The organism is Methylomicrobium sp. Wu6 (assembly GCF_035916875.1).
Lineage (GTDB): Bacteria > Pseudomonadota > Gammaproteobacteria > Methylococcales > Methylomonadaceae > Methylomicrobium.
In genome coordinates, this window is record NZ_JAXUHN010000089.1 from 1 (window position 1) to 57,181 (window position 57,181).

Sequence of the window (57,181 nt, forward strand, 5' to 3'; positions counted from 1 at the left end):
CAAACATGCGTCATCGTTTTCTGATAGTTCTAATCGGGCAACCCTTGCCAACTCTGTTTCCTGCTGGTTCTAAAAAGCTTTTAGTTTAACGCCAATCAACTTTCTGCGAGACACTTATAGGTTTCAAATTCTCGGCTCCTTAATGCCATCGATTGCAATAAAACAACATGATTATCTTTGATACCGTAATATAGAATAGATTCAAGGAATTCCCGTCGACGCCCATCTGGAGTTTGTGGAGGAGCTATTTGCTCAACATCTACCTCGTCGGCTTTATCATCTATAGTTAATGTTTGTTTATTGACACCGTCCGCATATAAAACCAAATTGCCGAACTCCATTCCCATTCGGCTTCGATGAGTATTGATGAATCGGCGATAACCGCTATCCTCATTTTCATCCTTGGTCTTTTCCTCAACCGTATTGAAGCGGTCTCCTACACTTTTGAGTTTTCTTAACGCTTCTTCAACTAATTTTTGCAATGAAGCATTTTCAACTGGTCTGAAAAATTGGGCTTTTCGGTAGTGTAATAATTTCCTTCTGGTCTCCATTTTCTTGCCTTATTCAATCATGAGTATAGTTTTTTTTAAAATTTAACCTTCGCTCTTCTAACAGTTCTACCCTCAAAAACATTTAAAAACGCTGTAGGCAGTGCGGGCGTGATTTTTTTCGGGTCGTTACAGCCGGGTCGGGCAACAGCTTCAGTGTTACCCAACGTTTGAGCATTGAAAAGTCGGGCACAAAAAAGCACGTCCTACCTACAAACCTCACGCGACAAGGATCGGCAACTCGACTTCTTCCGAGCGCCAGGCGGCGTAGGCCAAGGCCGCCCGGATATCCTCCGGTTCAAGATAGGGATAGAGCACAAGAATTTGTTGATCCGTGTACCTTGACGCGACTAAACCAACGAGGGTTCCTACAGTCACACGCATGCCCCGAATACAAGGCTTACCGCCCATGACTTGTGAATTACAAGTAATTCGGGACAAGATTTTCATGTGATTCAGCTCCAACAGTTTATCAGCCGGGTAGATCGGGCAACAGCTTCATCGTTGACCAACGTTTAGGCATCAAAATGTCGGGCACAAAAAGCGTGCCCGACCTACAAAGCTACAATTTAACCAATACCTCGCCACGCCCCATTTCCGCCATATCCCCCGCATAACGCCGCACACGGTTAAACCCAACCGCCGCATCCGCAAAGCGCGAATTCAGGCTTTTGAACGAAGCAAACAACAGCGGCAAGAATCCCAATGTATGCGCGCCGCAATCGTTAAAACTGGCCGGAAGCTGCGGTTGATTCCACAATAGCAATGTGCCTCGGCGCATCGCGTAGCCGGCATAGCGGCCGGTTTGGCCCATCACCGCGATCGTGCCGGCGGTCATCCGGGAGCCGCAGTAGTCGCCGACGTTGCCTTCGATCAGGATCGTGCCGCGGCGCATGTGGTCGCCGGCGCGTTCGCCGACGTTGCCTTTGACCAGGATCAGGCCGCCTTTCATGCCCATTTTGTTGCCGGGCAGCGCGCCGCCGAGAAAGTCGCCGGCGTTGCCGTCGATTTCGAGCGTGCCTTTTTTCATTTCGCAGGCGGCATAGAGGCCGGCATTGCCGGTGACCCGGATGCTGCCGGACTTCATGCCCAGGCCGAGATAAGCGCCGGCGTCACCTTCGACGCGGATGCTGCCGCCGTGAAGGTCCTTGCCGATGAAATCGAGCTTGCCGAAGCTATTCTTGATCACGATGTTATGCGGATCGTTGCCGGAAAGGGTGAACAGCGCATCGACGCGCAGTTTCGCCTTGCCGGATTGCAGTTCGAGCGCGGCGATCTCGCGATGTTCCTTGCCTTCAAGGTTATGGCTGACGAGCGGCGACAGGTCGACGCTCTGGTCGGGGCGGTGTTTCAGCGTAAAGGTGAGCGCGCTCATGCCATGATCTCCTGCAAATGAAAGTGAAACGGTCCGAGTTTGCCGCCGTAGTTGCCGGCGCTGATGCGTTTGATGCCGTTGGCGGCGCCGAGGCCGCAGACGGCCTGGATGCCGGCGCGCATCGCCTTGTCGATGTCTCCCTTGGTCAGCCCGTCAATCACGATTTCCATCACCGACTCGATTTCCGGCGACAGTTCGGTCTTCGTCATGCCTTTCAAGGTAGGGCAGAACGCATCGTTGGTCGAAGCCCCCAGGGCTTTGTATTTGGAGCCGACTTTCGAGCCGGAGCGCACGACGCCGCCGGGGAACGGCATGATCACATTCGGCACCTTGCGCATCGCCTCGATCGCGGCTTCGCAGGCGACCAGCGCCTGTGGCTGCGATTCGGCCAACACCAGGAAGTTGCCGCCGCCGACCGCATCGACTTGCGAGGTGGTCGCTTCGGTCAGAAACTCGCCGTCCATCACCGGAATACGCCAGTAACGCTTGCCGCCGATCACTTTCGCGACTTGAAAGCCGTCGCCGAAATAGCGCAGGTTTTTGCCGAGCGGAATCGGCTTGCCGCCGTCGATGCCGGCGAACAAGGCCGAAGTCGGCGAGGTCAGCACACACTGGCCGGCTCGGGTTTCGAGTTGTTTCGCCAGGCCCTTGCCGCCCATCGCGAAAATCATGATCGAGACGCCAGGGCGGCCGTCCGGTGTTTCGGACGGATCGAGCACCCGCTCGATGCCCGCCTCGCAGCCGCAGGCAATCACCGAAGTCGCGAAACCGGTCATCGCCTGCGCGGAAATCATCGCCCATTTTTCGTTCTGCGCGGTGATGATCGCCCGCGTCGCCTTCATCGGAAATGCTTCGGCGAAGGTTGCGTCTATCGTTACGCCGTTGATAATCATGCCTTTCCTCCTTGCAGCGGATGCACGGTGATACTGCCGCGTCCGTCTTCGGTTATTTCATCGTCGCTGATTTTAAAGTTGCCGAGTTTCATCGTCAGATAGCGGTCGAAATAGTCCTTCAGGCCTTTTTCGACCGACGGATCGAAATCGGGCTTCACGACATGGGTGGTGCCCCATTTGCTGTGGATCACCTTGCCGTCCTGCACGACCAGATCGCCGTCCTTGAACACATAGTCTGGTTTCTCGAACATCTTTTCGCGGTCCGCGTTGTCGGTATAGACCGTAACGTCGGCCCAGTTGCCGGGGCTCAGGCCGCCACGGCCTTGCAAACCGATCAGCTTGGCCGCGCCGGCACGGGTCATGATCGCGATTTCCTGCAGGGAATATTCGCGGTCGATCGAGGCCAGCGTGGTCATTTTTTGCGCCTCGGGATGGATCGTCGCCAGCATGTCATTCCGGAAACTCTTGTCCATCAGCAGCCGGATCAGATGCGGATAGCTGGTGAACGGCGCGCCGTTCGGATGGTCGGTGGTCAGGAAGATCCGCCACGGATCGTCGACCAGCAGGAAGGTTTCGAGGCCGATCGCCCATTGCAGCGCATTCACGAAATTCTGGTCACGATATTTGAACGGCACGATGCCGCAGCCGGCGTCGCACTCGATGTCCATCGTGACCCATTTGTTAGGGTTCGCGAACTTGTGGTTCGCGTGCTGGCGCATGTTGTCGCCGGACGCGGTGACGGTCTGCCCGAACAGGATCTGGCCGACGTCGATCGTGATGTTCTTGTGCTTGTTGACCGCTTCGGCGATCTTCGCCGCGCCGGAGGAAAACTTGAAGTCGCCTTCGGTGCCGTAGCTGTGGAACTGGATGTGCGTCAAATGCATCGGCAGGCCGCCGATCCCTTCGATCGTATCGAGCGTGGTTTGCACATTGCCGGGCACGCCGAGATTGCAGCCGTGCACGTGCAGAGGATGCTTGACGCCGAGTTCCTTGACCGCGGTCGCCAGCGCTTGCAGAATCTGCCGCGGAGTGACGCCGTAATGACTGTTTTGTTCGTCAAGGTCGAGCTTGCGCTGGTTGAACTTGAACGCATTGATGCCGCCCGGATTGACCACCTTGACGCCAATCGCCTTGGCGGCCTGTATGGTCCAGGCGACGTAGTCATTGATCGCTTTCTGATCTTTCTTGGCGGTCAAGAGGCGCAGCAGATAATCGTCGCTGCCGAGCATCGCATAGCCGCCCTTGTCCAGAATCGGAATGTCGGCCATTTCCATATGCGCCTGGCGCGCGTTAACCGGCAGCACCGCAGGCTCGAAGCCGGCCGTGTAGCCCATCTCGGCATAGCGGTAACCGGTCACGAAGGTGCTCGGCATCGCATGGCCACAGCCGGAGCGTGTACATTCGGTGCGTGCGACCGGGTCCTGACGGTGATCTTCCGGCAGCAGTGTCCGCGCGATGTTGCCCTTGCCGCCGCCGATATGCGTATGCATGTCGATCGCGCCGGACATCACGACCTTGCCTTTCAGGTCATATTCCTTTTCGGGCTTCACATCATTGGCCGGTTTCTTGACGATACGCCCGTCCTGAATGTAAATGTCCTGCTTCTTGCCGTCGACGCCGGCGGCAGGATCATAGACGGTTCCACCAGTGAGTTTTATTAGCATACAGTCATCTCGCGTAGGGCGTTTTCAATCGCATGGAGCGCGTCGGCCGTGCTCGGCAGGCCGGAGTCGCGCAATTTTTTCAGCCGGATCGCAACTACGTTGTCCATCCGGTAGGCATGGCCCGCATGATCGATACCGGGCGTACCTACCGGGATGAACACGTCGGGTTCTTTGGCAAACGTCATACCGGCGCGGCCGATCACGATCGTCGGAACATGGTTCGTAGGCAGCACCGCTTTCGCGTTGAATGCCTGCACCCAGACCAGCGCGTCGGCCTCGCCGTTCGCGATCAGCGCATTCGCGTCGTTCAAGAAAGGGTCGTATTCGGGATAGCCGCGCGAGAAACGGGTGCGCGCCGGGAAGCCGGTGGTCCAGCCGCAGACCTGGTTGGCGGTCTGGTCGCCTTCCTTGCCGCCGAGTGGCAGGCCGGAGCAGCGGGTATTCATGTCGTTGATGTCCTTGATCATTTCGGACAAGGTCTGCACGGTCAGTTCGGCCTGACGGAACGCCAACGCACCTGCTGCCCAGGTCACGACGCTGTAACGCGCGACCTTCAATTGCTCGGCGATGGCTTGCAGATCGGCGATCGCGATGCCGGCGACCGCTTCGGCCTGAATGACATTGCCCTTGACCAGCGCGCGCAGGACCGCGATCACTTCCGGCAAATCCGCATCGGCGCAGGTCAAAACCTTTGCGGCCCGGCCGTTCGGCGAAGTCGAGGCGCTGCCCGACGGCGCCTTGCCGAGATAGATGACCTGACGGCTCGCGGTGTCGTCGACGAACATCGCTTCCTTGTTCCAAATATAACGCTCGAAGAAACGCGGCGCGAAGGCTTCCAGGTCGGTGCCGACGACCAGCAGCAGATCGCAGCGGTTTTTGACTTCGGCCAAGGTGGTGTTGATCCAGCCCGAGTCCTGCAAGGTCAAAAAGTTATTGCGGGCAAAACCGAAGTTCATGTTGTCGATGACCGCGCCAACACGATCGGCCAGCGCCAACAGCGCGCGCATGCCGTTTACGTCGGTCGCGCAGCCGCCGATCACCGGCAGCTTGGTATCCTTCAGCAAGGCCGCCGCCTTTTTCGCGGCCACCTCCAGACTGACCTCCTTGCCTTCAACCCGAGGAGAAGTATCGGTGATAGCCTGTTCGAACGCGGGCGTGTTCACCGCGCAACCGTTCGCTGTCACTTTCAGCGCCAGGCCGTCCACCTGAACCGTCAGGTCATCCGTGCCGATGCCGCAAAAAGGACTCGGTACTTCAGTTATTTCAGTCATCAAGCTGTCCTTCTGATTATGTATGAGATGGCCGGGTTCGACTACATACCCGATACCCGTGATTTTGCCGCTATTTTAACCCTAATTCGCCGTGACTGTCTCGATAATGGCATGCGTGACCAGTGTAAGTTGTTCATGTAACTGAACTTGATATGCGCTATAATCAATGGTTTTCATCAATTTATCCGCGCAGGTTTACCGCAAACCATCGCGGAACGACGGTCTTTCTGTTTCAGCCCATGCAAGAAATCAATCCGATCAAATACAAAATCGCCGACCTCAGAGAGCGCACCGAGTCGCTTAGGGGGTATCTTTGACTTCGACATCAAGAGCGAACGCCTGGTCGAGGTCCTGAGAGAACTCGAAAACCCAAAGATCTGGGATAACCCGGAACTGGCGCAAGGCCTCGGCAAGGAGCGCGGCCAACTCGAATTGGTCGTCAATACGATCAACGAAATGACCTCAGGACTCAGCGACGCCGAAGAACTGCTCGCGATGGCGGTCGATGAAGACGACGAGGATACGGTCTGCACGGTCGCGAGCGATCTCGAACACCTGGAGAGCCAGGTGGCGAAGCTCGAATTCCGGCGCATGTTCTCGGGTGAAATGGACGCGAGCAATGCGTTTTTGGACATTCAGTCCGGTTCCGGCGGCACCGAGGCGCAGGACTGGGCGTCGATGATCGAACGGATGTATCTGCGCTGGGGCGAAAGCAAGGGCTTCAAGGTCGAGCTGATCGAAGAATCGCCGGGCGATGTGGCCGGCATCAAGAGCGCGACGATCAAGTTCGAAGGCGAATATGCCTTCGGATGGCTGCGCACCGAGACGGGCGTACACCGCCTGGTGCGGAAGTCTCCGTTCGACTCCGGCAACCGCCGCCACACCTCGTTTGCGTCTGTCTTCGTCTCCCCCGAAGTCGACGACAACATCGCGATCGACATCAATCCGGCCGATTTGCGTATCGACGTTTACCGCGCTTCGGGCGCCGGCGGTCAACACATCAACCGGACCGAATCGGCGGTGCGGATCACGCACAACCCGACCGGCACCGTCGTGCAATGCCAGAGCGACCGCTCGCAGCACAAAAACAAGGATACCGCGATGAAGCAACTGAAGGCCAAGCTGTACGAACTCGAAATGATGAAGCGCAGCGAAACCCAACAGGCGCTCGAGGACAGCAAATCGGACATCGGCTGGGGCAGCCAGATTCGCTCCTATGTGCTCGATCAATCGCGCATCAAGGATCTCCGCACCGGCGTCGAAACCGGCAATCCGCAGGCGGTGCTCGACGGAGGGCTCGACATGTTTATCGAGGCGAGCCTGAAGAGCGGTTTGTAAGCAGTCGTCATGAATAAAACTGAACTTGAAAATATAGCCGCCATCAGAGTTAAAGAGGCAGAAATCCTTTTAACTGCGGATTGTTATGAAGGCGCCTACTATCTGGCAGGCTACGCGCTGGAATGCACATTGAAAGCGTGTATTGCCAAACAAGTTAAAGAATTTGATTTTCCAGATAAAAAACTTGCCACTGATAGTTACACGCACAATCTTGCTAATTTGGTTATTACGGCTGGTTTAAAGCAAGAATTATCCGAGCAAGAAAAACAAAATAAAGAGTTTAAATTAAACTGGGCAATTTCTATTGAATGGTCAGAAGAATCTCGCTATAAATTTGCCATTTTAAAGCAACAAGCTCATGATCTTTTTACTGCAATTACCGACAACGAATCAGGAATACTGCCGTGGCTAAAGAGATATTTATAACCCAATGGTTTTCTGAACAGATGCTTTTAGCAGGTGAAGCTTTAATAGAACGATTAGATGAAACTGATTCAAAAGTGCAAGCCGCTTTTTGGATATTGGATGCAGAAGATAAGACATGGAAACTTACGATAGTTTCACCGCTCGTTGAAAGTGAAGGCCCTAGAAACTATTACAGGCGTATTGACGATATCAATGAATCTGCAAAGCCTGATGAAGACGTGATTGCACTACACGATATTAGTGTAAGCGATACCCATAACCGCATTGTTGAGGCAATAAAAAGCAGTCCATTAGGAAACGCTACGCTTGGAAACAATAGACTTGGCAAGAATAATCTAGGAGGGGTTTATATTGAAGATATGTATCTTTATCGAATGGACTGGAAGTTGTTTGGAGATGTTACACCCAACAAAGCAACGGAGAATACGATCCTTCCGCTAAGCCCATAATAAACAAAATACCATAATAGCCATGGCAGAAATTGAACAAGACGAACAAGAATTAATTCGCCTCCGCCGCGCCAAATTGAACGCGCTGCGCGAAAGCGGCATCGCGTTTCCGACCGATTTTCGGCGCAACGTGGTGGCCGGCGAAGTGCTGGCCGAATACGGCGAAAAATCGAAGGAAGAACTCGAAGAAAGTCCGCTGCGCGTGAAGGTCGCAGGAAGGATCATGACCCGGCGGATCATGGGCAAGGCAAGCTTTTGCCACATTCAGGACATGTCCGGTCAAATCCAGCTGTATGTGACCCGCGATGCGCTACCCGGCGATTTCTACAACGAGCAGTTCAAGAAATGGGACATCGGCGACATCGTCGGCGCGGAAGGCGCGCTGTTCAAGACCAATGCGGGCGAGCTCAGCGTGAAGGTCGACGACATTCGCCTATTGACCAAATCACTGCGCCCTCTGCCGGAAAAATTCCACGGCATCGCCGATCAGGAAATCAAGTACCGCCAGCGTTATCTGGACCTGATCATGAGCGAATCGTCGCGCAATACGTTTTTGCTGCGCTCGCGCGTCGTCGCCTATATCCGCGATTTTTTGATCAAACGCGAGTTCCTCGAAGTCGAGACGCCGATGATGCAGGCGATTCCGGGCGGCGCGACCGCGCGGCCGTTCGTGACCCATCACAATGCGCTGGACATGCAGCTGTTCCTCAGGATCGCGCCGGAACTGTATTTGAAACGCCTGGTCGTCGGCGGCTTCGAGCGGGTTTTCGAGATCAACCGCAATTTCCGTAACGAAGGTCTCTCGACCCGGCACAATCCGGAATTCACGATGCTCGAATTCTATCAGGCCTATGCCGAGTACGGCGATCTGATGGATCTGACCGAAGCGATGCTGCGCGGCCTGGCCGAGGAAGTCGTCGGTCGGACGGTGATCACCTATCAGGGCGAAGACTACGATTTCGGCAAGCCGTTCGAAAGGATGACCGTGTTCGAATCGATCCTGCGCTTCAATCCGGATCTGGCCGCGGCCGACATCGACAACCGCGACGGCGCGATCGCTGTCTGTAAAAAGCTGAATTTGCCGGTCAAGGACGGTTACGGCCTCGGCAAATTGCAGATCGAGATTTTCGAAAAAACGGTCGAAAGCCGGCTGATGAACCCGACCTTCATCACCGCTTATCCGGTCGAGGTGTCGCCGCTCGCGCGCCGAAACGACCAGGATCCGTTCATTACCGATCGTTTCGAATTCTTCGTCGGCGGGCGCGAAATCGCGAACGGCTTTACCGAGTTGAACGATGCGGAAGATCAGGCCGCGCGCTTCCAGAAACAGGTCGAGGAAAAGGAAGCGGGCGATGACGAAGCGATGCATTTCGATGCGGACTACATCGTCGCGCTCGAACACGGCATGCCGCCGACCGCGGGCGAAGGCATCGGCATCGACCGGCTGGTGATGCTGTTCGCGGATGCGCCGTCGATCCGCGACGTGTTGCTGTTTCCGCACCTACGCGCGAAGCATCAGTAGGTACGCATTATGCCCTTCAGGGTATTGCGCGCCTTTCCTTTACGTAATTAGAGTGGTGCGCGGTAACCCTCATGGGGTATAAATGCGCACCCTACGGCGGACATAAAAAAGGAGCTATTAAGCTCCTTTTTTATACTCAAACTTCCGAGGAAGCCTTTTTTTGATCCGACTTGTAGACCAGGATCGGTTCGGATTCGCCGCGAATCACGTTTTCGTCGATCACGACTTTGCAAATATCTTCTTCCGAAGGCAAATCGTACATTGTGTTCAACAACACATTTTCGACGATCGTTCTGAGCCCACGCGCGCCGGTTTTGCGCTCCATCGATTTACGCGCGATCGCACGTAGCGATTCGGGGCGGAATTCGAGTTCGGCGCCTTCCATCTCGAACAGGTGTTGATATTGCTTGACCAAGGCATTTTTCGGCTCGGTCAAAATCTGCACCAACGCATCCTCGTCGAGTTCTTCGAGCGTCGCGACGACCGGCAGACGGCCGACAAATTCCGGAATCAGACCGTATTTGATCAAATCCTCGGCTTCTACCTCGGAAAATACTTCGCCGACATTTTTCTTCTCGTCCTTCGATTTGACTTCGGCCGAGAAACCGATGCCGCCTTTTTCGGAGCGCGCCTTGATGACACGGTCGAGCCCCGCAAACGCACCGCCGACGATGAACAGGATATTCGCGGTATTGACCTGCAAAAACTCCTGCTGCGGATGCTTGCGCCCGCCTTGCGGAGGCACCGAAGCGACCGTGCCTTCGATCAGTTTCAACAGCGCCTGCTGCACGCCTTCGCCGGACACGTCGCGAGTGATCGACGGATTGTCCGATTTGCGTGAAATCTTGTCGATTTCATCGATATATACGATGCCGTTTTCGGCCTTTTCGACATCGTAATCGCATTTTTGCAAAATTTTCAGGATGATGTTTTCGACATCTTCGCCGACATAGCCGGCTTCGGTCAATGTCGTCGCATCGGCTATCGTGAACGGCACATCCAGCAATCGAGCCAGCGTTTCGGCGAGCAAAGTCTTACCGGAACCGGTCGGGCCGATCAGCAAAATATTGCTTTTGCCCAATTCGACGCCGTCTTTTTTGGTTTTATTTCTGAGCCGTTTGTAATGATTGTAAACTGCGACCGCCAAAATCTTTTTTGCGCGGTCCTGTCCAATCACATAAGCATCAAGTTCCTTCCTGATTTCTTTCGGCTTCGGCAGATGGCCGTTTTTAAAGGAAGAGGATTCTTCCTGCAATTCGTCCTTGATGATGTCGTTGCAAAGTTCGACGCATTCGTCGCAAACATACACGGAAGGGCCCGCGATCAGCTTGCGGACTTCGTGCTGACTCTTCCCGCAAAAAGAACAGTACAGCAGCTTGTCCTCGTCTTTGCCCCTTTTGTCATTACTCATATCAATACCTGAACTTATCCAAAAGTGGAGAGATTATTTTTTCTCTTGGACAAAGAATATCCCCAAACCTTCGAAAAAAAAACAAATTTCTATGGCCTTTAAAGCCGACTCGACAAAACCTTGTCGACCAAACCATAATTGACCGCCTCGTCGGCGCTCATAAAATTATCCCGATCGGTGTCGACCCGAATCTTTTCGATCGGCTGGCCGGTGTGATGCGCCATGATTTTATTCAGCCTATCGCGCACGGCCAGAATCTCCTGTGCATGAATCGCTATATCCGACGCCTGGCCCTGAAAGCCGCCGAGCGGTTGATGTATCATCATTCGGGAATGCGGCAGGCAGTAGCGCTTGCCTTGCGCGCCGCCGGTCAACAGCAAAGCGCCCATGCTCGCGGCCTGGCCGATGCACATCGTGCTGACGTCGGGCTTGATGAATTGCATCGTGTCATAGATCGACATGCCGGCGGTCACCGAACCGCCCGGCGAGTTGATATACAGATGAATGTCCTTGTCCGGGTTTTCCGACTCCAGAAACAGCAGCTGCGCGACGACCAGATTGGCCATGTAGTCTTCGACCTGGCCGACCAGAAAAATCACGCGCTCCTTGAGCAATCGAGAATAAATGTCGAAAGAGCGTTCGCCACGCGCGGTCTGTTCGACGACGATCGGCACCAAGCCGCCCGCCGCTTCTATCGTCATCGCCGGATTGATCATCTGTTGCTTGAACATGTTGTATTACCGTGTTTGGTTATCCATCAAATCGTAAAAGCTCAGGCTTTCGTCCTGAATCTTCGCTTTTGCGACGAGCCAGTCCACGGCCTGATCTTCCAGCACCATGTTCTTGACGTCGTCCAGTCTTTTCTCGTCCGCATAATACCAACTGATCACATCCTGAGGGCGTTCATAGTTTTGCGCCATCTCTTCGATCGTGTTGCGGACGCGGGCATCGTCCAGCTTGATTTCGCCCTGGTCGATCACTTCTGCCAGAATCAGGCCGACTGCAACGCGGCGCTTGGCTTGCTCTTCGAACAAATCTTTCGGCAGATCCAGTTCCTCGAATTTGACTTTTCTTTTCTTGGCGTTTTCCTTGTACGGCGCCATCAGATTCTCGATTTCGCCGTCGATCAACGCATTCGGAATCGAGACAGAAACCGCTCCATACAGCGCATCCATCACCGAATTTTTCAGGCGGGCCGCCAAGGCTTGCGCCAGTTGGCGCTCCATCGTGTTGCGGATATCGTCGCGGAAAGCCGCCGTGTCGCCGTCCTCGATGCCGTGCTTTTTGATGAAGTCCGCATCGATTTCCGGCAACGCCGATTCTTCGACCTTGATCACCTCGACTTCAAATTCGGCCGCTTTGCCGGCAAGCGTGTCCTTGCCGTAGTTTTCCGGGAAGGTCGCGGTAAACGTGGTTTTCGCGCCTGCCACCAAGCCGATCAGGTTGTCTTCGAAGCCGGGAATCATTTGATTGGCGCCGATCTCAACCAGATAATTCTCGACCGTGCCGTCGGTAAAGTTTTCGCCATCGACGCTGCCGGCAAACGTGATCGTGATGCGATCTTGAGCCTGTGATGCGCGCTCGACGGTTTGCCAAGTTTTCTGCCGTACCCGCAGCTTTTCGATCATCGCATCGACATCGCTCTCGGTCACTTCGGCGACCGGACGTTTAACTTCCATGCCGTTGACGCCGTCCAGCGAAATTTCGGGATACACTTCGAATTCGGCGGTGTATTTAAAGCCTTCGCTCTCATCGGCCGAATGAATGTTGGGGTAGCCGGCCGGCCTGAGTTGCTCTTTGGACAGGGCTTCAAAATAAGTGCTTTGGATCAGATCGCCGGTCACTTCGCCGCGCACCCGCTCGCCGTATAACTTGTTTATCACTTGCTGAGGGGCCTTGCCGGGCCGAAAACCATCGATTTTAACATTCTTGGATAATGACTTTAAACGCGCGGCTACTTTCTCCTGAATGACTTCTTCAGGCACGCTGACAATCATTTTTCTGCTTAATTCTGATGTCTTTTCGACAGAAACCTGCATTTCTTTACCTCAAATTGTTTGGAATATGTATTTTTAAGAGCGCCTTGCGGCTTAGGAACGGAAAAGCCGGCCTGGAACGCCTGCTTCTTAATTGAATCATGGTGCGAATGGAGAGACTCGAACTCTCACAGGCTACCCTACTGGAACCTAAATCCAGCGCGTCTACCAGTTCCGCCACATTCGCACATATAATGAACATATCATTTTAACAGAGACTTTCATTCATGACCAATTATATTCGCTTAAATGCTCTTTATGCTGACGTTTTATTTGCTTGTCTATAATTCGAGGGGCGGTTTTTCCGGCATTGCCGGCCTTTTTCCACTTATACAAAATATTTCTTTATTATTAAATTATACTGAACCGACTCTAACCTAAAATTAATCCCGTGTTTTAAACCGGCCGCTTTAGCCAACCGCCATTTAGTTTATGCCGTATTTTCCCAGCCGTTTTTCTCGTCACCTTGCCTCGTCGCTCGGAGGGTTTAGCCCCTGGTCGGCTTTATTCGTGATGCTGATCAGCCTGTTGGTTCTCGGCGGCTGGATTTGGGATGTGGCGGCATTAAAGGCGATTTTGCCTGGCTGGGCGACGATGAAGCCATTAACGGCAATAGGCCTGCTTTTGGCCGGCGCCGCGCTTTGGCTGCTGCATCGGAATGAAAACGGTTTACTTCAGCGAAGACTCGGATTGAGTTGTTCGGCACTGGTCGCGCTGATAGGCGGCCTCATTCTGCTGGAATATGAGGCCGATATCAATTCTGACCTCGACCCGTGGCTTTTCCGCGACTCGGTATTGGCGGAAGGCGGACTTTATCCCGGACGCCCCTCGCCGAGCACGGCCTTCTGCCTATTACTGTCAGGTATCTCGTTGATGGCTATGGATCTCAACCGAGTCTGGCTCGCCTCTCTCCTGGCTTTGCAAATTCTATTGATTTGTCTGTTGGCGCTGGTGGGCTATGCCTACGGCGTCTCGGCGCTGTATCGAATCGAGCCGTATGCTTCCATTGCGATGCATACCGCTGTGTTGTTGTTCATGCTGGCATTGGGGATTTTGTCTGCGCGCCCGGAGCCTTTCCTGTCCCGGTTGACTTCTCCGCTGGCAGGCAGCCTGATGGCGCGGCGACTGCTTCCTGCAGCCATTTTATTTCCTTTTGCGGTTGGCCGGCTGCAATTGGCAAACCTGCATGCCGGCATATATGGCGCCGATTTTGGCTGGGCACTATTTACAACGCTTTATATTATCGTCTTCAGCGCTCTGATTTACTGGACCGCAGGCCTGCTTAACCGGGCCGACGCCGGGCGAGAGGCCACCTTTGCCGCGTTGCGCGAAAGCGAGGAGCGTTTCCGCCTGCTTGTTGACGCCTCGCCGAACGGCGTGCTGATGGCCGGTGTGGACGGCCGCATCAGGTTGGCAAATCATCGGGCCGAGACATTGCTTGGCTTTGCAGCCGGCCAGTTGCTGGGACTTCCTATCGAAACACGGATTAAGCATCGACTGAGCGGCCGCCGTGACTGGCTTCGGGACGCCTTCGCCGCGGGCCCTCAAATACACACAACGCCCCCAGGTCACGAATTGTCCTGCGTGCGCCAAGACGACTCGGAGTTTCCGGTCGAGATGGATCTGAATCCGCTTGAAACCCGCGAAGGCAGTATGCTGCTGATCACCTTTGTCGATATCACCGAGCGCAAGCGCACCGAGGAAGACCGCAGCCGGTTCGTCGCGCTCGCCAACGGCAGCACCGAATTCATCGGCATGTGCGACAAGGATTTTAACCCGTTCTATGTGAATCCCGCCGGCCTGCGTTTGGTCGGTTTCGAAAGCCTTACCGCCGCCAACGCGGTCCAGGTTCAGGATTTCTTCTTTCCCGAGGATCAAACGTTCATCACCGAAGAGTTTTTTCCGCGGGTGGTGCGCGAAGGCCACGCAGAAGTCGAAATTCGCTTCCGGCATTTCCAAACCGGCGAGGCGATCTGGATGCTCTATAACGTTTTCAATCTGCGCGATACGAGCGGCGCAATCACCGGCTGGGCCACCGTCAGCCGCAACATTCACGACCGTAAACGCCTCGAGGCGCGTTTTCGAGCCGCGATCGAGTGCGCACCGACAGGTATGGTCATGATCGACGGCGAGGGCGAGATTGTGCTCGTCAATGCCCAAACCGAGCATTTGTTCGGCTATGAACGCAACGAACTGCTCGGCCAAACGGTCGAGATTCTGCTGCCCGAACATTTCCGCGCCAAACACCCCCCACAACGCAAGGCGTTTTTCTGCGCGCCGGAAGCGCGTCGGATGGGCCACGGGCGCGAGCTATTCGGGCGGCGCAAGGACGGTTCCGAAGTTCCGGTCGAAATCGGCCTGAATCCGCTCAGAACCGATGAAGGGCCGTTCGTGCTTGCGGCGATCGTCGATATCACCGAGCGCAAGCGCGCCGAGGCAGCGTCGCGCGAAAGCGAGGAACGGTTCCGGCTGATGGTGGAAGGCGTCCAGGACTATGCCATTTTCATGCTTGACCCCAAAGGCCGCATCATCAGCTGGAATGTCGGCTCCGAACGTATCACCGGCTATGAAGCCGGCGAAATCATCGGCCGACATTTTTCGCTATTTTACACCGAACAAGACGCCGCCGCGAAGAAGCCTGCACTCGAATTGGAGGAGGCTACCCGCGAAGGGCGATATGTAGAGGAAGCCTTGCGGGTCAGAAAGGACGGCTCCCATTATTGGGCCAACGTGATTCTGACCGCGCTGCGCGATTCGGCGGGCAAGTTGCGCGGTTTCGCCAAAGTGACCCAAGACATCACCGAAAGGAAACAGGCGGAAGAAAAAATTCTGCGGATCAACTCGGAACTCGAAGAACGGGTCGCCTGCCGCACCCGGGAGCTCGAAACCGCCAATGTTCGCCTGATCAAGGAATTGGCCGAACGCCATCGCGCCGAAGCCGAAACCGACCAGTTCTTCACAATGTCGGCGGATTTGATCTGCATTGTCGGGGCGGACGGCCGTCTCCGCCGCGTGAATACCGCCTTCGAAACGACGCTGGACTACTCTCTCGCGGAATTGTCAAACCGTCCGCTGCTGAACTTCGTCCATCCGGACGATCTGCCATCCACGCTGGCGGAGATGGAAAAACTCGCACGAGGCGAGCCAACCATCCGCTATGAGAATCGTTACCGCTGTAAGGACGGCTTTTACAAATGGCTGGGCTGGACTTCCCAGCCGGCTCCAGGCTACGGGTTTTATGCAATAGCCCGCGATATCACCGAACGCAAATTGGATGAAGCGCGTATTGCAACTTCCCTGCATGAAAAAGAGGTTTTGCTAAAGGAGATTCACCATCGGGTTAAAAACAATCTGCAGGTGATCGCCAGCCTGCTCCGCCTTCAGGCCGATACACTGGCCGATCCCGCCGCCCGCGAGTTGTTTATGGAAAGCCAGCGACGGGTCCGCTCGATGGCGCTGGTACACGAGCAGCTCTATCAATCGAGCGGCCTGGCCAACATCAATATGCCGGAATATATCTCCAGCCTGGTCAATTACATCCGTAGGTCTTATAGCCATTCCCCCGCAGCGATCCGGTTTAGAATCGAAATCGCCGACATCGAACTGGATATAGAGCGCGCAGTACCGCTCGGCCTGATCATCAGCGAACTGGTCGCCAACGGTTTCAAGCACGCCTTTAGAGACCCTCCGGCCGCTCCCGCCGGCGAGCTCCGAGTCATACTGACGAGCACAGAGGCGGACGATCTGACTCTGGAAGTCGGCGACAACGGCTGCGGCATCCCGGACGGCGTGGAAATCGACAAACCATCATCAATGGGACTTCACCTTGTGCAATCTTTCGTTCTGCAATTAAATGGCCGCATGACGGTTCAGCGTCAGCCGCATGCCGTTTTCTCCATCGTCATCCCGGTAAAGAAGGTTAATCATGTGTAAAGCGCGCATTTTGGTGATCGAGGACGAAGTCATTATTGCCCAGGATATTCAACGGACGCTGATCAAGCTGGACTACGACGTGCCGATATTCGTAACCTCGGCCGAATCCGCGCTGGAACTGATCGGAGAGCTACGGCCGGATCTGGTGCTGATGGACATCCACCTGAACGACTCCATGGACGGCATCACTGCGGCCGAGGAAATCCGGCGGCGCGACCGGCAACCGGTAGTATTTCTGACCGCGCATTCGGATGAGGCAACACTCACCCGCGCGAAAATCACCGAGCCTTATGGTTATGTGCTGAAGCCGTTCGAAGAACGCGAACTTCAAATCGCGATCGACATCGCCCTATACCGGCACAAGGTGGAGCTTCAGCTCAAACAGATGGAGCGCTGGCTCAGTACGACACTGAAGAGTATCGGCGACGGCGTCATCGCCACCGATGTGAACGGCGCGATCACCTTTACGAACCGGGTGGCGGAAGCCTTGACCGGCTGGTCGCAAAACGAGGCGCTGGGCCGGCCGTTTACGGAAGTGCTGCGACTCGTTCATGTGAATACGCGCGCTAAGGCGGACAGCCTGGTCGAACGAGTGCTGGATGATAATCTGATCATCGAAATGGCGCCCGACACCGTGTTGATAAACCGGGATGGCCAGGATATTCCTGTCGATGACAGCGCCGCCCCGATCCGAGATGAAGACGAAAAAGTGATCGGCGTGGTGATCATTTTCCGCGACATCAGTGCGCGCAAATGTGTGGAAGAAAAATTACGCCACCTCGCCACGCATGATGCCCTGACCGGACTGCCCAATCGGACGCTGTTCTCGGACCGCCTCGCAGTCGCCTTTGAGCTTACCAAAAGGCGCCCGAATTATTGCTTTGCGGTGCTATTCATCGACCTGGACCGGTTCAAAATCATCAACGACAGCCTCGGCCATTTGTTCGGCGATAAGGTATTGTTAGCCGCGGCCCAACGTCTCGGCGAGGACTTGCGCGGAGAAGACACCCTCGCCCGCCTAGGCGGCGATGAGTTTGTGATTCTGCTCAGTTGCATCGGTGACATTTTGGGCGCACTTCATGTCGCTAACCGCATCCTGAGCAAGATAACCGAAGCCATCCTGGTCGACGGGCAGGATGTGTTTACTTCGGCCAGTATCGGCATCGCCTTGAGCGGGCCGCGCTATGAACGGGCGGAAGAAATATTACGCGACGCCGATGCCGCGCTGTACCAGGCCAAAGCGGAGGGACGCGGCCGTTTCAGCGTATTCGATACAGCCCTGCATGAACGCGCCCTGCGACTGCTGCAACTGGAAACCGACCTGCGCCGGACGATCGAGCGCAAGGAATTCCGTATTTATTATCAACCTATCGTATCGCTAGCAAACGGTTGTCTAAATGGTTTCGAGGCGCTGCTGCGCTGGCAACATCCCGAGCGCGGACTGTTGGCGCCCGCCGATTTTTTGGCACTGGCGGAAGAGATGGGCCTTATGACCAAAATCACCGAATGGCTATTGACGGAGTCCTGCCAACAGCTTCGGGCCTGGCAGCAACAAGCGCCGGCAAACACCGCGCTGACGATCGCGGTAAACCTGTCGCAAACGCAGTTTCTGCATCCGCTGCTAAGGAAGCAAATTACGCGCGCCCTGGCATCAAGCGGGCTCGAGGCGCGCTGCCTATGCCTGGAAGTTTCGGAGGATGTGATCGCGGATCAGGCGACTGCCGCGCGCATTCTTGCGGAACTCGACGAACTTGGCGTACAACTGCACCTCGACGATTTCGGCACCGGCTACTCTTCCTTTAACATGCTGCAACACTCGCCGATCGATGTCGTCAAAATCGATCGTAGTTTTGTTCAGCCAATTACCGACCCGGCCAGCGAGAAGAGCGCGATTGTGCGAGCGATTCTGTCATTGACGGGCGAGTTGGGAAAAGAAGTCGTGGCCGAAGGCATCGAAACCGCCGAACAAGCCGAGCGGCTTCTAGCCTGGGGATGCCGTTATGGGCAGGGCTACCACTTTGCCAAACCTCTGACGGCGGCGGAGGCGGAACGATTTTGCGCACATAGCAGCACAATCCGCGATCAGCTTACAGACTGATCGAAACATCGAAACCCGACAAACGGAGTTCATCCGCAAAGGACTGCATGACCGTCTCAGGCATTTTACCGAGCCGTCCCGCCTCGGGTTGCAAGGACGGCCTGGCTATCGTGTATAGCAGGATCTCGGATACACGGTTTTTTTGCTTGGCGGTCATCAACGCATCCAACAAGGCACGCCTTTCCTGCTCGATGAAGCCCTGACGATCAATGTCCACCAAACAGATTTGCACCTTGGTTCGGCAATAGTTCGCCGCCAAAATCAGGTTATTCAGGCTCGCTTCGATGCTTTGTCCCGCGTTATTGATCAACCGCCTGCCCGTATCTGTCGCGCTGTCCAGTTTAAACCAGACTTCGCCGCCGAATTGATTCAGCATTTTCAAGCCTTCCCGAACTTTGGGCTGATGCACCAGGCTGCCATTCGTGATCAATACAAAGCGACTGCCGGGAAACACGCCCCTGGCGGTCGCGATATTGCCGATCAGTTCGACCACTTCGACAAAGCGCGGCGCGCTGGTCGGTTCTCCGTTCCCCGAGATCGCAATGTCCTTGATCATCCGTTGCGCTTCTGGAACCTGAAAGCGCCGGTAAAAATCGCCCGACTGGACTTGTTCCAAAAATCCGCGCAATTCGGCTTCGAGCAATGCAAAATCCGGTTCCGGCGCTGCGCCGATTGTCAGATTCGGCACCTGACAATAAATGCACTGCCAATTGCAAGCATTGTTCGTATTCAAATTGACGCCGATCGACAACCCGCCCGCACGCCGGGATAAAACCGGGTAAATATAGGTCAATCCGGCGCTATCCCGGCGGTGATCGGCGGCGGTAAGCTGTGAAGTCATGGCTTGGCGTTGTTGCTGAAACTTTGCAAAAGGAAAGTGGGGTTAATCCCGGCCGAACCCGCGCAGCCATATAGTCATTTAGCCTTGCCAAACAAATTTTTGATTTTTCCTATCGGGCTTTTGGCAACACTGACCGAAGGCTCGCCGGCGTTCGCCGCTTCAGACGCGGCAGTGGTCTCCTCCGCCTGTACGGATTCTTCGGCTTCCGCTTCCGCAATCGCAGTTTCTTGTCTGGATAAACCCAACAGGCTTTTGATTTTGCCGTACTGGCTTTGCGCAGAACCGGCAGAGCGCTCGCCGTCATCCGAGTGCTCGGATTGAATGGCGGCTTGCGGCGTTTCCGCGACTTCAGCCTCTTTAGCATCTATAGCTTGGGTGTCCGGCTTGGACTTGCCGATCAGACTCTTGATTTTTCCGATCTGGCCTTGGGCAAAACTGACCGAGGCTTGTTCTTCGGCAATCGCTTCAGGCTGAATTTCCACCTTGGTGGACGGAATTTGGGCCTTTTCCGCCACGGTTGCGGCCGGCTCCGACTTGGACTTGCCGAACAGATTTTTAAATAAGCCCCCGACTCCGCTCGATTTGCTCACCGCCTTGCCGGGTTGCAGCACTTCCGGCGCGACAGCGGCTTCCGGCTCGCTTTCCCAGTCAGGCAATATTATCGTTTGTTGAATGTCCTGCGCTTCCATCGCCACCTCAACCGCCGGCGGCGATTGCGCAATGGCTTGCTCGATTTCCACAGGTATTTGCGGCTGGATCAACCCTGATTCCTTGGCAAGTTCCGCATGGATCTGCGGCTCGATTAACTCGGCTTCTTTTTGGGCTTCTGCCTGTATTTGCAGTTGGCTAAACTCGGCTTCCTTCACATTCAGCTTTTCTTCCAACGCTTCCAATTGTTGCCTGGTCTTGAGCCACTCCAAGGTTTGTTGTTCCAGCTCCACAAGCCGCGCCGATTTGACGGCATGTTGTTCGAGAATTTCGGCAACCTGTTGTTCCAGACCGGATATCTGCAGGATTTTCTCGGCCAATGTGTTTTGCAAGGATTCGAGTAGCGTTTCTTTTTCAGCAAGCTTGCCGGTCTCGGTCTGATAGGCTTGCTGAAACTCGACTTTAGCCTGTTGTTCGGCGCGCAAACGGGCGGTCATTTCAGCGATCGCCCTGTCATGTTGTCGCCATAGATCGTCCGCCTGCAAGTCTTCGCCCACAGGCAGGCCCAGATCGAAACTGGCGGCCAACGCCTGAAGCGTGCCGGAAATCTGTTGGTTGCGTTGCGCCAGTTGCTCTTGCAGTTCGACTGCCTGTTGTTGGGCAAGCGAAAGCTTATTCGATAATTCAGTGCATGCCTTTTCACTGGCGGCCGCCTTTCTTTTCAGCGGAATGCGTTTGACGCTGCTAACGATCGCCGCCAGCACGCCGGTAGCAATTACCAATGCCGCCGCATACAACGGATTGGCAAGTGTCAGTTGAGCCCACTCTAGTAAAGTGGCCTTTATGATGGGTAAGAATTCTTGCATAACTGTCTCCTCAATGTTAATGAGCGTTCATGTGCAGTGGTTTGGTTGCATTTATTTGTTATTCTTCAACCCTACACGCCGATAAAAGTGTCCGTTAAGCGATTACACTCTGTCGTCCGTCATTTCATCGGCAGCCTCTATTGGATGATAAATCCTTCCTGTATACCATACATTTATGGAACGCATCAATGGCTTGGTGAGCTTTGACCAGGGAGATCGCGCGGAGTATTCATTACAGGCCAATCGAAAAGGTTTTTCGGCTTTTTACGACACACCGCCTTGCGCAAAAAAGACGCAAGAGCTATTGAATCTGATTGAGCGCCGGAAGCTTTCGCATTTCATTGGGCATAAAAAAACCCGCGAAGCCAAATGACTTGCGGGTTTTTGTAGTTCTTTGCACGGCTCAGAACCATAATCTGGTACCGAGGGTCGGAATCGAACCGACACGATGTCACCATCACCGGATTTTGAATCCGGCGCGTCTACCAGTTCCGCCACCCCGGCAAAGAAGCGATATTATACGCAAATCATTTTCAATTTAGCAAGCAGTTTCTTAAAATAGACGCCCACGAGACTTGCGACTGACATTTATGAAGAAAAGCGATTTCTTTTATCACCTGCCCGAAAACCTGATTGCCCAGCACCCTTTACCCGAGCGACGGGCGAGTCGGCTGTTGTGCATGCAGGCGCCCGACTGGCAGCCCCATGACCGGCTGTTTACCGATTTGATCGATCTGATCGACGCGCGCGACTTGCTGGTATTCAACGATACCCGCGTAATTCCAGCCCGACTGTTCGGCAAAAAAGCGACGGGCGGCAAGGTTGAAATTCTGGTCGAACGCGTTCAAGATGAATATCATGCGATCGCGCATGTGAGAGCCAGCAAATCGCCAAAGCCCGGTACGATGATCGAACTGGACCTCGCGCATACATGCCGGATTTTAAGCCGGGTAAATGATCTGTTCGAGCTCGAATTTGATTCGGTACTGCCGTTACCTGAATTGCTCGAACAAATCGGCCATGTGCCGTTGCCGCCGTATATCGGCCGGACTGATGAAAAGGAAGATTTAAGCCGCTATCAAACGGTTTTTGCGAAACAGCCGGGCGCTGTAGCCGCGCCGACCGCCGGCCTGCATTTCGATCTGGAGACGATGACAAACATCGCGGCGAAAGGCGCGGCAACGGCCTTCGTGACTCTGCATGTCGGCAGCGGTACGTTTCAGCCGGTTCGCGCCGAAAATCTAGCCGACCATGTGATGCACCGCGAGTTTTTCTCGGTTTCTTCCGAAACTGTGACGGCGGTTCGTCAGGCGCGGGAGCGTGGCGGCCGGGTCATCGCGATCGGTACGACCGCGGTCAGGGCGTTGGAATCGGCAAGCCGAAGCGGGCAACTGGAAGCCTGTTGCGGCGATACGACTCTGTTTATTACGCCAGGTTACCGTTTCAACACCATCGATGCGCTATTGACCAACTTCCATTTGCCCGAATCGACTCTGTTGATGCTGGTGTCGGCTTTTGCGGGATATGAGCGGATCATGGAGGCTTATCGGCACGCGATCGAGCAGTCGTACCGTTTTTTCAGTTACGGTGATGCGATGTTTTTGGCGAGAACTTAATTTTGGGCCGAATACTTACGCGTTATTCGGGCTTACGGCTTGAGCCTGAATTTGCAAACACCCCCGCCTTTGGCCATGCACTCCATATGATCGATGTCCCGGTTCAGCAGGGCCTTAATCAAGGTTCTGTCGAATTCGCAAACTTCCTCAAATTTTTGCGCAAGGTCATGGTAGATGCAGTTGAATGCCTCGATCGACGGCTGGCCGCCATCCGCCTCATTCAGTCTGGCCTGAAAACCGAGTTCATTCATGATGCGGATTAACTCGGCAAGCCGGTCTTTGTTTTGCTTACCCGCAAATTGCGGCGCCAAACCTTGCGACAGCGAGTCCGCCAAATCACGCAAATAACGCTGCAATGCCTCGGGCCCCATTTCCTGCCGCAATTTGCTCAGAATCAGCTCTGAAAACCAGGCGTATTGCTTAGGAAAACTGTTGATGCCGGCCTCGGTCAACACAAATACACGCACTGGACGTCCCGCGGTCTTATTCAGCATGCCCATTTTGACATAGCCATCCCTTTCCAACTTGTCGATATGCTGCTGCACCGCGTTGCGCGAAATTTCCAATTTTTCGGCAATTTCGTCAATGCATAGACCAGCCTTGATCTTGAGTAAAAGATCAAGTATTTGATATTGCCTGGAGCTTATACCTTCAGCCATAAAAGCCTACTTAATTTAAGGTTTAATAGTAGCGCATCATACCAAATCCTAGCCTTCTTGACTATGAAACCGCTGCATTGGCACAGCGGGATTGATGTCTTGCGCACAGCACGGGAATATCTTATCAACTTATGCAATTTTTATCTTGCAAATATACAATATCGAGTTAAAATTACTTTGCGGCATTCTTCGAGCTCTCGAGCAAGACCGCAAGAGAAAGGTTTATTTTCCAATATCATGAGACATCAACAATGAGCAATTCACTTTACGAAAGAATCGGCGGCGAAGCGGCGGTCAATGCCGCGGTGGATCTTTTTTACCGCAAGGTACTCAACGATCACCGGATCAACCGTTTTTTCGATTCGACCGACATGGACGCCCAAATCGCCAAACAAAAAGCGTTTTTTACGTATGCTTTCGGCGGACCGAACAACTACACCGGCAAAGACATGCGCGGCGCGCACGCGCATCTGGTCGAAATGGGCCTGGACGGTTCGCATTTTGATGCGGTAATGGAGCATCTGGGAGCCACGTTGCACGAGTTGAGCGTGCCTGAAGACTTGATTGCTGAAGCCGCCGCGATTGCGCTTGGCGCGCGTTCGGATGTTCTAGGCTTATAAATGCGACGACAAGCCGTGACTTCCTGAACGTAACACGGCTTGATTTTGCAAGGGGGATACTATGTTCGACCTAACGATTGAAAACAGCCGCTTGACCTGCCGTCCGGGCGAAACCGTGCTCGACGCACTCTTGCGCGAAAACATCAACATCCCTTACGGTTGCAAGGCGGGCGTCTGCCAGAGCTGTGTGGTACAAAGCCTTGACATCAAACCGCCCGAAAAGGCGCAAGGGGATCTGAAAGACACCCTGAAAAGCAGCGGGCATTTTTTGGCTTGCCAGTGCCACCCCGAGCAGCCGATGACGTTGAAATTACCCAATCAGGCGGTCCGCTTTTCCGATGGCATTGTCGTGGTCAGCGAACCCTTGAATCGAAACACCCATTTGCTGATCATCCAAATTAATGATGCAGACCGTTACAAAGCCGGCCAGTTCGTCAACCTGCAACGTAGCGATGGACTGACTCGCAGTTATTCGATCGCCAATATTCCGCACGCTTCCGGCACCCTCGAATTCCATATCCGTCGATTGCAGGAAGGGCGCTTCAGCGCCTGGGTGCATGACGAACTGAAGGTTGGCCATTCTATCCCGGTCTCGGAGCCGCAAGGCAAATGTTTTTATCTTCCTGACCGCAGGGAACAAGGCATCCTGCTGATCGGTACCGGCACAGGCCTCGCGCCGCTCGCGGGCATTTTGGCCGATGCGTTATCGCATGGCCATTCGGGACCGATCCGTCTTTTTCACGGCAGCCGCGACCATGATGATCTGTATCGGATTAATGAAATGCGCGAACTCGCCGAACAGCATCCGAATTTTTCGTATACACCTTGCGTTTCGAGCGGCGACGCACCGAAGGGCTTCATCCAAGGCCGGGCTAATGAAGCGGCCCTGTCCGCGCATACCGATTTAACCAGTTGGCGAGTGTTTCTATGCGGCCACCCGGACATGGTCAGGACCACCCAAAAGCAGGCGTACCTGAAAGGCGCCAAGCTAGCCGATATTTATTGTGATGCGTTTGTGGTCTCGGCCGATCCTACGCCGCAATCCTGATATTAGCGCTTCCCCTGCCGGACCGTCATGGTCCGGCGCCGGGCGGGCGGTCGGCTAGGATAAACAAATCCGGCAATAAATAGCTACAGAGTCGCCATCGCCCGAACAGCATGTCCGTGCCGGCCAAAACGTACCGCAAACGCGCTCGCCGATGCCGTCAAGACCGGAGTCAATCGGAACGGTTACTTTTCCGAGCCGGAACGGAAACACCGGCGCTACGATGATGTTTGTACGCCGCCGACTCGATACCATACTTCTGTAACTTGCCATACACAGCCCGGGTCGTCACACCCATTGCGTCGGCCACTTTTTTCACATCGCCCTGATGATGTTTTAACGCGGAATCGAGATAAGCCCTTTCCACGCGAGCCAATGCGCTCTCCCTGATGCCTTTCCAGTCGTCGCTTGCTGTCGGCCCTGAAAGCTCCAAATCCAGTTCGGTCATTTCCTTGCCGCTTGCAAACAAAATGCTGCGTTCGAGCACATTTTCCAGTTCGCGCACATTGCCCGGCCAGGCATAGGCGCGGATTTTCTGCATCACGTCGCGACTGACCGTTTCGACAGTCTTGCCGTATTTCTTACTCAGGCGCCGCACGATCAACTGCACCAGGTAAGGCAAATCTTCGGGCCGCTCGGAAAGCGGCGGGATGCGCAGGCGCACGACATTGATCCGGTAATACAGATCCTTGCGGAATACATTCTGGCTGACCAGATCTTCGAGGTCGTTATTGGTTGCGGAAATAATTCTGAGATCGACCGGCAGAATTTTCTTGCCGCCGACCCGTTCCAGTTCGCCTTCCTGCAACACACGCAGCAAGCGGATTTGCGCGGCCGCCGACAGCGAATCGACTTCGTCCAGAAACAAGGTTCCGCCTTCGGCCCGTTCGAAATAACCTTGATGCACCTCGATAGCGCCGGTAAACGCGCCTTTCTCGTGGCCGAACAAGGCGCTTTCGACCAGGCTTTCCGGAATCGCGCCGCAGTTGACCGGAATGAACGGCTTCTGCGAGCGGTCGCTCATCGCATGGATCGCTTTCGCGACCAATTCCTTGCCGACGCCGGTTTGCCCCTGAACCAACACCGTCGCGGTCGTCGGTGCTATCACCTCGATCGATTGCAGAATTTTGCGCATAGACGGCGAATTGGCGACGATCGCCGGAGGCTGGTGCATTTTGGTTGCCGGTTTGCGCTGCTTGCGCCAGAGTTGCAACATGCTTTCCTCAATGCGGGAGCATAGATCATGAATGTCCTGCATTTGCTTGACCGGCGTCGTGTCGGTGTATTCCGTGCCCGAACGGCCGCTGGCCGCATGCGGACTGGTATAAACACAAACTTCGCAGCTGCCGTGCTGACGAGCGATGCTTTTTTTGATCTCAACCTTGGCATAGCCAAAATTCCGCGCCGCGATGCCGCCGAAGACGCTCGAGGTCATCCTGCATAATCCGGGAAAGTTGACAACCTGCTCGCCGAAAGGGCAACAGGAATTGCTCACCGTAATGCAGTCCTGATTCGCCGAAACCAGCGAAAACTTACCGCCGATGCTGTTCTTCAGGCCGAGAATCAATTCGGTGTAGTTTTCGATGTCCAGCGCGTTATTGTTATGCGTGTCGTCCCGATAGGTTTCTTCAAAAAAACAGCCCGCAGTTTTGGCGATATGCTCGATCAGCTCTTCGCAATGCTTTTGGCCGAGTTGTTCGTTCGCATGCATCAGCTCCAGAATGAAGGTCTGCAAAAAAAATACTGGCGTTATACCGGATAAGGATGGACTGCTCATGATCTTGTTGTGAAATAAAATTTCTTTGATTGAAATAAAGGTTCATTGATTAGACAACGCTTGAACACTAAGTTGCTGTAATATTGGGAAAATTTTCCGCATCAATATTGGCATGATAATTGTCTATTAATTTGATATGTATTGTGTTCATCTACCTAAAATCCCCCCTCACCATCAAAGTACCATGCGCGATGATGCCCCCCCTTTAAACCCCCATCCGTTGAGCGAATATATCGCCTGGGCCGGCGTCCGCAACCGGGAACCTATCTTGGGCATTTTAAAAGAAAAATTGCCGAAAGCGCCTGGCCGCGTACTCGAACTCGGCAGCGGTAGCGGCATGCATATCAACTACTTTGCCCCGTATTTCGGACATTTGTATTTTCATCCATCCGACAAGAACGAGGAAGTTTTCGATAATATCAAAAAGCTGAGGATCGATCACGCGAACTACAATGTCGCCGATCCGGTGCATCTGGACCTGACCGACCCGCACACCTGGCTTAATCCCGGTCAAGCAAATACGTTCGATGCGATTTTTTCAATCAATATTTTTCAGGTCGCACAGTTTTCGATAGCCGACGGGATGATGGACTGCGCTTCCCAGCTTTTAACCGACGAGGGTATTTTGCTGGTTTATGGTACTTTCAAAACCGAAGGCAGTTTTTCCGCCGATTCAAACAAAGAAATTCATCACCTCTTGAGCTCTGCCGGAGTTGCGGAATGGGAACTGAAAGAAGTCGCAGACTTGAAAAATACGGCCGCAAAATACAACATGGCGCTAAAGGAACAAATTACTATGCCTGCCAATAATTTCTCGCTAATTTTTGGCAAACGCCAACCGTAAAACGGTTGAACCTAAAAAGAGCAGTTGGAGCGTTCCTTAAATGCAGATACTTGATAATTGCCGCCCCATGAAAAAATAGTCAACAGCAATAAACATCCGGCAAGTATCGCTAGAACGACTTCGGTAAGCAAAACACCTGATCTATGGACCTGATTTGGCAATCCTTCGACATACACTGGAAGGGATTCTTGTTCCCTGGCGTTTTTAACGACGGACTTCCAGTCGTTTCCGACTAAAGGAACCGTGATTTCCGTTACCAGCAGAGGAAGAGCTTCCTCTGCGCCAGGCGCGTTGGCATCGACCGGCCTGGAATGATTTGCTTGTGTGTTTGCGGGCGTGATTTCTGCCGGACGGTTACTCGATGCGTTATCGAATCGTCATAATTTCGGATTTAGTCCAAAATTTATCCGTTTGCAATACAGATTTTCTGGAGAGCCAACATGAAGCGATATCAGTTCTATTTTCCAGGGCCTTACGTCAAAAAAATCTCCTCCAAAAAACTCTTCATCGCAATCCAAGACCGCCGATCCGCATCGGCCTGATAAACAGTGCCGAAACCCGGATTATTCGCGATCGGATTCGTAAAAGCGTGCATCGTGTTGCCGTAAACATCCACCTGCCAGTCCGCGCCGGCCCTGGTCATTTCCCGTTCGAATGCGAGGACTTGCTCCGGCGGCGCCATCGGGTCGTCGTGACCGTGCAGGGCTAATACTTTTGCTTTGATTTGCGTGCCTTCGGTATTGCCCGGCGCGCCCAAAAGGCCGTGAAAACTGACCACGCCCTTGATGTCCGCGCCGGTTCGGGCGAGATCGAGCACGCACAAGCCGCCGAAGCAGAAACCGATCGCAGCGCATTTTTGGTCGTCGACCCAGGGCAGCAGTTTTACGGCGGCCAGCGCGGCGTTAATCCGTTTTTGCAGCATTGCGCGGTCGTCCATGAACGGCTGCATCAGTTTGGCGTTTTCCTCGGGCCCTGAACCCAGTATGCCTTTACCATACATGTCGAGCGCAAAACCGACATATCCTAGTTCGGCAAGCTTGATCGCCTTGTTCGCTACAAACTCGTCGCGGCCGCCCCAGGCGTGATTGATCAGCACGGCCGGCCGCCGGCCTTCTATCGCCTCATCGTAGGCGAAAAAGGCTTCCAGCAGGGTATCGCCGTCCAGGTAGTTGACGGTGTTTGAGACGATCGCCATAGCTTTCTCCTGTCGATTAACCGATTGATTTTATTTTGCCCGTTTCGAGCAAAGCATTCAAAAAGCCTTCGGAGGCTTCTTCGACCAGGTCCAGCACACGCTCGAAACCGTAGGATCCGCCGTAATAGGGGTCAGGCACTTCGCGTATGCCCAGATGAGGCGCATAAGCGAGAAAATAGTTGATTTTATACCGGTGCGGCGCAGGACATGCGGACGACAGGATCGCGTAATTATCACTGTCCATGGCCAAGATATAATCGAAATCTTCGAAATCGCCGAGCACGAATTTCCGGGCGCGCAAATGCGAAATATCGACGCCGCGTTCGCCGGCCGCCTTTTCCGCGCGCAGATCCGGCGCATTGCCGACGTGATAGGCATGGGTGCCGGCCGAGTCGATTGAGAAATGCTGCGCCAGCTTGCGTTCGTTTACGAGCTTGGTGAAAACGCCTTCCGCGGTCGGCGAACGGCAGATGTTGCCCATGCAAACGAAGAGAACCTTAATTTTTTTCATATATATCAATAAGTTATGTTTGTTTTTCGGTCAAAAAAACAGCCCTAAACAGCCTTATACGACCCTTTATGAAACAATATGTTACCTATTTATTTTGGGGCGCAAAATCGAATTATTTTGGCTATTATAAGAGACGACTAATAATGTCCCAACAATCTTTGCTTGCCATTGTTCGAGTTTTTCACGATTACCCTGATTGCGCCCCACCCATAAAAGCAACCGATACTTGTCATTTTGCGGTCTTGCCGCCAAGGACAACCGATTAAGTTAAGAGTGGCTCGAATTCGTAGTTGAGGGAAAACGCCGGCATTGTCAGCGCCATTGCGCCATCAAAGTAATGCGATAACGCGCTTGGTTAGCTTTTGCAGGGTCTTGGTCCAAGAAATCGTCCGGCCAAGACCCAATAAAGAGACACTGGCCTTAGAAGCCTGAGCGCTGTAGGAAGGGGGAGGAACTCAACTTAATAGTTTGGATAATTCGCAATCGCCAAACTGATAAAAATACTTATCAATACTGCAAGCACCGGAATGATGGGTAATGGGATTGGAATGGGACAAAGCAGCCACAATACAATCATGCAACTCAGCGCTAAAAGCATGTGTGCTGAGGTGTTATAAACGGGCGGCACTGGGGAACTGAATGTTTCGAACTTTAATCGACGTTCGAATATCCCCGCTACAAATCCCATGACGATTGGTATTCCTAACCAAATACCGAATTTTGACAGAATAATGATCCGTAATGCCAAGCTGTAAGCCTGAAGTTTCACAGACGCTGCCCAATCACCCGGAATATCGGCTATGGCTTCGCCTATATGATCGCCGCTGTTTCTAAATTTATCAGAATCATCATGACGATCTCTGAATTCATTCGCGAATGCTGCAACGACTATCAAATTCCTTTTATACAGACTAATCAGCTCTTTGTTTAATTTTTCTTTGTCTCCCAAAATATTGATGGCTGCATTGTAATCCGCCCTGATAAAAGCAGATATCTTGGTTGGACTCATTAGTGCCGGCAGCCCCAAGGGCGTAAAAAACAAGATCATGAGCCAGACAAGAAAATGTTTTCCCATTTGGTTTCATTCCAGCAAGCCAGCTAATTTTAGTTCTGTCATCGTGAATACTCTTGAAGCGCAGAGCAATTTGCTTTGTGCGCTTTCAAACGCGCCATGAGGCTGTTTGACCCAGGATAATTCTTCACTCACCGAGGATTTCATGATTTCATCCAAATAACCATCGATACTGGGATCATAAATAGTCCACAAACCACTCCGCTTGATCATAAGTGTCATTTCCAAGCATTGAACCAGCTCAGATGATACTTTCTGGATAAATGCCTGTTGTTCAGTCATGTCGTTATTGTCTTTTAATATCGACTTCTCAGCCTCCGCGAAGCCGGCATCAAGACAATTGACCAACAAGCTTTCTTTTTCCTTTCTATGGTCGGGCCAATATAGAGTCAATAAGGAGGTTAAACGTTGAGACGCCTCACGAAGATTAGGCCATCTTGCAAATAATTCTTGAGAACCAGGGTAGCGTTTTGTCGCCCTGCAGGCTTTTTTCATTTCGACGCATGCGGAATCAAGCGATATCGCCAAGGGTTTCTTTAAAGAAATTATTTCGACAGATTGGTCATGCATATTATTCAATCCTAATGAGTAATGATTGGCAGTCGTCCCTTGATGACCCTGCCGCCGGCAATTGAAGCGATGTAATGGAAATTGGGCAAATGCCCAAGAAGGTGCTGTGGAAAGAGATCATGCTCGCCAAAGGTTAAGGACTGACCACTGTTGCCCGAGTAATTGATGATGTTTTCGGCCGAATTGACCGCGCTGGACATGCTTTGTTGGACCGTTTTGATGTAGGTCTGCCCGAACGTTTCGGCAACGAATTGCTGGGTATCCCCGTCTTTGATTCGAAGCGTGATCAGGTTATTGCAGTTTCCGAGCACCTGCCTGGCTCTTGCTTCGTCACCGAGTCTGGCCACAATATCTGGCAAGGTTTGGGTGGCCATGACTACTTGAAATCCGGCGCCACGTCCTTTGTTGAGGATCTGGATAAAGGGTAGATTGACCACCTCATTGGCTTCGTCCACGAACATTGAAATTCGCCCAGGCTTCTTGCCGCTGTTGTAAATCATCCCGGCTACAGACGCGAAGTCGGCCAGTACAATTGACCCAATCGCCGATGAAACAATCGAATCGGATAATGAATCCAGGCCAACATATAAGACATGTTTGCCAGAAATGATTGTCGATGTATCGCAGATTTGCCTTTTGTCCCAAGTATCTTCTTCATCTGGCGATAGAAGCTCGCCTAAATCACCCGAGGTCAGCATGTTCAGAACCGGGATAAGCGATGCGATCATTTTTGAAAAGTGCATCCGGTTATGTTCAACGAGCGATAGCAAACCGTCGATCCCTTCCGATCCATTGGATGTGTTGCTCAATTTTGTGCGATACCACTCGATCGTCGCCAACCAATCCGGATTGGTAATCGTCTCCATTTTTCTGGCCTTGCCAGCTTTAGCTCTGATGAAAAAAGGCTCTGCGCTACCCCCTTCTATATTCCATCCTGGCTCAACCCGATTGGCATGCGATTCGATTGCTTGCACGAGTAATGCCTCTGCGCCCCCCTCGATGTAGTAACGCAATTGCTTGATCGATGGCCGCTTGCCGGTCTCAAGAAGCCCTTGTGCAACCAGGTTGAGCGTCCTGAACGCGAACGCCGTAAAGGCATCTGATCCGCCGGTTTGAGAGGGAAGTAGTGCTGCTATCCGCGAAGCTATTTCGGTTGTTCGCGTGAAATTCCGCATGGGATCGAGGCGGATTGATGACCTGGGAAATGCAGGATGAAAAAATAAAAAAGCATCACTTCTTCCGGCTCTCGCGCATTCGAGCTCCATTCGATCCCGCAATTCTTTATCGCCTTTCGGATCGATCATGATCACGGTATCGCCACGATGAATGGCCTGTGTCACCATGACTTCGTAAGCTCTCGTCTTCCCTGAGCCGGTTGTCCCAAATATGATGGTGTGTCCTTCAAGTGATTTCAGAGGAATCAAAACCTCTTTTTCTTTACCCAAATTAAGGCCATGAATCCAAGGACTCCCTGGGCTTTCTTGGTCATGGTTCATTTTTGCCCCAGACAACATGTAGTCGACGGCTCGTTGAGTATGGATAGGCATCCAATCGAATCCCCAGCCAAACCACATTCTTTCTGGTTTCACTAATGCCATGAGCTGGTCGACACTCAAAAACGTCAACATTTCACCCAGCTTTCCTCGACCTACCAAGTCAAGACCTTTAATCGCCGATTTCAAGGACATATATCCAAAACACATCCAGGGGATCATCATGGAATTTCCACCTGGAAGCATGATGTAGCCCGCAAAGGTAATAGCGGTAGCCACAAGCCAAGCCGATGCGATATAAAGCTCGTAAGGTTTTCTTATGTAAGGGTCGTAATTATTTGCCATCGAACAAATTGGTCTTTATCAAAAAGTAGCGCGAAGTCCCTTTGCCTGTCTTGGTTAGGCCGGTTTCGTTTCCGTCTACTAATTCAATCAATCCAGCGGATTTCAAGACCGATATGCAGTCATTCAGTTCGAGACTGGTATCTTTTAACCCCTTTACCATCACTTTCGTAATGCCTCCTGGCAATACTGATACATATTCTTCAGGCAAATTTTTCAATTTGTTAATTATCAAATCGACCCGGCCTGTTTTGTTGTTTTTTGATTGCTGGTTTTTTCCAGTCAAATGACCGATCTCAGATAGCGAGTTTGGCTGTGAATCCGATTGATTTTTCCTTCTGGCGTTCTTGTTTTCTTCTGGTTCGCATTTTGATTGCGATATCAAAACGCCGATTAAAGATTCAACATCTTGATCGGTAGCGATTTCCTCGCCGTCTTTATCTTTATTAGGTGATGGCTTTTGGGCATGAGCCGCATCTTCTCTTCTCGTCTGTTTCTGGTTAGCTTGTTTGTTGTTGTTGTTGTTGTTGTTGTTTTTAGATTGTGTTGCAGTCACTGCATTACTTTCAATGGCCTTATTTTTGATTGGTGCCACCAGACTTGCATCAGCAACAGACTCATAATCGTTATTCTCGCCAGACTGATAGTCGGCGGCATAATCATCATCGTACTGATTGTTGATCAATTCTTCGGGTGCGCTATCTGTTCCGTTTGAGCTAGGTTCTTCTTTTTTTATGTCTTGTACTGAAGCTTGACTTTGTTTTTCCTTTCCAAGAAGAAGTTGCTTACCGGTTTCTCCGGCTGCATCAGAATTATTTTCGGGCAACATATCTCTTTCAGTCACCCCATCATTCTTGCCAGGATTTGATTCAGTCGATGCATTTTGGCTTACATCAGATTCATGATCCTGACTATCAGTCTGCGATTCATGCATGCCTGATTCTTTTGACTTATCTGCTTTTTTCAAATGTTCCAGGTCAGTTTTAATCTCTTGCCACTCTAATTCCTCTTTTATTTTCTTTTCGTTTTCATCAACTTCTTCTTTATGCTCATGTGTGCATAATTCTTCTTCAATCGGCTTATGATGCGTCTTTACGAACAAAATCTCAGGCCTTGCTATCTTCAGGCTTTCCAAAGACCTTCTGTCTTTGCTGTCGACAACGGGCACCGAAATGTCGTACATATATCCACCTAATTGATTTCTACTCACAATTCCAGCTTCCAGCAGGATATCCGCTAACACTTCGCTTGTATTGGGAATAAAGGGGCATCTGTTTGCTCTCAGTTCATGTTGCATGTCGCCCGCAGCCAGAGGCCATACTAAAAAAACACCATCCTTCCCGTGCCAGATTCGTCCATTTTCATCGTTTGGAGTCCAGCGTTTTTTCTGCACCAGATGTCGCATGGCATCAATTAACCATGGCTCTAAATGCATTCCAGCGAGCGGTTTGCCATAACGGTCAGCATGGCTCCACTCGTCGCGCTCCATGATTTTGTATCTCACCGTGTCGAAAATATTCGCCAAAGGATTGCTGTGATCCTTTTGGTCCTGGAGTGCCGCATAAAGTGTTTTGTAGATCGCTTTTTCGCCTGTAGCGAATATATCGTTTTGTTCTTTTGTAATTGCTTTTCCTGTCATCATGTATATCGTCGATCGATCTTCCGTTTGGTTCCATCGGATGTGATAGCGCTGCAACTCATTGTTTATCAGCCATTCGTACAATAACTCGCCACCCGGCCGCCACTCGATCCCAATATCTTCGGCATACACTGAAATTTTCGATAGGGCTGTGATCGCTTCGCAAAACAATCCATTTAAAAAAGCGGCATGCGCCCAAAGCGATTCTTCTTCCTTTCTGATTTCAGGCGTTGACCTTGTCAATATCCGTCTCTCGGCATACCGGATTGAAAACAGAGATACTTCTAAGCAAAACGCAAATAGCCCACCGATTAATTTGAAGTGGTTTTTTTCAGACGCCGGCAGAAGGTGTGTCATTGCTGCCAGATGCCTGATCGGAGACATTACTTTTTTTTCAACCTCGTCTTTGTTATGCGCCCCTGCCAAACCTCTCGCCAGGATGATCTGCTTGATCATGTCCATATTTTTTTCGATCAGATGCTCGACAGGGATTACTGGGATTCCCAAAGGAAATCCTGGTAGCCTTTGCGCATATTCATCAAAAACATCTAATTTTGTTTGCTTGGCCTTTTCAATGGGCTTTTTCTCAAGATTTAACTTGCTCAGTTTGGATTCGCTTTTTCTAAAAATCGCAGCAATTTTTTTGATCATCAAAACTAACCGTGATATCTGATGTAATCGTCAATCATGCGCTGAATATCTCGACGCATCGATACGGGGTCGATAATGTTTTTAAATTCAATATCGACAGTACCATTCGTCCCGGCCGAGTCCAAATGAACAGCACCAATGCCTAATAACCTGTCCAATACACCTTGTTGAACACCTATTGTCTTGATATCACCAAAACGGATTTGTACTTGAGATTGAGCAATAATGCCCTTTTTCAGAATGATTCCATCGTCATCGATGTATAGTTTTTCAGAAAAAAAACTGTATATGAATCTCAGTCCATAAAGAATCAGTAATAGGCCTCCGACCCCCAAGAGTTCGCCAATCGCCTTTAAATTGAACCATGTTGGAATATTTTCTATGTCCAGCAACGAAAACACTAAACTCATAACCCTGTACGGATTTATGAGCAACAATACACCCACAAGGATTTGCAAATAATTTGAAACGAATCCTCTCCATGCTTGCCGAAACTCGTGATTTTTCAAGCCTGCATCGCTATTCACCTTATTCAAAGAACTGATATTTGATCCAATTTTTTTAGCGGTGAAGCCTAGCTGGCTATCAGACATCACTGTGTATTTTTCGCCCGTCTCTCGTGCGAGCAATTCACACATATCCATCGCATCGTCAAAACTCGCAAATGAATTGAGTCTCAAATTCATAGCGTTATTTCTGGCCATTTTCGGTTACCTTGTTAATTTGGGATTGAGTGTTGGGCACGCGAACCATCGTGAATCTCGATCTCGTCTCACCTTTGTTGCTCATCTGTACGCCAATGACATGAAAGGGTTTGATGTACTGCATCAGCTTCGATTCGATCTTCATCTTCCGTATCAAGTTATCCCAATACATTTGGTCGACCCCAAGCACCACCTTGGTCGCAACATTGGAAAAAAAGTCTTCAGAAAAATGCGTGGGCGATTGACTCGCGCATACCAGACCAAGACCAAATTTCCGCCCTTCTTTTGCAATGGTGTTCAGAATGTTGTTTTCATCATCTCTAAAGAACAGGTGGGCTTCATCGATAATCATGATGTCCCTAAGCAATCCCTCTTCTTCTCTTCGAACGGGACCTCTTTCAAGTGATGATGAAAAGATTTCTTGAAGCCTGAATTCGACAAACATCCTTTTTTCATCTTCGCGCAGTGCTGTGATGTCGTAGTGCCAGACTGGATTGGATGGTTCAAATGGAGGAACTTGGTTTTTGAAGATTCCGCTTGCTTTGAGATTGTCGAACCGCTCGACAACAGACTTCAGCACTTCTTTGGACTCATATTTAATGAAGTCATCCAGTTCCTTGCCGGTTTCAAGATTTTCGATGTACTCCTTATACGATTTGATGGCCTTTTGACGCAGTTCCATCGCTTTCTCAAGAAGTTCTCCATCCGGTTTTGCACCCGGCGCCGAAAGCTGTTTGGATATTTTGTAAAGCTTGGAAGTAACCTTATTGAGTTCTTCCAATGCTCTTCCCGCCTTAGTGTCGCTGCCAATGATGAGTTGTTTCAGTTTTACAAAGGCATAACGACACGCATCATCCATGGTTGGGTAGCGCTTTGGATACTTACGATCAAAGCCATCTTCCAGTACCCACGACTTGTAGTTGTCAGCAAAAAATCCATTTCCGGCATACAGGTCTGTAATCAAGTGCCGCATGACGGCTTCTTGTCTTGAGCCTATTGGACGGCATCCGTTAATCGTCGCAATGAAATCCTGCACGCGTTTCCTAACACCGCCGAAATGCCGGTCAGGACTCACTACGAATGGATTTAAACCGTATTCAGTGGATTCTGAGAATCTGACAGAAGAAGCGCCTGGTATGTCGATATCGCCATGCACGTCCATGATATGAATTCTCGGGGACGGTGAGAAACGCCGGGCTTGCTGGATAAAGCGTCGTAAAAACGTCGTTTTGCCCATGCCGGTTTTACCCATCACCAATATGTGAGCATTGACCAGACAGTCAAAATCGCAAAATACGGGTGTCGATTGATTTTTTGACAAGAGGTAATCGTCTTGTCCCAGCGAGATTTTCATAGAAGCACGATGAGTTATGCCGAATTGCAATTGGTGGTGTTCCCCTACCGACTAGTGATGCAATCCGGATTTTGGTTTTGAAAGTTAAGATTGAGAGAATCTTACGAAAAACCTTTCCTCTTCATCGGGGTGAAAGACGCAGTTTTTCGGCCTCTTTCGTTGAGCTCGTTCCTGGAACTCAATGCGCAATTCATCACCGTCTCAGACTCTGTATCCCTAAAGTGCTTGTAGTCATAAAACCGCTGATTCGCGTCTTGATCAGTTGATAACAAATGCGTGCAATCGCTTATGTTCGCCTGTCCAGTCAGTTCGGCGATTTTTTTCCGGAACTCTTCCAGGCGATCATCACCATATGCTTTCATGACATGAGGATGTAACGGATTCAGGTAAAAACTTGCATCCACCTTTTCATCGTGAAGCCACTTGACCAATTCTTCGAAATCATCAAATCGTGACTTGATCCATGGCTGGGCATTTGCTGGCTTGGCGTTGATTGGAAACTGCTTGCGAATAAACGTGGCTTGATCTTGCTTTATTTCTTGATCATAGCGATCTAAAAAGTACCGGCCAGTGTCTTCGATATCGTATCTCACCGAATGAATGCCTTTCACTTCATTGATCAGTCTGCCAAATCCATCCGATAAGCTCGATGCGAACAGGTAATCAAAAATGACGCGTTGTTTTGTTTCACCTCCCGCTTCTGGATGAAGTCTATAGGCGGGCCCATACGACTTAATATCGGTGAACGCGATCGGCTCCAAACCATAGATCACGTTTTTGATTGGCACGCCTTTGCGTTTCAATGCTTTTAATGTTGCCAGGATTTCGTCCGGCTTCGCAGCCAGGAAAGCAAGATTGTAGAAATCCCTACCAGGAAAACGCGTGTTCAGCACACCTGGGTCGACTAAACCCATAATTGATGACCCAACAATAAACGCGTCATGTTGCCGCCCCGATTTACCAACTCGCTGACCTGGTATCTCGCTGTTAATCGTTGAAACAATCGCTTCTGCAGAATCCGGATATCTTTCTTTTGCGTCACGCAATAGGTACTCAACCTTCAAATAACGCTCGTTGGTTGTTGACGACGTGTATCGACTACCCATCGAATATTCCGTCTTAAAAATCTGATACGGATTGACGATCACATTCCAGGCGGGCAAAGACCAAGCCGCAACACCGCCTGTTAATAGCGCCGCTTTCCAGAACGACTCAAAACTGCCAATAGATAAAGCTTTCATGAGAACCTGACATCCAAATACTGGTGAAAAAAAGTGCTGTGAAAAATGCTAGATTTTTCCCGTTTGCCTCAAGGATCTGTGCTTCCTTTTGAGCGTTCGCGTAAGCCATGCAAACGGTTAGTAGAATTGCGCCCTGAATCACTTCCATACCCGTGATCAGGCTCGTCTGGGCGCATGTTTGGCAAAATCCTGAAATCATGCTCGGCATTGCTATTCCGTTTCCTCCTATCATTCCTTTCCAGATAGAAAGAGCTTGCTCAATCGATTCAGCTCTAAAAACCACCCAAGCGATGGTGACTGAAATAAATGTCATTACCATAGCGAGGCTGTCCGGCAATTCAATTTTTGATGTTTGCCAAATACGATGCACGCCGATGAACATTCCGTGGAGAATCCCCCAGAGAACAAAGGTCCATGCGGCGCCATGCCACAGTCCGCCAATGGCCATGGTGATAGCGGCGGCCAGAATGCCCTTGTAAAAGCCAGTCCTGTTGCCTCCCAAGGGAATGTAGACATAGTCTCGGAGGAACCTTGATAACGTCATGTGCCACCGTTTCCAGAATTCGGCAATGCTGACTGCCTGGTAGGGGGAATTGAAGTTTTGCGGCAATAGGATTCCGAACATCAACCCAATGCCAATTGCCATGTCCGAGTAGCCAGAAAAGTCGAAATAAATTTGCAAGCCATAACCCGCGGCGGCTACCCAGGACTCGAAAAACTGCAAAACCGTATCCGCAGCAAATAGAGGGTCTACTTTTTCTGCGATACGGTCAGCTATCACACATTTCTTGAATAGCCCGGCTGCAAACAGGAACAAACCCTGCGAAAATTGTTTTCCGTTGAAGTCCACTCGGTCTTTCAACTGGGGCATGACATCGGAGTAGTGCAAAATGGGTCCGGCTATCAAGTGTGGGTAAAATGAAATGGAGAAAGCGAACCGCCTCAGGTTAAAATCTTCAACATATCCCTTGTAACAATCGACCAGATAAGCAATCACCTGGAAAGTGAAAAATGAGATCCCGAGAGGCAAAACCAAATGCATAACTGGAACATCGTTACCGGTTGCCACGTTCCAGTTTTCGATAAAGAAGTCTGAGTATTTGAAGTAGCCCAATAGCCCAACGTTGTATAGGACGCCGGCAATTAACAAATTTTTCGACTTCGTTTGAAAAATCCTTTGGCCGACATAAAAATTGGCTACTGCATTCCCGATGAGAAGTGGGACGTATCGTGTATCCCACCAGCCGTAAAAATAGACCGAGCAGATAATGACCAGCAGCTGCGCATCATGCTCTCGTTCGAGTTTCTGCAGCAACCACCAGGTTGCTATGGAAAATGGGAGGAAGAAATAGATGAATTCGGGTGAGTTGAAAAGCATGTCTGGATTTCAAATGATTGAAATCTGCATGCTACTGATTGCACAATCCTCGTATCCCACCGAAAGACCGCTTAAAAACGACTCTTTCGATTTTGGATTATGTTGTAGCTTGATCGACCTAAAAATTCTGTCCCATAATGAGACGACTCACTACTAAAGCCAAAAGATCGTATCTGAGCTCGCCGTGTCTCATTATGGGACAGTCAGTAGCTTGGCCTTTCTTTTTTAATTCTTTCTTCGATTACGATCGTTCGAAGCACGGCAAGTGATCCATGCAACTGCTTGTTATCTCGGTTCTCATAAATCAGATCACTGATTGATTCATTTGCCATCTCCAACTCCTTCAAATTCATCAGGTAGGGATTCACTGGCAAAAGGCGTGGCTCATAAATTCTCAAGACGGATTTATCTTCTATTTGAGATTGGTTTTCGTTCAGCGCCTTTGCTCTTGCAACCTCGTCTTCCGGCGAAAGGTACTTTGGGTAATACCTTTCTCTGATTCGATCAGTCACAAGGCGCCATGTATTTTCATTGAAATACTTTTGATTCTCCGGGTAGGTGAGTTTTGCGCTTTTTGAATATCTCCTATTGTTCATCCTTTGATAATCTCCATCGAACACCAGCATCTGTTCGCATTCTTTACGAATGAGCTGGTAGCTTTTGTCTCCGGAAAAAGCTGAATTATCCGCTCTTTTTTCAGCACATTCTTCGATCGACAACAATCTCAACCGATCTTGATTCGTTCGATCAACTGAGCAAGCCGACAACAAGGTCGGCAGCAAAATAACAAGGTATTTTTTCCGCATACCGCTACCCCCGGCGCCGTTTAAGTTCCAAACCAATAACCGATTCCAATTCGTGATACCTCGTACTTTTGCAAAGCGTGTCGTTGGCATGTCCCATGGTAGTTTTGACTGCCATCAGTTCATAAATTTCGATGAGCTTTGCGTTTGAGATTTCCTTCAATCTATCTGGAAGCACCTTCAGCTTGGCATTGCGCTCTTCGAGCTCTTTTTGCCCTTCCACTGGCAAACGCCCCCACGGCCCTTTCTTAGGCATTTTCATCTCAGGATAGCGCTCATCAATATAAAGCCCTTTAACAAACTCCCAGCATATTCCGTACTCATCGAGAGGATCTTTTAAATCCTGCTTAACGTATTGCGGTTGCCTTTCCAGCCTCATTTCCTGAAATTTTCGAAAATTTACGATCTGATGGCATTCGTGGTGGGCCTGAAGGTAGCCATGTTGTCCATTGATTTTTGATTCAGCCATCCGCTTCATAGCGCATTCATCGAGCTCTGCATTTTTGGCCAGCGCAAACCGCTGTGCTTGAGTACAGCCAGCTAATCCAATCGCCATCATCATTACAAAGATCAATCTGAACATGCGAGCCTCCTGGCTTGCTTAAACAAAGGTATCTGTCTGTTATGGGTTCTCTCAGAATCACTATCCCACATGCCAGGCAAGATGCAAGCAGGAATACAGACCCCCTTGGCCTTTCTTGGCACAACTAGCTTTGGATCGATTTTTAAGCAAAAACATGAAAAACTTTTTCAGTATTTCACTAAAAAAATTCACTATTCCAGATGCCTAGTGATGATTATTCCTATTATCATCACTAAGCACCAAAACCCAGACTTGAGAATTAACTCGGTGATTTTAGCTGTATGCGGACAAAGGATTTCCTCTGGAAGCCTTGTATCTTCTGGCTTGCCGGTCTATGGGTTGTTTAAAGCATGTTTGCTGCTAGCAAAATAGGTCTTTTGAAGTTTTAGATATCAAGGTCAAAAAAGAAGACAAAGGCTTCTTTCTTGCCTAGGGATGTGATGATGAAGATGTATGAGCAAGATGGCTTACGCAAATTCGGTTAATTAGTCGGTCATCGATATTCTGGCAAAAGGTCGTGATCTGCACGCCGGAACATCAAGCCAACGCCAGGGCAGGAGCGATCCTCCTGCCAAGTGACCGGTTCTGGAATGTCGAAAGTAAGAAGAACTCGCGCAGTATTAATCAGAACACAAGGGGGGATCCTTGTCCTCTAGGGTGGGGAGGATGTCAATCTATCTGGCGCAACATGATCCCTGATTCTGGATCGGGGGACATTTAACCGAACCGTATGAGCAAAACACACAACAATCGCCTTGCTTTGGTCTGATTAAAGCCCCGCACGCCTTGCAGTCATAGAAAAACTGGCAAGCATCGGTCGGCATGGTTTCCGTTTCGGCGTGGCTGCAGTGTGGACAGGTAATAGTCGATTCAAGAAGAACAGCGCTCATTTTTTCTCTGCCTTGACCGCAGACGGATAGCCCGCGTTCTTGGTGGCTTCGATTAATTTATCCGCAGTGGCCGCCGTATCGTCGAATTGTACTGTCGCTGTTTTGCTCGCGTAATCGACGGAAACCCGTTGCACACCGGAAACCTTTTCAAGCGCTTTTTTGACCGTGATCGGACAAACGGCGCAGGTCATATTTTGCATATCGAGCGTCACCGTGCGCGAGGCAGCCAAAGCCGCACCGGATACAACGGCAAACGCCATAACAAGCGTAAAGGCTTTTATTTTCATAGAATTTTCCTCAATAGAATAATGGGGCAAACCACGGAAACGCCAGTAACCCTAATATGGGAAGAGTCACGCTCCAAAAGATGAAACGCTGTTTGCGCAGGACTGCATCGTCAGCGCACGGCTTGCCGGGTTCGCATGCTTGGGGAGTCATGTAGAGTTTGCAGAACGTCAGGCCAATAAATAACAATGCCATCCCGATGAATACAGGCCGCACGGGCTCGAAGGCGGTTAGCGTCGCAACCCACGCCCCGCCAATGCCAAGGCTCAGCAACGCCAAAGGCGCAACGCAACACAGGCTTGCGCCGATTCCCGCGAGAACGCTCGCGATCAGAGTTAGTTTCGAGTTCATGACGATACCTCTTGAATGCCAATTGTTTTACAATAACATCCGTACTTAAGTACGGAACAAGACTATGACAGAGAAATTTTTTTCGATTGGCGAGTTGGCGAAAATGGCGGGGGTCAACGTCGAAACGATCCGTTTTTATCAACGCCGCGCGTTGCTGAGACAGCCCGTAAAGCCGTTCAACGGCATCCGGCATTACACGGAACAAGACGCGCAGCGAATACGGTTTATTAAGCAGGGCCAAAAATTCGGTTTTACGCTCGATGAAATTGCAGAGCTATTGAGTCTTGATGACGGACGGCATTGTCGGGAAGCAAAAGAAATTGCGATCAGGAAACTTGATTCTATTCGCGAGCGCATCGAAGGACTGCATATAATAGAAGCCGCTTTATCCGATCTAGTCGAGAACTGCACAAATAATACCGATGCAGTTTCATGTCCGATCATTCTTGCCCTTCATCCTTAGAGTGTCTTACTGATCGTATTTCGGTGGGAAGGACGCCGATCAATATATTTGCCGGCGTTATCATTAAAACGGTGGAATATTAAGTAGCGATCCACCCAGTCAGATGCGGGGCTCCCGCTGGTTCTTCGGGGAAGAATTTCACCGCTTTAACAGTTCACTAACAAACTCCTGAAGCGACTTTTCCTGTTCTACACTGAATGCGGCGCATGACAATGTCAGCGTTATCTTTTTTCCATTGTTTTTTAACTTACCCACTGCCTTTCCTTTTTCATTAACGAAAAGCGTGGGCTCTGACTTTGATTGACTTACAGGTGATAAATTTGGTTTTTGATCGGATGATGCTAATGCCGCTATTTTTTCGATCTCTGAAGCTACTCTTATCTGAGTCAATTCCCCGGCTTCAATAAACTCAATCGCTTTTAGCGTTGCTTGGCGATAATTTTGATGATCGATTGATTCTTTGGCAAAGAGTCTTTTCAGTTCCTCTGCCGCAGTTCGATTGAGTAAGAATGGTTTTTCATCCAATTTTGATCTCAACCACTCTGGTAGATCCATAAATGCCAAATAGCGGTAGAGTTCGCTTCTCGTTTTTTTAAGATAGCGAGCTAACTCTGTTCGGCTTCCGAACTTTTCTTGCACGCCATGAATGGCCAAAGCCACCTCATAATCGCTCAAGTCTTCACGATCAAGGTTTTCGGCCACCGCAATCAATCGCATTTGCATATCATCGGCGCATTTCACTATGGCGCTGATATGCGGCTTTTTAAGTAGTTGATGAGCACGCCAGCGTCTTTCGCCGGCGATAATTTGAAACCGATTTTCATGTTTTCTAACAACGATAGGTTCAATTAAGCCGTGCACATCGATTGATTCAGCGAGCTGTTCAATTTTTAATGGGTTAAAGTCTCTCCGGGGTTGCCATGGATTCGGGTCTATCAATTCCGTTGCTATGGGCTGACTTTCACCATCACTACTGGTCAATGAAAAGATTGGATCCGAAGCCAAATGCTGATCGAGATTGGTCTTGGATAAAGACTTGAGTTTATCAAGAGGGGATTGTTTTTTAGTGTCGTTCATTTTTAAGATTCCTTGGCTGTCTCATTCTGGGACACGTCCAATCTAATTTTCGATCGCTTCTTGGTTGTGTTGCTCAAGACCTAACTTATCGATCAGATACCGCGCCAATTCCTCAAAATCTTTGGCTACTTTTCCGTCTTTTTCCAATTTTCGTATCGGCATGCGTGCGATCGATGCCTCGCCAACTTTTGCGCCTGCATGGATCACCATCGGCAATATGTTGCCAATCTTCTCTTGTACCGTTTCAAAAATAGCTTTGCAGGCTCGTCTTCTTTCATCATGTCTTGAAATCAATACGCCGATATTGATCAATTCCGGGTTGATGGTTTCTTTGATTCGGGTGATATAGGCGGTAAGGTCGGCCACGCCGTACAACGGGTACTGGCTGCTGGTTTCGATCGGGACGATGTAGTGGGTTGACGCTGCCAAGGCATTACCGGTCAGCAATCTGAGTGATGGTGGGGTATCGATGATAATGACATCATATGCTTCGCGCAGCATTTCAATACGACGGCGCATTTCTTCATACGGTCTTGGCGAATAATTTCTCAGCGCCTCTTCGACTGATTGATCAAGCTCAAGCGACCCAGGAATTAAATGCACATTTTCAAATCCAGGGTTTGTTTCGATTTGAATTGATTCCATGATTTCCTCAAGACTGCCACGAAACAAGACGCTTGAGTTTTTGCTTAATGTGGATGGATGCGCGACACAGACATGCGTACTGGCATTGGCTTGCGGATCAACGTCAATCAGAAGCACATTGAGCCCTTGAGCACCAAGTTCTGCTGCCAAATTAACAGCAAGGGTTGTTTTGGCTGAACCTCCTTTTTGAATGGCAACGGTAATGACCGGCGCTAATCCTGTTTTTTTCTCGCTCATTATTTTTCCTGTTTTTTTAAAATTAAGTGATTTATATGCCTGTGTCTCATTGTGGGACACAGCGATTCCTTTGAATCACGGTTCATTTTCCGCATATTTGAAATAATGCAACCAACCGCAAAAAGATTCCTTTCCAGGAAGGTGTCTCATTGTGGGACATTTTTTTATCGCTGCGACTAAGATACCTATTCTTTGTCGCTTAATCCCAGCATGGCCTTATAGCGTTCATCCCGGTCGGTATGAACATAGATGGAGGTCGTGGCAATATTGCTGTGACCCAGATTGTCTCGAACGATTGCCAATGGAACACCGTTGGCAACAGCGTGACTACCATGTGTGTGCCTCAGCCAATGCGTGCTGGCTCGTCTCAGTTTTTCTGCTGCCAAAGGGTCTTTACCAGCCACGTCACTCGCTGCCTCTTCGAAAAATCCTTTGAGCTTTTGATACAGGCCAGACTCACTTAGCGCTTCTCTACTTTCCCCACGCAGCTTTCCAATAATGGGTGTTCCCTCGGACACGTAACCCACAGGGCCAAGTTTTCTATGCCTTAGATGGGCGTTTATGCCTTCCATGAGATTGGGGGATATTGGAATTTCGCGGTGTTTATTACCTTTCCCAATGACATCCATCCACCATTGATCTCCGTCAAAGCTAGACACTTGCTTCAGGTCTCCGACCCGTGCCTTCGTCATTTCGTGAAGCCGAAGTCCAGTTTGGTAGGCAAAGCTCAGAATGAAGGCGGTACGCAGGTAATCATTTCGTTGCGATTCGGTGAGTGTTGAATTGTTCGCCTGATTCTCTGCGAACGAAGTAATTTGCTCCCATAAAGCAGGCGATAACAAACGATCTGTACTGCCTGTTCTTCTTCCAAAGCCTTGTGTACTCAATCCGGAAAAGGGATTGCTATCCAAATAACGCTGGCCTACCAACCATTCGCAAAGCCCGCTTAAAATCACCTCAGTTTGCCTTATGCTGGATGGTTTGAGCGGACCCTTCAGAGGCCGCCATTCTGGGGTCCATCGTGGCGCCGGTTTTCCAATCCACCGATCAGCAGGTTGAGGATCAGCAAGAAACCGCCTATATTCTGCGCAATCAGGCGTTGTAATCGATGACAAGGCTTTCCCTTTTTCAAGGATCGCCCACAACAGGAATCTCTCAGCTTCTTTACGATAGGCGCGGTGTGTCGATGTATCCTCATCCCAAAGCGACAGCCAGGCCTTGATTGACTCGTAGTCATTACGCGCATCAATTCTGCATCGTTCTATGGGTGCCCGGTTTGTACCGGTTTCACCGGTTAAATGCGCTGGCGGAGCAAACCGTTCCAAGGGTGCAATGCGATTGCTGACAACAACCACATCAAGATCGGTCGCCTTTTTAGACGACAGATCCAGAGAAATGCCTAAATCAATCTCTGATGATGAAAAAAACTCGTGGATTGCTTCCGCGGATTGCTTACCTAGATGGGGTACTTTTTTCCACCAACTGCCACCGTGCTGATTGATGAATACTGCGAGTTCGGCCAATGTTTTTATTTTTTTTACACTGGCTAAGCGAGCTGAAATTTGCTGAGGGAGCCATCGGTTGTAATGATCTTCCGATTGAGGTCTGGGATCTGGTTTTGATTTGAGCGTATCAACCGATTTGAGTGCTCGATTCATCCATTCCTGGCTGTATTCTCGTTCCTGCTCCCATAGTTTTGCGTCGACATCCAGCCCAAGTTGTTGTGCTTTTCTCGCAAGCTTTTCACGCAGTCGCTTGACTGAACGCATAACTTCGTTTCGGTCTGCGTCGTCAAGATACAGTTCCCCCATGACATCCCATGGAATGCCTTGTATCCAACTGCGTATTAATGCGAGTTCGTTTGGGTTCAAATCACAGACCTTTCACTGACATGTTTTTCTGACGGCCGACGCTGTTTTTTGACCAAAGCCTGCAATTTAACGGATCGCTCTTTCTCTTGAAGTAACGCTTTTTCCAGACTTGAAAGTGCTGCGCGTAATTTGTCTGCCTCTGCTTCCAACTTCCCTTGGCGTTCTAATTGATCGCCTACCTGGTTCATAATTTGCGTTAGTCGTGCGCGTAGTGATTCCTGGTCGAGCTTTGCTGTTTCCAGGGATCGATTCAGATTGGCAATGATTCTGGCTTGCTCGTTCTTCGCTGCCTCTTTTTCTTCCTCGATTCGCTTCAAATGCCAAAGATGATCTTTCTCAGATTTTTCCGACCATTCCCGAGTTTGGGCTTCGTGCGATTTTCGAGCTTCTTCTAATGCGCCTTCAGCTCGCGAAAGATTTTCTCGATTAACAATCAACGAGGATTCGGTTTCTTTTAATTGTTGGGCTGTGATTTTGAGGTTCTCAGTCAAGTCATGACTCAGTGAGATTTGGTCGGCCAATGCTTGACTCAAGTGGCTATTTTCAGACTCCCACTTCTGCTGATTTTCAGTGAGTTTGTCTTCAATAAATCTGATTTGGGATTTCCACTCGGACTCACGAAGGGACAATTCTTTTTCTTTTGTGTCGAACGCTTTCTTCGCCTCTGCCATCGCTAGTTTCCAAAGCGATTCCGATGCATCAACGATCACTGCCGGCATGTTGGGATTTTCCAGCTTCTGACGATGCCTTTCGACAAAATGCAATGTCCAATCATTCATCGCCCGCTTGATCACGGCAGGACTGTTGATATGGATACGATCCCGGATAGCATCAATCGTTGGAAAGCGTCCGTCTTCCAAGAAGACTGAATTGCAACATTCATAGGCCAGGGAATAGGTGTCTGATCGCTTTTCCATCTTGATCACCGTCCCAAGTACATTGCCAAGTCGAAATTCAGTTGAAGCTTTTTTTGTGCGCGGGTTGCCGCCACATAAAGAATATTCAGATCTTCTCCAATGGTCCTAAGTATTTCCTGTCTCTCCATTTCGCCATACTTCGACAGGTCCGGGATGTCACAAAGCTCAATGAAATCATTATCCAATTGCACATTTTCCCACTCCAAACCCTTGGCTTTATGCGCAGTTGACATGACTAGAACGGATTGATCCATGGAGTCGGCCGCGCCTTCTTTCCGCTTGATCCTGTCGATAATGTCCGGGATGGCTTCACCGTATTCTTCAGTAATCCGGCATCTTGGTTTGATCTCGGCATCTTCCACTTCCTCGGCGTAAAGCTTTAGCTCCGGAAAATCCGTAAAAGAGCGAATAAATGGATCTCTGATCAAACTGAATTGACGTTTCCACAAATAGTAAATATCCAGGATTTGTTCGAAGCGATAGCCCTCGCTCCCGCCTATATGCCACCAACTTTGCTGATTATTGATCGCTCTTGCCGTTTGCGAAAAAACGCCGGCATTCGAGCGACTGATGACCGTTTTTGCCTCATCGTCTCCGATTTTCCCAATATGATCAGCACCAGAAAGACCGTGAACCTGCACGGTTTCACCTTTTATAGCCAGGATTTTGTTGGCCACATGAGCGATGTTCGGACCAAATCGAAACGACCCGGTTAGATAACGATCCACCCCGCCTTGTTTTATGGCAAATCCGAGTGCGTTTCGAGCGCCACGCCAGCCATAGATGGCCTGATGAGAATCCCCAACAAAGACTTTTTGTCCGCTTTGTTTAAAGATGATCGACATGCTCACTGGATTCATATCTTGGCTTTCATCGACCAATAGATAGTCATACTCGGAAAGCACCGGATCGGATAACTGAAACAGCTTCAGATAGCCATCGTGCAGCATGCCGACCTCACGATCGTTAATGTCGGTCATTTTCGACCACAGCCTTTTGGCCTGGATGACGATCAACTGTTTGATCGCATTCTCGTCCAGGCCACCGATCCCATTGAACAGTTTTTCCAGGCGTTTGTAGTGCTCGTGAACGTGCTTTCCTTGAATCTCTCTATCGGGGCTGTAGAGAAACTTGATTAAAGTGTCCAGTACCACACTGGCAATAACCAAGTCATCGTTGTGATTGCCGCTGTAGCCGATTTCTCGGCTAAGCTCATCTGCAAGTCGCAATGCTTTCTCGACTTCATGAGGCTTCAGGCCCGCAATCAATTTGTGTTTATAGCGTGCGCCGGTATGCCGGAAGGCGAGCGCATGGGAGGTGATGGGCTTGACCAAGGTGCCTTTGAATTTTTGCTCGGCTTCGATTTGCACCGATTTGTTGAGAACCAAATAGAGCATTTTTTTGTTCTTTCTGGTTTTGGCAAATTCCAGTAACGTGGATGTTTTTCCGGCCCCTGCAAACGCCCGGACCACCAATATGGGTGCTTCGGTTTCAACAATGGATTGCTGTTCTAGGGTGAGTTGCATGACGATCTCTCAATGGTTTTGTCTACTCAAAAGCCTCTCACGAGTCGCCCAATACGCAAGCCTCTTCCATCAATCTGAAAAAGGTTTCCAGATTGACGCTAAATCCTGCGGCATTCTTGTGTCCGCCGCCGCCATACCGTTGCGCTATGGCGCCCACGTCATAATCACCCGAAGAACGAATCGCAAAGAACCAGCGTTGATTGGTACCATCGAATTGATAGCTGACCCCAAAGGTTCCGGATTCCTTAGCCAACTCATGCCCCAATTCGTTTGAAAATTCTGACGGCGCGTTGACCGCCAGGCCTTTGGCATCGCCAAACGTTATCCAGTGTTGTTTGCCTTTTAGGCGCAGGACAGTCCTTTGCCGTTGTTCGAGCAAAATCCCGCCCAATGTCTCCAATTCCTCGATGGACTCCTGTCTCATCAGACCATCCAATGTGTTGATGCTAATGGGTATTTGGCTGTGTAACGCGCAGAGGACGGCTTTGGTGCTGTCGCCATTGAATCGCCACAAGTCATGATCTTCGATGAGGCTCAGTAGGCGCGGAACGGTTTTCTCTGGATTGAAATGCTGCCAGGCCAGAACGCAACCGCTGTGATCCTGTGAAAAATGAATGCACACATTCTCTGGCATGGGATGAGTCGCCCAGTACGCTTCATGCGCCGTTTGCGCCGTGATGTGGTGATCGATCAGCGTAATGGTTCTGGCTTTTTTCGCCGCCTCGACAATCTCCGCTGGACTATAGGAAAAGTCGACAATGAACAGATCATCGCCGTCATCGAACTCAGGCATCGCTTCGTCGTAGCGGACGCCCTGGTGCCGGGTTCGCATGCTATTCTGCTTAAAATGACGCCATACCGCCCACGCGGCGGCCAGTCCGTCCAGACAATTTTTGTGATAGAAAATGACGTTCATAATTTAGTAAGCCTGCTCAATGGTTGCCTTGGTTTTATCATCCAGCTCATGCCACACCGACATCACCGCTCTTCCGACGGCCGCCTGTTCATCCCGTTCGCTGCCGAACATCCAGTATGACCCGTAAATGCTCGTTGCCGATGCCGTGAGGCCAATAGCCAGCGCAATCAGTAACTGCGAGCGCACGGACAGGCCATCAGATCGCTTCACTTCGTTGACCATGCGATTGACGGTTTTGGCCACTGACGCATTCAGCTTTTCCTCGAAGGTTTTTCTTTCCCTGTCGGCCACTACGGCAAATTCCGCCTGTTTTTCGCGAGCATGGTTGTCCACCCGTGAAATCGACTCGACCAACTTGTTTTCCAGATCAAGAACCAGCGGGACGGTTTTGGCTTCCAACTCGCTGATCCGTTGAATAAGTACACCGATGTCACCGATTGCTTCAACGATCAATGCGTCACGTGTTGTTCGGGGATGTTGGGGTTCGCTCATGGTCGTTTAAGAAAAGAGTTCCGTGTAGCAAACATCCAAATTTCGGCTCACATGCTTGGCTAAACATTTAATTCCAAACATATCGGCCCAATGAATTCGCTTTTTCTCGTCCGCATCTTTGTTGTCACGCAATAATGCTTTATAGTCTTTTTGGTCAGATAGCACTTTTTCGATTGATAACTTTTTGATTGCCAAAATATCAAAAAGCTCGTTTTCGAAAATTGCGGCTTTGGTATTAACCTTCGCAGAATTATTTTTCGATGCAAAATTCAGTAAAACTTGAAATTCATCTTCAACATTCGTCTCTACTCTATTAAACAACACACGTATTTTATTAGTCGGAATCCCTGAGCCAGATAACATGGCAATTAATGATATGGTTTCACGCTGCTCCTTTGTACCGTTAGTCACTGGTATTACAAAGTAATCAAATTCCACATGCGATTCTTCAAACTTAAACATCCCATCCAAAAAATACTCAATATTCGATGCGCCTATATCAATAATGACATCTTCGGCTCTTACCAATTTCTGAAATAGCTCCCTAAACTTATCACCTTTAAGCTTTTCTACCGCGACCCCCAATCCCTCAGATGTTTCGTTGATACTTTCTACTGCAATTATTTGTGCCTCTTTCATTCGAGGCGATAATAAATGCGTTGCAATCGTGGTCTTACCAACGGTTCCCGTATAACTCATAACAGCTACTTTCATTTGTTAATCCTCTATATGATTTTCTTCATCAATTTCTTTTAGTGCATTTATTCCAAAGCTTCTTCTTTCTTTTGGGGTTATGAACCTGTTTGGTTCTTCAAAATCATTCTTCATAGTTTCAAGTTGATTCTGCTTTTGGTTTGTATCGACTTCTAAACTTTCGTTTTTCCGTTTGTTTCTAATCCTGTGCAACGTTGTTTCGAATGTTCGAAAGTTCATTTTGATACCAAGCGATTCTCTAAGCGTATCGAACACCTTTTCCCTATGCACTCCAGATGACAAGGCCAGCTCGACAGAGTCTATTACCTCTCTAATTTTGGCTGTATCAGATTTTCCATCCATCCCGCCTGCCAATTTGGCCAGGGCATCAATGGCATCATTTTTTTTTCGATCCAAGGTCATCATCGAATTTAGATTTGATTTGCTTGTGATATGGATTTGTTATGTAAATGTTTTGCTATGGTTATGGTGTGTTCTGATATGGCTATGTCATTGCTATTTACCTGCTCACCATTCGTCACGACTTTGCTCATCGAATGCAATGTATTTGTTATGTCCAGATTACACAGACTTTTCCCCCATGTCCGATCGAAAGAAGCGCTAAAACCGCTCCTTTCGTTTTGAGGTTGCATACCAGTTGACAATCTCTGGAGGATCATTAGAAAATGAAATTTCGTGATGGGTTCTGCGCTACAGGATGCCTTTATCCCCAAAGACCTGCTACGGGAGCAGGCTAAACAGATCCGAGATCCCCCGGACTGCCTATATGGCGGCATGAAGCCACCGGGAATAAAGCCTTTACTGGCTGCCTTTCCTTTTTTCTGGCAACCGTGCCAGAAAATCATTGCACCCAAGGTGCGCCCGCTGATTGCAAATTCCTTTTGCATCAAAAATTTACCCTTATTTTCCAATAAGTTGTGCCTAGAGCCTTTGGGCTGCGACGCTCATCAACCCAAAATTCCACGTCCATTCAAACTTGTGAATTTTTAATCCTTTCCGAAAGATCAGCCCGTAGGACGGCGTCTTTTCGATTAAACCGAAATCCGGCCAAAATTTTTTCCCCGGCCGCTTTTTTAAAACATAGACACTTCAGTCTTTGCCCTTCACCCGCAAAATTCATTTTGTAAAACAGCGGCTTACCAACTCCACTCTTCCAAAGTCTCAAAAGGAAAAGCTGGGGTTTGTCATTTACCACGTTGAAAACTCTCAGAACCAGGCAGTGCCCGACCACAGAAATTGTGTTGGTTGGCCCGATTGACACCCACCTGATAGGCACTTTTCATCAATCTTTCGCTTCGCGCGGCGAATTCAGAAGTAGCGCATTGACGTTTGTCTTTTTCTCACCCTGCTGGGAGGCCAGTCCCAAGCACCTTATGCTCACCGTCGAGAGAAGTGTGTCCGTAGAAAAAGAGGCGTTGGGGATTCCTGCTGGAATTCCCACTGGAGCCGGTTATGCCTGCTCTCGACGTAAAAGATATTTAGGACAACCCGGCTCCACCCCAGAGCGGCTTATAACCAAGCTGTTCCGGCGTGGAGCTGAAAAACTGCAATTAGATTTTTTGGATTTTCCAAGAGGAAGCAATGAAAGTATCAATAACACTGCCTGACCGAAAAATGGCTATTAACTTTTGTGGCCTCGGAAGTAAATCAGGAACCCCAGAAGACGGATTAAGGATTGATTTGATGAGAATCATCTAAAGTCAAAGCATGGATAAAACAATTCTTCGCCACAAAACCCGCTGTCACCCGTTATACAAAAACGGTGAGTCTGAAATTATCCGTGCGTGTAACGATAATGCCAAAACACAAAAGCGGCTTATTAGCCAATGGTTGAGTTTTTGTATCTGGTCGATCACCAAGGACGGTGACTTGCTCGAAACGATTAACTTAGTGACCCGCGAGCATATTATCCGCTACGGACAATACCTAAAATCAGAATTCGATAACGGAAAATTTGCCGGCACAAATACCGCGGCAAGTTATTTGTCAGGAATGAATACCGTGATGAAACTAATCCACGGTGAAAACTGGGAAAAGATCAGCCCTATAAAGGATTGCGGCTTGGAGCCTATTTCTCATATTCCCAACAAGAAACCGGAATTAGACAAATATGGCCTGCCGGATATTGAAAGCCTGGCCGGCTACTTACTCGAACTTCAAATCTCCCTTGGCGTCACTGTGCGTGAGGCTTTGATCCTTGATTTGAAAAAAGCCCTGACAGAAGGACGTTCGACCGGATGGGTCACGGTAACCCACTTTCAAAACGGCGTTAAGCGAAAAGTCCCTTGTCGGCTCTCTGCGATCAAAGCCATCGGTAGCGGCATAGCGGCCAGGCGCCTACAAAAGTGCTTGCCAAGAAAAATGGAGTTCGATGATTTTCTCGCCGCCCATAACAAATTGGCAACGAGAAAGGGTTACTCCACCAATACGGCCCGAGGCATCTATATCCGCGACCGGTACCAGGAATTGACCGGTGTCGAACCGCCGATCATTTCCGGCCTCAGTCAAACTGAACACTGGCAAAATCTTTCTCGGCATTCCAACAAGACGACCCTATCAGAAGCCAAAGGCCTCGATAAAAACACCCGCCACCAAATCGCCAAGGAAATTGGCGTACTGGGCATAGAGCCCCTCAAAGATTACCTGGATAAAAAACCATGAGTCGAAACTACGAAATCGGCAGCCGGGACATGTTCACGGCTGGGAAAATACTGCTGAAAGACCGCTCGCCAAATGGGTTCAAAACCAAATCCGATTACAGCGACCGCTGGCGGTTATTCTGCATGTACGCCGAAGAAAATGGCGTAAAGAAAATGGAAGATGTCACGCCGGCGTTCGTCGTTGCCTATGGCCAGCACTTGCAAAAGCAACTGGAAGCCGGGATCTATTCCAGCGCATCGGCGCCAAAGAATTACCTGTCGACCGTGAATTGCGTCATGCGCCTAGCCACCGGAGGCCAATGGAAAACGGTTCGCCCAAGCAAAGATTGCGGCATCGAACGCAGAAAATATATTCCCAAGGAATCCAAGTCGCTGTCTGAGACTCGGCATCACGAAGTACAGCAAGCGATCGATGACCGACTGTCACGGATCATGGATCTACAACGCACGTTGGGTTTGCGCTTCAAAGAAAGCTGTCTTTTCGATGCCAAAGGCGCATTGAAACAACTCGATAAATTTGACTGCATCACTATTCAGGCCGGTACCAAGGGAGGAAGACCAAGGCGCTTGCCCTGCGACGACGAAATGCGCAAAGTGATCGAGTCAGCTGCTGAAATCCAAAGCGGAAAATCAATGATTCCCAAAGAAATGACTTACATGAAATTCCGCCGGGAATGCTACGAACAATCAAAAGCAAATGGTATTTCCTTCCATCCGGAGCGTCATGCCTTTGCACAACAGCGTTACCGTGAGTTGGTCAATGCGCCTTGTCCACTGGAGGCTGGATGGGAGCACAAAGGACGGATCGAAAAACTGGCCGAATACCTCTCAACTTCCTTAGAAGAAGCCAAGGATATTGACCGCAAAGCCCGCCTCATAATCTCAATGGAATTAGGCCATTCTCGCGTGGAAATCAGTAATGCGTACCTGGGCTAAAGAACTGGAATCGTACACCCATGACTATGTGCGCCGTGGTGGAAAGAAAAACCGACTTAAGCAGGTTTCCTTGATCGTAAACTTCCTGGAGTTTACCGACGCCCAAGAAGGACTGACATCGCTTCATCGACTTGGCAAGCGACATATCATTAATTTCTGGAAAGCGCATCGAGAGATGCCAGAGAAATCGGCTTACGACCACTGGCTGGGGTTTTGTCAGCTCTGGAGTTGGCTTGGAAAATCAGAGAAGCCACCGCGGCCGCATAAAATGATTATTGAAGACTCAACAAGTGATGATGTTGGACAACAAACTGCGATTTGTTTTACCGAATTTTCCTCAGCCATCAAATCGGCTCGTGAAGCTAAAGGCATGCCGGCCCTCAAACTTGCAAACTTGTCTGGTTGTGATCCAATCATCATTGATGAAATCGAGTCTGGACAATACGGATCTGTCTCAATTTCGGTTATTCAGGGTATTTTGAAGGTTTTGAACATTAATCTAATTATTAAAAATGCCGGACTTGAAGCCTCAACCAATTCCTAAGAATTCCCTTGCTCACAAAATGGTGAGATTGAACGGTTGGACCAAAACCGATGCAATTATTGAAATAGCACACTTCGATAAGGTCGATGAAACGGAAGCCACTCGACGCTACGACCTGGCTACCCAGCAAATGATTAATCGAATGGTTGGTCAACATCGGCGACATGATCGCGCTAAATTCGCAATGGACGATGCTCGTTACCTGGTTCTCGCCATCGCCTACCATGATGGTACATTCATCTGTTCAAAAGATTTGCCAAGGATTTCGTACAAGGCTGGATGGGGATCTTTGGTCGGTACAAAAAGCACTGGCCGTGTGATGAAGGAAATCATATTCCCAATGGAAAAATCAGGGCTCATTACTGAAGAGCGAGACGCAGATGACAAATTCATCGGTTATCGTTTGACGGACCAGGGTCGAGCCACACTACTAGGTGAGCAATATTAGCCCTATTGATTTATGTAAGTGCGCACGGGCAGCATTCTACCCGTGCAATTGATCATTGATCAGTCAGTTGATGTTGTCGATTTTCGTTTATTGAATGGCTTCAAATAATTCTTGAGCGTTTAAACGCGCTTGGACATCCTCTTCTTTACCAAGGGATTTGAGCCTGATACCCTCTCTGCCATCAACATACATGGGGCCACCGACATCATCGTCGTAATCCGATCCATCTTCATGAATAGCGTAATAGTCGTCTTTAGAAAGATCGGTGCCTAATAGTTGAGCGAGGTAAATCCAGGTCCAACAACGCTGCAAATTACCTTGGTCAAATTCTTCGATGAGTCTTAGCATTGCTTCCGTTTCACCCTTTTCAGCCGCAACGGTTAACCAGGAATGGACGTCCTGATAACGATCTAATTTTTCAGCTATTTCTGCTACTTTTAGTGGATCATGATTAAGCCCACTTCTGGGTTGTTCAAAAAATGTGGGGTCATCGAAAAAATCTGCCAAATCGATCAAAGCAAGTTCATTTCCTAAGCGGCCCGCCTCACGGAGATGGTGTTCGTACTTTTGATCTTTTACAACGGTGAATGCATACTGTTCAGCCCATTCTTTCTCCACCCCTGTTAATACACGACCACTTTTTTCTTGGTTATACCAAAAATCAAACCCTGGTGACCGTTCGTCTACATCTACGGGGGAATGGATCAAAGCTAAAGCGTAATGGGCACTGGCGTTCCCACTTATAGCAGCATCTTCAAGGGTTTTTAGTAATTCTTGTGAAATCAAGTCATGA

56 protein-coding genes and 2 tRNA genes (1 of these 58 cut by a window edge) are annotated in these 57,181 nt (G+C 50.1%); 18 read left to right on the forward strand and 40 right to left on the reverse strand.

Translation table 11 applies throughout. The features are described from left to right. Positions 1-95 precede the first annotated feature (95 nt). The 6 genes from U2W12_RS15290 to U2W12_RS15315 form a co-directional block, all read right to left on the reverse strand. Positions 96-551, reverse strand: coding sequence for a hypothetical protein (locus U2W12_RS15290; protein ID WP_326501560.1), 456 nt, complete (start codon positions 549-551; stop codon positions 96-98). A gap of 216 nt (positions 552-767) precedes the next feature. Then, entirely contained in the window at positions 768-998 is a 231-nt protein-coding gene (locus U2W12_RS15295) for a DUF433 domain-containing protein (protein ID WP_326501561.1), read from the reverse strand. Between the two features lie 112 nt (positions 999-1,110). After that, positions 1,111-1,923: a formylmethanofuran dehydrogenase subunit C gene (locus U2W12_RS15300; protein ID WP_326501562.1), complete on the reverse strand. Its 813-nt coding sequence runs from the start codon at positions 1,921-1,923 to the stop codon at positions 1,111-1,113. Further along, on the reverse strand, positions 1,920-2,816 hold the full coding sequence (gene fhcD / locus U2W12_RS15305; protein WP_326501563.1) for a formylmethanofuran--tetrahydromethanopterin N-formyltransferase: 897 nt from the start codon (positions 2,814-2,816) through the stop codon (positions 1,920-1,922). The genes U2W12_RS15300 and fhcD overlap by 4 nt, the downstream gene beginning before the upstream one ends. Then, the gene (locus U2W12_RS15310; protein WP_326501564.1) at positions 2,813-4,480 is read right to left on the reverse strand and encodes a formylmethanofuran dehydrogenase subunit A; all 1,668 of its coding nucleotides are present in this window, start codon (positions 4,478-4,480) and stop codon (positions 2,813-2,815) included. Before U2W12_RS15310 ends, fhcD begins: the two co-directional genes overlap by 4 nt. After that, positions 4,474-5,751, reverse strand: a complete 1,278-nt coding sequence (locus U2W12_RS15315) for a formylmethanofuran dehydrogenase subunit B (RefSeq protein ID WP_326501565.1) — start codon at positions 5,749-5,751, stop codon at positions 4,474-4,476. Before U2W12_RS15315 ends, U2W12_RS15310 begins: the two co-directional genes overlap by 7 nt. A 239-nt stretch (positions 5,752-5,990) precedes the next feature. Between U2W12_RS15315 and prfB the strand changes: the two genes are divergently transcribed. The 4 genes from prfB (at position 5,991) to lysS (ending at position 9,486) form a co-directional block, all read left to right on the forward strand. After that, positions 5,991-7,089 (forward strand): peptide chain release factor 2 gene (prfB, locus tag U2W12_RS15320; RefSeq protein WP_326501566.1). Its coding sequence is split into 2 segments (ribosomal slippage): positions 5,991-6,065 and positions 6,067-7,089, totalling 1,098 coding nucleotides; the frame shifts between segments, so codons are not numbered across the junction. 9 nt (positions 7,090-7,098) lie between these two features. Continuing rightward, on the forward strand, positions 7,099-7,515 hold the full coding sequence (locus tag U2W12_RS15325; RefSeq protein WP_326501567.1) for a DNA-binding protein: 417 nt from the start codon (positions 7,099-7,101) through the stop codon (positions 7,513-7,515). Further along, positions 7,494-7,964 (forward strand): hypothetical protein, encoded by a 471-nt coding sequence (locus tag U2W12_RS15330; RefSeq protein ID WP_326501568.1) that lies wholly within the window; start codon positions 7,494-7,496, stop codon positions 7,962-7,964. Before U2W12_RS15325 ends, U2W12_RS15330 begins: the two co-directional genes overlap by 22 nt. Positions 7,965-7,986: 22 nt before the next feature. Further along, positions 7,987-9,486, forward strand: coding sequence for a lysine--tRNA ligase (gene lysS / locus U2W12_RS15335; protein ID WP_326501569.1), 1,500 nt, complete (start codon positions 7,987-7,989; stop codon positions 9,484-9,486). A gap of 136 nt (positions 9,487-9,622) precedes the next feature. Here the strand turns inward: lysS and clpX are convergent, their stop codons facing one another. From clpX to U2W12_RS15355, 4 genes are all read right to left on the reverse strand, one after another. Then, complete coding sequence (clpX, locus tag U2W12_RS15340; protein ID WP_326501570.1) at positions 9,623-10,897, reverse strand: ATP-dependent Clp protease ATP-binding subunit ClpX; 1,275 nt, start codon at positions 10,895-10,897, stop codon at positions 9,623-9,625. Positions 10,898-10,995: 98 nt separating this feature from the next. Further along, a complete protein-coding gene (gene clpP, locus U2W12_RS15345) occupies positions 10,996-11,628 on the reverse strand; it encodes an ATP-dependent Clp endopeptidase proteolytic subunit ClpP (RefSeq protein ID WP_326501571.1) in 633 nt (210 codons plus the stop codon). Positions 11,629-11,634: 6 nt separating this feature from the next. Then, a complete protein-coding gene (gene tig, locus U2W12_RS15350) occupies positions 11,635-12,936 on the reverse strand; it encodes a trigger factor (protein ID WP_326501572.1) in 1,302 nt (433 codons plus the stop codon). 99 nt (positions 12,937-13,035) lie between these two features. Next, positions 13,036-13,120 (reverse strand) — tRNA-Leu (locus tag U2W12_RS15355). 245 nt (positions 13,121-13,365) lie between these two features. Here U2W12_RS15355 and U2W12_RS15360 point away from each other — a divergent pair. Together U2W12_RS15360 and U2W12_RS15365 are read left to right on the forward strand one after the other, a co-directional pair. Further along, positions 13,366-16,866 carry a PAS domain S-box protein gene (locus tag U2W12_RS15360; RefSeq protein ID WP_326501573.1) on the forward strand — a complete coding sequence of 1,167 codons (3,501 nt, stop codon included), beginning with the start codon at positions 13,366-13,368 and terminating at the stop codon, positions 16,864-16,866. Further along, positions 16,859-18,964 carry an EAL domain-containing protein gene (locus U2W12_RS15365; protein WP_326501574.1) on the forward strand — a complete coding sequence of 702 codons (2,106 nt, stop codon included), beginning with the start codon at positions 16,859-16,861 and terminating at the stop codon, positions 18,962-18,964. Before U2W12_RS15360 ends, U2W12_RS15365 begins: the two co-directional genes overlap by 8 nt. Here the strand turns inward: U2W12_RS15365 and U2W12_RS15370 are convergent. The 3 genes from U2W12_RS15370 to U2W12_RS15380 form a co-directional block, all read right to left on the reverse strand. Next, positions 18,954-19,805 (reverse strand): radical SAM protein, encoded by an 852-nt coding sequence (locus U2W12_RS15370; RefSeq protein ID WP_326501575.1) that lies wholly within the window; start codon positions 19,803-19,805, stop codon positions 18,954-18,956. The two genes, U2W12_RS15365 and U2W12_RS15370, sit on opposite strands and share 11 nt — an antisense overlap. Positions 19,806-19,879: 74 nt before the next feature. Beyond that, positions 19,880-21,319, reverse strand: a complete 1,440-nt coding sequence (locus U2W12_RS15375) for a hypothetical protein (RefSeq protein ID WP_326501576.1) — start codon at positions 21,317-21,319, stop codon at positions 19,880-19,882. A gap of 417 nt (positions 21,320-21,736) precedes the next feature. After that, positions 21,737-21,823, reverse strand: a tRNA-Leu gene (locus tag U2W12_RS15380). A gap of 86 nt (positions 21,824-21,909) precedes the next feature. On the opposite strand from U2W12_RS15380, the gene queA reads away from it, so the two are divergent. Beyond that, complete coding sequence (gene queA, locus U2W12_RS15385; protein WP_326501577.1) at positions 21,910-22,935, forward strand: tRNA preQ1(34) S-adenosylmethionine ribosyltransferase-isomerase QueA; 1,026 nt, start codon at positions 21,910-21,912, stop codon at positions 22,933-22,935. A gap of 32 nt (positions 22,936-22,967) precedes the next feature. On the opposite strand, the gene U2W12_RS15390 is transcribed toward queA, so the two are convergent. After that, positions 22,968-23,594, reverse strand: coding sequence for a winged helix-turn-helix transcriptional regulator (locus U2W12_RS15390; protein ID WP_326501578.1), 627 nt, complete (start codon positions 23,592-23,594; stop codon positions 22,968-22,970). A gap of 251 nt (positions 23,595-23,845) precedes the next feature. Between U2W12_RS15390 and U2W12_RS15395 the strand changes: the two genes are divergently transcribed. Together U2W12_RS15395 and U2W12_RS15400 are read left to right on the forward strand one after the other, a co-directional pair. Further along, positions 23,846-24,214, forward strand: coding sequence for a group 1 truncated hemoglobin (locus U2W12_RS15395; protein WP_326501579.1), 369 nt, complete (start codon positions 23,846-23,848; stop codon positions 24,212-24,214). Positions 24,215-24,275: 61 nt separating this feature from the next. Next, positions 24,276-25,262 carry a 2Fe-2S iron-sulfur cluster-binding protein gene (locus tag U2W12_RS15400; RefSeq protein WP_326501580.1) on the forward strand — a complete coding sequence of 329 codons (987 nt, stop codon included), beginning with the start codon at positions 24,276-24,278 and terminating at the stop codon, positions 25,260-25,262. A 169-nt stretch (positions 25,263-25,431) separates the two neighbouring features. Here U2W12_RS15400 and U2W12_RS15405 read toward each other — a convergent pair whose 3' ends face one another. Next, positions 25,432-27,036, reverse strand: coding sequence for a sigma 54-interacting transcriptional regulator (locus U2W12_RS15405; RefSeq protein ID WP_326501581.1), 1,605 nt, complete (start codon positions 27,034-27,036; stop codon positions 25,432-25,434). Between the two features lie 184 nt (positions 27,037-27,220). Here U2W12_RS15405 and U2W12_RS15410 point away from each other — a divergent pair, with 184 nt between their 5' ends. Beyond that, entirely contained in the window at positions 27,221-27,880 is a 660-nt protein-coding gene (locus U2W12_RS15410; protein ID WP_326501582.1) for a DUF938 domain-containing protein, read from the forward strand. Positions 27,881-28,352: 472 nt separating this feature from the next. On the opposite strand, the gene U2W12_RS15415 is transcribed toward U2W12_RS15410, so the two are convergent. The 12 genes from U2W12_RS15415 to U2W12_RS15470 all read right to left on the reverse strand — a co-directional run bounded on the left by U2W12_RS15415 (position 28,353) and on the right by U2W12_RS15470 (position 41,416). Continuing rightward, positions 28,353-29,075: a dienelactone hydrolase family protein gene (locus U2W12_RS15415; protein ID WP_326501583.1), complete on the reverse strand. Its 723-nt coding sequence runs from the start codon at positions 29,073-29,075 to the stop codon at positions 28,353-28,355. A gap of 16 nt (positions 29,076-29,091) precedes the next feature. Then, positions 29,092-29,586 carry a low molecular weight protein-tyrosine-phosphatase gene (locus U2W12_RS15420; protein ID WP_326501584.1) on the reverse strand — a complete coding sequence of 165 codons (495 nt, stop codon included), beginning with the start codon at positions 29,584-29,586 and terminating at the stop codon, positions 29,092-29,094. Positions 29,587-30,046: 460 nt separating this feature from the next. After that, positions 30,047-30,661 carry a DUF4400 domain-containing protein gene (locus U2W12_RS15425; RefSeq protein WP_326501585.1) on the reverse strand — a complete coding sequence of 205 codons (615 nt, stop codon included), beginning with the start codon at positions 30,659-30,661 and terminating at the stop codon, positions 30,047-30,049. A 6-nt stretch (positions 30,662-30,667) separates the two neighbouring features. Further along, entirely contained in the window at positions 30,668-31,228 is a 561-nt protein-coding gene (locus U2W12_RS15430) for a hypothetical protein (RefSeq protein ID WP_326501586.1), read from the reverse strand. 11 nt (positions 31,229-31,239) lie between these two features. After that, entirely contained in the window at positions 31,240-33,066 is a 1,827-nt protein-coding gene (traD, locus tag U2W12_RS15435; protein WP_326501587.1) for a conjugative transfer system coupling protein TraD, read from the reverse strand. Then, positions 33,056-35,353 (reverse strand): MobH family relaxase, encoded by a 2,298-nt coding sequence (gene mobH, locus U2W12_RS15440; protein WP_326501588.1) that lies wholly within the window; start codon positions 35,351-35,353, stop codon positions 33,056-33,058. The genes traD and mobH overlap by 11 nt, the downstream gene beginning before the upstream one ends. A gap of 5 nt (positions 35,354-35,358) precedes the next feature. Then, on the reverse strand, positions 35,359-36,057 hold the full coding sequence (locus tag U2W12_RS15445; protein WP_326501589.1) for a PH domain-containing protein: 699 nt from the start codon (positions 36,055-36,057) through the stop codon (positions 35,359-35,361). Then, positions 36,044-37,411: an ATP-binding protein gene (locus U2W12_RS15450; protein ID WP_326501590.1), complete on the reverse strand. Its 1,368-nt coding sequence runs from the start codon at positions 37,409-37,411 to the stop codon at positions 36,044-36,046. Before U2W12_RS15450 ends, U2W12_RS15445 begins: the two co-directional genes overlap by 14 nt. Positions 37,412-37,512: 101 nt before the next feature. Beyond that, a complete protein-coding gene (locus U2W12_RS15455; protein WP_326501591.1) occupies positions 37,513-38,652 on the reverse strand; it encodes a hypothetical protein in 1,140 nt (379 codons plus the stop codon). After that, entirely contained in the window at positions 38,624-40,030 is a 1,407-nt protein-coding gene (locus U2W12_RS15460; protein ID WP_326501592.1) for an MBOAT family protein, read from the reverse strand. Before U2W12_RS15460 ends, U2W12_RS15455 begins: the two co-directional genes overlap by 29 nt. 203 nt (positions 40,031-40,233) lie before the next feature. Further along, complete coding sequence (locus U2W12_RS15465) at positions 40,234-40,836, reverse strand: hypothetical protein (RefSeq protein ID WP_326501593.1); 603 nt, start codon at positions 40,834-40,836, stop codon at positions 40,234-40,236. Positions 40,837-40,840: 4 nt separating this feature from the next. After that, positions 40,841-41,416, reverse strand: a complete 576-nt coding sequence (locus tag U2W12_RS15470; RefSeq protein ID WP_326501594.1) for a hypothetical protein — start codon at positions 41,414-41,416, stop codon at positions 40,841-40,843. A gap of 81 nt (positions 41,417-41,497) precedes the next feature. Here U2W12_RS15470 and U2W12_RS15475 point away from each other — a divergent pair, with 81 nt between their 5' ends. Next, positions 41,498-41,788 (forward strand): hypothetical protein, encoded by a 291-nt coding sequence (locus U2W12_RS15475; protein WP_326501595.1) that lies wholly within the window; start codon positions 41,498-41,500, stop codon positions 41,786-41,788. Between the two features lie 302 nt (positions 41,789-42,090). Here the strand turns inward: U2W12_RS15475 and U2W12_RS15480 are convergent, their stop codons facing one another. Genes U2W12_RS15480 through U2W12_RS15490 form a run of 3 tightly spaced genes read right to left on the reverse strand, consistent with a single transcriptional unit; the run spans position 42,091 to position 42,942 of the window. Continuing rightward, entirely contained in the window at positions 42,091-42,306 is a 216-nt protein-coding gene (locus tag U2W12_RS15480) for a GDCCVxC domain-containing (seleno)protein (RefSeq protein WP_326501596.1), read from the reverse strand. Next, positions 42,303-42,566 carry a mercury resistance system periplasmic binding protein MerP gene (gene merP / locus U2W12_RS15485; protein WP_326501629.1) on the reverse strand — a complete coding sequence of 88 codons (264 nt, stop codon included), beginning with the start codon at positions 42,564-42,566 and terminating at the stop codon, positions 42,303-42,305. The genes U2W12_RS15480 and merP overlap by 4 nt, the downstream gene beginning before the upstream one ends. 37 nt (positions 42,567-42,603) lie before the next feature. After that, positions 42,604-42,942: a mercuric transporter MerT family protein gene (locus U2W12_RS15490; RefSeq protein WP_326501597.1), complete on the reverse strand. Its 339-nt coding sequence runs from the start codon at positions 42,940-42,942 to the stop codon at positions 42,604-42,606. Positions 42,943-43,006: 64 nt separating this feature from the next. Here U2W12_RS15490 and merR point away from each other — a divergent pair, with 64 nt between their 5' ends. After that, entirely contained in the window at positions 43,007-43,405 is a 399-nt protein-coding gene (gene merR, locus U2W12_RS15495) for an Hg(II)-responsive transcriptional regulator (protein WP_326501598.1), read from the forward strand. Positions 43,406-43,543: 138 nt separating this feature from the next. On the opposite strand, the gene U2W12_RS15500 is transcribed toward merR, so the two are convergent. The 9 genes from U2W12_RS15500 to U2W12_RS15540 all read right to left on the reverse strand — a co-directional run bounded on the left by U2W12_RS15500 (position 43,544) and on the right by U2W12_RS15540 (position 52,205). Beyond that, positions 43,544-44,482, reverse strand: coding sequence for a ParB/RepB/Spo0J family partition protein (locus U2W12_RS15500; RefSeq protein ID WP_326501599.1), 939 nt, complete (start codon positions 44,480-44,482; stop codon positions 43,544-43,546). 42 nt (positions 44,483-44,524) lie between these two features. Then, entirely contained in the window at positions 44,525-45,364 is an 840-nt protein-coding gene (locus tag U2W12_RS15505) for a ParA family protein (RefSeq protein ID WP_326501600.1), read from the reverse strand. A 185-nt stretch (positions 45,365-45,549) separates the two neighbouring features. After that, positions 45,550-47,235: a tyrosine-type recombinase/integrase gene (locus U2W12_RS15510; protein WP_326501601.1), complete on the reverse strand. Its 1,686-nt coding sequence runs from the start codon at positions 47,233-47,235 to the stop codon at positions 45,550-45,552. Next, positions 47,232-48,152 carry a DNA-binding protein gene (locus U2W12_RS15515; RefSeq protein ID WP_326501602.1) on the reverse strand — a complete coding sequence of 307 codons (921 nt, stop codon included), beginning with the start codon at positions 48,150-48,152 and terminating at the stop codon, positions 47,232-47,234. Before U2W12_RS15515 ends, U2W12_RS15510 begins: the two co-directional genes overlap by 4 nt. Before the next feature lie 5 nt (positions 48,153-48,157). After that, positions 48,158-49,678, reverse strand: coding sequence for a UvrD-helicase domain-containing protein (locus tag U2W12_RS15520; protein ID WP_326501603.1), 1,521 nt, complete (start codon positions 49,676-49,678; stop codon positions 48,158-48,160). A gap of 37 nt (positions 49,679-49,715) precedes the next feature. Further along, positions 49,716-50,594, reverse strand: coding sequence for a DHH family phosphoesterase (locus tag U2W12_RS15525; RefSeq protein WP_326501604.1), 879 nt, complete (start codon positions 50,592-50,594; stop codon positions 49,716-49,718). Positions 50,595-50,597: 3 nt separating this feature from the next. After that, entirely contained in the window at positions 50,598-51,086 is a 489-nt protein-coding gene (locus tag U2W12_RS15530) for a hypothetical protein (protein WP_326501605.1), read from the reverse strand. A 6-nt stretch (positions 51,087-51,092) separates the two neighbouring features. Further along, positions 51,093-51,800 (reverse strand): StbB family protein, encoded by a 708-nt coding sequence (gene stbB, locus U2W12_RS15535; RefSeq protein ID WP_326501606.1) that lies wholly within the window; start codon positions 51,798-51,800, stop codon positions 51,093-51,095. A gap of 3 nt (positions 51,801-51,803) precedes the next feature. After that, on the reverse strand, positions 51,804-52,205 hold the full coding sequence (locus tag U2W12_RS15540; RefSeq protein WP_326501607.1) for a hypothetical protein: 402 nt from the start codon (positions 52,203-52,205) through the stop codon (positions 51,804-51,806). Positions 52,206-52,475: 270 nt separating this feature from the next. Between U2W12_RS15540 and U2W12_RS15545 the strand changes: the two genes are divergently transcribed. From U2W12_RS15545 to U2W12_RS15570, 6 genes are all read left to right on the forward strand, one after another. Further along, positions 52,476-52,790, forward strand: a complete 315-nt coding sequence (locus U2W12_RS15545; RefSeq protein ID WP_326501608.1) for a hypothetical protein — start codon at positions 52,476-52,478, stop codon at positions 52,788-52,790. Positions 52,791-53,194: 404 nt separating this feature from the next. Next, the gene (locus U2W12_RS15550; RefSeq protein ID WP_326501609.1) at positions 53,195-53,407 is read left to right on the forward strand and encodes a hypothetical protein; all 213 of its coding nucleotides are present in this window, start codon (positions 53,195-53,197) and stop codon (positions 53,405-53,407) included. 100 nt (positions 53,408-53,507) lie between these two features. Further along, positions 53,508-54,461: a hypothetical protein gene (locus U2W12_RS15555; RefSeq protein ID WP_326501610.1), complete on the forward strand. Its 954-nt coding sequence runs from the start codon at positions 53,508-53,510 to the stop codon at positions 54,459-54,461. Between the two features lie 122 nt (positions 54,462-54,583). Then, a complete protein-coding gene (locus tag U2W12_RS15560; protein WP_326501611.1) occupies positions 54,584-55,396 on the forward strand; it encodes an integrase domain-containing protein in 813 nt (270 codons plus the stop codon). Continuing rightward, positions 55,380-55,940, forward strand: a complete 561-nt coding sequence (locus U2W12_RS15565) for a helix-turn-helix domain-containing protein (protein WP_326501612.1) — start codon at positions 55,380-55,382, stop codon at positions 55,938-55,940. The genes U2W12_RS15560 and U2W12_RS15565 overlap by 17 nt, the downstream gene beginning before the upstream one ends. Further along, complete coding sequence (locus U2W12_RS15570; protein WP_326501613.1) at positions 55,909-56,388, forward strand: hypothetical protein; 480 nt, start codon at positions 55,909-55,911, stop codon at positions 56,386-56,388. The genes U2W12_RS15565 and U2W12_RS15570 overlap by 32 nt, the downstream gene beginning before the upstream one ends. 87 nt (positions 56,389-56,475) lie before the next feature. On the opposite strand, the gene U2W12_RS15575 is transcribed toward U2W12_RS15570, so the two are convergent. Beyond that, positions 56,476-57,181 carry the 3' portion of a hypothetical protein gene (locus U2W12_RS15575; protein ID WP_326501614.1) on the reverse strand. Its footprint extends 440 nt past the window's final position, so the window shows 706 of its 1,146 coding nt (coding positions 441-1,146); its start codon lies beyond the right edge, outside the window; its stop codon occupies positions 56,476-56,478.

What these genes read in the sequence shown, in the direction of transcription:
- U2W12_RS15475 (WP_326501595.1), top strand. Translation starts at nt 41,498, where the DNA reads ATGCAAGCAGGAATACAGACCCCCTTGGCCTTTCTTGGCACAACTAGC.
- fhcD (WP_326501563.1), bottom strand. Translation starts at nt 2,816, where the DNA reads ATGATTATCAACGGCGTAACGATAGACGCAACCTTCGCCGAAGCATTT.
- U2W12_RS15400 (WP_326501580.1), top strand. Translation starts at nt 24,276, where the DNA reads ATGTTCGACCTAACGATTGAAAACAGCCGCTTGACCTGCCGTCCGGGC.
- U2W12_RS15405 (WP_326501581.1), bottom strand. Translation starts at nt 27,036, where the DNA reads ATGAGCAGTCCATCCTTATCCGGTATAACGCCAGTATTTTTTTTGCAG.
- U2W12_RS15310 (WP_326501564.1), bottom strand. Translation starts at nt 4,480, where the DNA reads ATGCTAATAAAACTCACTGGTGGAACCGTCTATGATCCTGCCGCCGGC.
- U2W12_RS15395 (WP_326501579.1), top strand. Translation starts at nt 23,846, where the DNA reads ATGAGCAATTCACTTTACGAAAGAATCGGCGGCGAAGCGGCGGTCAAT.
- U2W12_RS15500 (WP_326501599.1), bottom strand. Translation starts at nt 44,482, where the DNA reads ATGAACGACACTAAAAAACAATCCCCTCTTGATAAACTCAAGTCTTTA.
- stbB (WP_326501606.1), bottom strand. Translation starts at nt 51,800, where the DNA reads ATGAAAGTAGCTGTTATGAGTTATACGGGAACCGTTGGTAAGACCACG.
- U2W12_RS15375 (WP_326501576.1), bottom strand. Translation starts at nt 21,319, where the DNA reads ATGCAAGAATTCTTACCCATCATAAAGGCCACTTTACTAGAGTGGGCT.
- U2W12_RS15460 (WP_326501592.1), bottom strand. Translation starts at nt 40,030, where the DNA reads ATGCTTTTCAACTCACCCGAATTCATCTATTTCTTCCTCCCATTTTCC.
- U2W12_RS15465 (WP_326501593.1), bottom strand. Translation starts at nt 40,836, where the DNA reads ATGCGGAAAAAATACCTTGTTATTTTGCTGCCGACCTTGTTGTCGGCT.
- U2W12_RS15360 (WP_326501573.1), top strand. Translation starts at nt 13,366, where the DNA reads ATGCCGTATTTTCCCAGCCGTTTTTCTCGTCACCTTGCCTCGTCGCTC.
- U2W12_RS15390 (WP_326501578.1), bottom strand. Translation starts at nt 23,594, where the DNA reads ATGGCTGAAGGTATAAGCTCCAGGCAATATCAAATACTTGATCTTTTA.
- U2W12_RS15410 (WP_326501582.1), top strand. Translation starts at nt 27,221, where the DNA reads ATGCGCGATGATGCCCCCCCTTTAAACCCCCATCCGTTGAGCGAATAT.
- mobH (WP_326501588.1), bottom strand. Translation starts at nt 35,353, where the DNA reads ATGATCAAAAAAATTGCTGCGATTTTTAGAAAAAGCGAATCCAAACTG.
- lysS (WP_326501569.1), top strand. Translation starts at nt 7,987, where the DNA reads ATGGCAGAAATTGAACAAGACGAACAAGAATTAATTCGCCTCCGCCGC.
- U2W12_RS15515 (WP_326501602.1), bottom strand. Translation starts at nt 48,152, where the DNA reads ATGGAAAAGCGATCAGACACCTATTCCCTGGCCTATGAATGTTGCAAT.
- clpP (WP_326501571.1), bottom strand. Translation starts at nt 11,628, where the DNA reads ATGTTCAAGCAACAGATGATCAATCCGGCGATGACGATAGAAGCGGCG.
- U2W12_RS15445 (WP_326501589.1), bottom strand. Translation starts at nt 36,057, where the DNA reads ATGGCCAGAAATAACGCTATGAATTTGAGACTCAATTCATTTGCGAGT.
- U2W12_RS15560 (WP_326501611.1), top strand. Translation starts at nt 54,584, where the DNA reads ATGTACGCCGAAGAAAATGGCGTAAAGAAAATGGAAGATGTCACGCCG.
- U2W12_RS15365 (WP_326501574.1), top strand. Translation starts at nt 16,859, where the DNA reads ATGTGTAAAGCGCGCATTTTGGTGATCGAGGACGAAGTCATTATTGCC.
- U2W12_RS15300 (WP_326501562.1), bottom strand. Translation starts at nt 1,923, where the DNA reads ATGAGCGCGCTCACCTTTACGCTGAAACACCGCCCCGACCAGAGCGTC.
- queA (WP_326501577.1), top strand. Translation starts at nt 21,910, where the DNA reads ATGAAGAAAAGCGATTTCTTTTATCACCTGCCCGAAAACCTGATTGCC.
- U2W12_RS15540 (WP_326501607.1), bottom strand. Translation starts at nt 52,205, where the DNA reads ATGATGACCTTGGATCGAAAAAAAAATGATGCCATTGATGCCCTGGCC.
- merR (WP_326501598.1), top strand. Translation starts at nt 43,007, where the DNA reads ATGACAGAGAAATTTTTTTCGATTGGCGAGTTGGCGAAAATGGCGGGG.
- U2W12_RS15295 (WP_326501561.1), bottom strand. Translation starts at nt 998, where the DNA reads ATGAAAATCTTGTCCCGAATTACTTGTAATTCACAAGTCATGGGCGGT.
- U2W12_RS15450 (WP_326501590.1), bottom strand. Translation starts at nt 37,411, where the DNA reads ATGAAAATCTCGCTGGGACAAGACGATTACCTCTTGTCAAAAAATCAA.
- U2W12_RS15315 (WP_326501565.1), bottom strand. Translation starts at nt 5,751, where the DNA reads ATGACTGAAATAACTGAAGTACCGAGTCCTTTTTGCGGCATCGGCACG.
- U2W12_RS15290 (WP_326501560.1), bottom strand. Translation starts at nt 551, where the DNA reads ATGGAGACCAGAAGGAAATTATTACACTACCGAAAAGCCCAATTTTTC.
- U2W12_RS15520 (WP_326501603.1), bottom strand. Translation starts at nt 49,678, where the DNA reads ATGCAACTCACCCTAGAACAGCAATCCATTGTTGAAACCGAAGCACCC.
- clpX (WP_326501570.1), bottom strand. Translation starts at nt 10,897, where the DNA reads ATGAGTAATGACAAAAGGGGCAAAGACGAGGACAAGCTGCTGTACTGT.
- U2W12_RS15470 (WP_326501594.1), bottom strand. Translation starts at nt 41,416, where the DNA reads ATGTTCAGATTGATCTTTGTAATGATGATGGCGATTGGATTAGCTGGC.
- U2W12_RS15425 (WP_326501585.1), bottom strand. Translation starts at nt 30,661, where the DNA reads ATGGGAAAACATTTTCTTGTCTGGCTCATGATCTTGTTTTTTACGCCC.
- U2W12_RS15455 (WP_326501591.1), bottom strand. Translation starts at nt 38,652, where the DNA reads ATGAAAGCTTTATCTATTGGCAGTTTTGAGTCGTTCTGGAAAGCGGCG.
- tig (WP_326501572.1), bottom strand. Translation starts at nt 12,936, where the DNA reads ATGCAGGTTTCTGTCGAAAAGACATCAGAATTAAGCAGAAAAATGATT.
- U2W12_RS15415 (WP_326501583.1), bottom strand. Translation starts at nt 29,075, where the DNA reads ATGGCGATCGTCTCAAACACCGTCAACTACCTGGACGGCGATACCCTG.
- U2W12_RS15420 (WP_326501584.1), bottom strand. Translation starts at nt 29,586, where the DNA reads ATGAAAAAAATTAAGGTTCTCTTCGTTTGCATGGGCAACATCTGCCGT.
- traD (WP_326501587.1), bottom strand. Translation starts at nt 33,066, where the DNA reads ATGGCAAATAATTACGACCCTTACATAAGAAAACCTTACGAGCTTTAT.
- U2W12_RS15530 (WP_326501605.1), bottom strand. Translation starts at nt 51,086, where the DNA reads ATGAGCGAACCCCAACATCCCCGAACAACACGTGACGCATTGATCGTT.
- U2W12_RS15370 (WP_326501575.1), bottom strand. Translation starts at nt 19,805, where the DNA reads ATGACTTCACAGCTTACCGCCGCCGATCACCGCCGGGATAGCGCCGGA.
- U2W12_RS15555 (WP_326501610.1), top strand. Translation starts at nt 53,508, where the DNA reads ATGGATAAAACAATTCTTCGCCACAAAACCCGCTGTCACCCGTTATAC.
- U2W12_RS15565 (WP_326501612.1), top strand. Translation starts at nt 55,380, where the DNA reads ATGCGTACCTGGGCTAAAGAACTGGAATCGTACACCCATGACTATGTG.
- U2W12_RS15490 (WP_326501597.1), bottom strand. Translation starts at nt 42,942, where the DNA reads ATGAACTCGAAACTAACTCTGATCGCGAGCGTTCTCGCGGGAATCGGC.
- U2W12_RS15505 (WP_326501600.1), bottom strand. Translation starts at nt 45,364, where the DNA reads ATGAGCGAGAAAAAAACAGGATTAGCGCCGGTCATTACCGTTGCCATT.
- U2W12_RS15525 (WP_326501604.1), bottom strand. Translation starts at nt 50,594, where the DNA reads ATGAACGTCATTTTCTATCACAAAAATTGTCTGGACGGACTGGCCGCC.
- U2W12_RS15480 (WP_326501596.1), bottom strand. Translation starts at nt 42,306, where the DNA reads ATGAGCGCTGTTCTTCTTGAATCGACTATTACCTGTCCACACTGCAGC.
- U2W12_RS15325 (WP_326501567.1), top strand. Translation starts at nt 7,099, where the DNA reads ATGAATAAAACTGAACTTGAAAATATAGCCGCCATCAGAGTTAAAGAG.
- merP (WP_326501629.1), bottom strand. Translation starts at nt 42,566, where the DNA reads ATGGCGTTTGCCGTTGTATCCGGTGCGGCTTTGGCTGCCTCGCGCACG.
- U2W12_RS15430 (WP_326501586.1), bottom strand. Translation starts at nt 31,228, where the DNA reads ATGCATGACCAATCTGTCGAAATAATTTCTTTAAAGAAACCCTTGGCG.
- U2W12_RS15570 (WP_326501613.1), top strand. Translation starts at nt 55,909, where the DNA reads ATGCCGGACTTGAAGCCTCAACCAATTCCTAAGAATTCCCTTGCTCAC.